Raw genomic sequence first — 57,011 nt, 5'->3', positions numbered from 1 at the left:
CTCATCTGACCAAAGTCAGCATTGCCGGCGACCATCTGTTGCACCGCTTGGAGCCCGCCGCCGACGGGGAGTACCTCCACGTCATAGCCTTCATCCCGCCAGTAGCCTAGAACCTGAGGCATCATCAGCCATGGATATGCCACATTCAGGACCGCCGTGCCGACGGCGATCTTCACCTTCCTTAGAGGTTTCTCCTCTGCTTGCGCAAGTCCACTGAAAAAAACAAAAAGCACGCAGAGCGTCGTGGTGATCACAGACAGCAGGGATCGTGAGGATCTGATTCGTAGGATCGAAATCAAAGTTAGTTTCCTTCTTTCCCTGATTTGGGTTTGTCGCTGTTAAGTGAAGATCCCTGGGAGAGCGTCTTGGCTGCGTCTAGCTTGGCAAAATTAAACGTCTCCGCTAGCGTTCCAGGCAGTTCGGGCTTGTTAAGCCCGAATCGCTTTTCCAGTCCTTGGAGGTGCTCGAGCATCTTATTTACTGCGGCCTCCTCATCGCGCCGTAAGAGCGCCTCTATGACAGCTCTGTGCTCATGAGCGCCGCAATATTCCGCGCCTGGCCCCACACGAGCAAGAACCAACAGAGGCATTCGGCAAATGATCTGCTGCATCACATTTTCAAGTACGGAATTGCCCGCGAGCTCTGCAAGGAAACTATGGAACTGGATGGACAAGCGGTGCGCCGTCTTCAAATCTCCGCTCGCATAGGCGCGCTGCTCCTCTTCTGAAAATGCGCTTAAACGCGCACCTCTTTCCGGCGTCAGGTCGCGCGCCAGTGAGCGAACGATCGCGGACTCAATGACACGGCGCGCTTCGAAGAGATCGCGAGCTTCCGCCGGTGACGGATCGGCGATGACCGCGCTACGGTTTGGACGCAATTCCACAAGTAGGCTGTGGCCAAGTCGCGTCAGCGCGCCCCGCACACTCTCCCGGCCGACGCCAAATAGTTGTGCCAACTCCCGCTCCTTGAGCTGGGTTCCAGGCGCTAGACGATGGGAAAGGATCGCATCGACGATAGCGTCGTATACGCGAGTCTCACCGGCAATTTCAGTTTCCAAACGATGTGGCATTTCTTAGACATTAGTATTGGTTGCTCGGTTTGTCAACCATTTCTATCGCTTTGGTCGCTTGATTGTCTAATTTTGGTCGACCAGATGGTCAATTGTGTGTTCTTATGGATGGGGGCAAGGGCAGTTGCATCGCGCACGCGCGAAGCTTCGTGCACCAGCTGCATGCTCTCTATCGAGCATGTCGCCCTCGCACGTCGATTCCGGGAGTTCACCCTCGCCCACACCAAGGCATGGTTCTTTCGCAGCGAGGCCGCCGAAGTTGCGCATCCTGCGGCGCAGCCGGATAGTTCCGGCGATTGGTGGCACTTGCCGTTGAGACGAACCCTGGGAACAGCCGCTTGGTGAACCTTGAAGCTAATCTGGGCAACGCTCGGCCGGCGCACTGGCGTGCGGTGCTCCTGCCTGCTGTTCCTCAGCCCGCAGCTGGGGCTGCGGAAGGCGGTGGTGCAGGTCAAGCTCCGCATCCTGCTGGCGACGTAGAAGACACGTTGGCCACTACAGCGCCGCAAACCTTCAGAGGGCGGATTGCCCAAGGCCTGCACGCGCTCGCATTGAAGCTAGAGCACTGAGGACCTGATACAGGCAACCAAAGCTTGGCCTCCGCGTGTAAGACGGCTCGCATTTTGAGTGCTTCTGCAGGAACGCCCCCTCGGGCTGGGTAGAAGTGGGTGACGCGGCGTCGGCGCGCATGCGATGCGCAGGGCAATGGAGCATTCCCCTCGGTAGATACTTTGCGACCCGGCGGATGCGCTGCACCCGCTATAAACACATCTGATATGCGCTGGACAGTCACTCCGCGTCCGGCGCTGGCCGCTCGCTCCGGCCAGACGCGGTCTAGCCGCGGATCACGAGCGAATCGTTCGTGCGCCTGCGCCGCGCAACCCACATCAATCCTATGGCGATTAACCCCAACGGCGCCAAAGAGCCCAGGTTGAGGAGGCTCCAACCTTGGGTCGTCACCAGGACACCGGACGAAAACGAGCTGAGCGCCATGACCGTGAACAGCAGAATATTCATGACAGCTTGCGCTCGATCTTTCTCTTCCGGCGTGTAGGTCTCCAATGACAGCGTGGTACTGCCTGTGAACAAGAAGTTCCACCCGACGCCGAGCAGAAACAGCGCCGAAGTGAATTGATGTAGTTGGACACCGGAAAGCGCAATAGCGATGCACAGCAAAGTCAGTCCGACGCCCCCAGACATCACAGTCAGGGCGCCGAAACGTTTGATTAAGTGGCCCGTGAAAAAACCCGGTGCAAACATACCGACTACGTGCCACTGCAGTGCGAAGGCTGCATCCGAGAACGGAAGGCCGCACTGTTGCATTGCGAGAGGTGTGGCCGCCATCAACAGGTTCATCACTCCGTAGCTCAAGGCACCCGCTCCCGCGGCGACGACGAACACGGGTTGACGCATGATCTGAGAGATGGGACGGCCGCCTGAGACGTTGCCACGACCCGGCACAGGCGGGAAACGCATGGCGCCGAGGAGGAACATCGCGACTGCCGCTACAGCGGCTAGCGCAATGTATGCACCGACGTAGGGCATAGCAGAAAGGTCTCTCGTGCGCACAGCCAAGTTGGGGCCGAGCACGGCGCCGATCAGGCCGCCCGCCATCACGAGCGAAACTGCCTTCTCCCGAGAAGTGGGCGCGGAGAGGTCCGCGGACGCGAACCGGTATAGCTGCCCGTTGGCCGAGTAGTAGCCCGCGAGCACAGTGGCGATGCACAACAGCCAGAAGTTCCGCGTGTGGGCGGCGTAAGCGCACATCAATGCTGAACCGAGCGCAACTGCCAAACCCAGAGCGAATCCTGTCCTCCGCCCAAAGCATCGCTGCGTCCAAGCGACAGGAACCGTAAAGAGCGCCCCGCCCACGACGTAGCCCATGACTGGCAATGTGGCCATCCAGCCATAGGGTGCGAGTGCCAAGCCCACCAGGCCGTTGATTGCGATGAAGGTAATGTTGTTGGTGAGAAAGAGTCCCTGCAAGACGGCAAGGATCCAGAGATTGCGATTCACACCGCCCCCTTGGTCAAAAATTGAAAGTTCAGCGCCCGGCTTCGCTTCACCGTTTCCCAAAAAAGCTCAGCCACGGCGTGTTGTTCGGATGTGCATGCCTCCCTCCGGCGTAACCCGCGCCTTGAACGCCCGCATCTGATAGCGCCCGGCGGACAAGTTCGAGCTCCGTGGAGTTCCGTCGCTGCGGATGGAATCCATGCGTTCGCCTGTAACGGTGGAAAGGTCTCCATCAGGGAATCGGCGTGCCGTGCCTCGTCATGTTGGGCTTGGTGAACCGAGTCGGCGATACCTGCTTCATGGGATCCCAGCACTTCACTTGGCACAGATCACGCTCCGGTTCGAGGCGTCTTCTGCTGTCCGTTGATGGAGTGAACTTCCCGCGCGCAGATGAAGTCGAATTCCACAGCCCCGCACCCGCACCCGCACCCGCACCCGCATCCGCAGCACGTGCCACGTGGCGGTCATGACTGCGAGTCCATCGGTAAGTTCGCGGCGGCATCGCACGGGGATAGCAGCGGGGGTAACGTGAGCATGGCGCATGCTACAAGCAACATCTGATCTGGATTGTGGATAATTTGGTTCACCGCCATCGGAAAAACCGATCGATGCGTCTGCACGAACTTGCGCTTGCACCTGCGGAAAGTAGAAGTTTTGCTCGAGCTTGCATGCGCCGAGGCCGTGAGGAGTGCGCTGTCCGCCCGGGCATGGATTCGCGCTGTCTCTCGCATCTGGCGATCAAGGACGCCCTGGACGCAGGCTGGCTCGCTCAGCTCGCCCCGGGGCTTGTCGCTCTCTCATGCAGCGCACGCACCTGAACGCCGGCGCCAACAGCCTGTCGCCGCCGAGGGCTTCCCCCCACTCCCTACAGCGCTGATCTCAGTGCAGCCGATTTCGCCGGATCCGTCAGCTCGCAGAGAAGAGCGTTGAGGAGCCCACAACCGCAGCCGCACGGTCCCGTGTGGGGAGCAGTCACTTGGCGGTTGCTGTCCGTGACCGTAGCGCCGTTGCGCGCGCTGGGTGCATGCTGCGGAGAATCGAGACGAAGTCCTGTGCTGGACGTGAGAGCGGCTTGTACAGGGGATAGAACACCTGAACTGGCGTCTGCACGTTCGGCAAGAGTGGCAACATGGTCAGGTTGCTCCAATTGCGACCAAGTAGTGTCTGTTCATCCGCCAGGGCGATGCCGAGACCAGCGTCGGCTAGCTCGCATGCGACGTGGATTTGCTCAACTTCCACGCGTGCTGTAGGTGCGCTGTCGAGGCCGGCAAACAGTTCGCGGATCAATTGCCCGAAGGGAATGTCGGTCGAATAACCAACAAACGGTTCATTCGCAAGATCAGTGAGACGGATCGCCTTCGCTTTGGCTAGAGAGTGGCCGCTCGGCACCGCCGCGAGTACGCGATTCTCATACAGTAGGTCTGCGGCTAAGGCGGGATGGCCCGCGGGCATGTAGGCGATTCCGAGCTCCGAGCGATGGGCAAACAGATCCTGCATGAGGTCCTGCGGAGCCTTCGAGTGCAGGATGACCCGCACCTCCGGATGCTTGCGCAAAAACAGGCTTGTCGCGCGGGGCAGGAGCGACTGGCTCAGATTCGGTGTGCAGGCTACCCGCAGGACCGCTGAACGGTTGGCCAGCAGGTCCTCGGCGACCTGATTGATGCGCTGCACCCCGCTGTACACCACATCCACTTCGCCGAACAGCCGCTCCGCTTCCGGCGTTGGGTACAACCGACCCTTGATGCGCTCAAAGAGCCGAAAGCCGAGCCGCTGCTCGGTGTGGGAAACCAAGCGGCTGATAGCGGGCTGTGAGACGTGCAGCGCCTTCGCCGCGCCGCTCACGGAGCGCGCCAACATGATGGCCCGGAAGACTTCGATCTGCCTCAAGTTGATGGACATAACATCATGTTAATGGCGACGGCAAAACAAGTATAGGACATTGTGGGCGCGCCTCCCTAGACTGCAGAGGACCTGAGCAGAAGATTCAAGGAAGTCCGATGAGCGATTTCGACTTGGTGATCCGCGGTGACGTCGTGGAAGCCCACGGCATCCAGCTGGATGGGTGGATCGGTGTGCGCGATGGAAAGGTGGTCGCGCGCGGTAGCGGCGGCCAGACTGGTGCACCGTCGGCGCGCGAGAGGATCGATGCGCGCGGCATGTGGGTGCTGCCCAGCGTCGTCGACGGCCAGGTGCACTCCGGCAGCCAGGCCGACCAGGAGGGTCTGGGATGGGCTTCGCGGGCCGCCGCCGCCGGCGGGGTAACGGTGATGGTCGATATACCGTACGACGACCCGGAGCCGGTCGCATCACGCGCCCAGCTGAGCGCCAAGATCGCCCAGGTGGAAAGGGATTGCCACGTCGAATATGCCGATGCCGGCTACGAGGAAGCCATGCAAACACGTGCAGCGGCGGGTCTGGGCATTCCTGAGATGGATGCGCGGTGATGGGCACCCGACTGTCGAAAGAAGACGTATGGCCCGCCGTCCTGGGCGGAGTCGTCCTGTCCGCAGGGGGCATCGGCAGGGAAAGGGCCCTGCGTGATCGCAGTTTCGGCGAAATGGCCATGGCCCATGGCTCGCTTGAAGTCGTCGCCGCCTCAGCGCTCAAGGGGGATGACGAGATCCTCGTGGCCACGGGCGTCGGCGCCCCTGGGCAAGGCGGTCATCTTCCAAACGCGGGGCATTCCGTTCTTGCGGCGCGGCAACTTGTAGAAGCCGCCCACGCTCGGCCACTCGGCGTCATCCCAGGCCATGTCCCAGGCCTGTATGCATGGGCGATGGCGGCGGCCTTGGGCGTGCCACTGCTCGATGCGGCGTGCAACGGTCGCGGCCACCCGACCGTCAAAATGGGAAGCCTCGGACTGGCTTCGCGTCCCGACGTGCAGCTCTACCAGAGCGGGGTGGGGGACAAGGTTGGCATCACCGTGCATGGCAACACCGTGATCACCTCCGCGCTGATGCGTGCCGCTTCGGTTCAGAACGGTGGCCTCATCATGGCCTGCCGCGGTCCCCTGCCCGCTTCACTTGTGATCGAGGCGGGCGCGCTTGGAGCCATCAGCTATCAGTTGGCGCTTGGGCGCGCCATCATCGATGCCGGAGCTTCAGCCTGCGTCGTGATCGAGGCGGTGCTCGATCAAACGCGTGGACGCATCCTCGCAGAAGGCGAGGTGATCTCCAACACCGTCGAATATCGCGAAGGCTTCGACGTCGGCCAAGTGGCGGTGCGTTCCGCTTCAGGGTCAAGGGTCGCCCTGGGAGTGTGCAACGAATACATGTTCGCGGAGGCCGAAGGTATCCGTGTGGCCACCTTCCCGGACCTGCTGGCGACGCTAGATCCGATGACGGGCGGGGTACTCGCGATCCGGGAACTGCAGCCCGGCGCCCCCGTGGTTGTCATCGCCACCAGCAAACGCAACCTACCGCTCGGATCGGGCATCTTCGATCCCGCCGTGTACCCCGACGTCGAGGCCGCGATGGGCGCTGAGCTGGCGAAGTACGCCCTCGATCCGAACGCCTGAGGAGAAGTGCATGGACATTTACGATAGCCGGCTCTCCGGCAACGGGTGGAAGGTGCGCCTGCTGCTGAGTCAGCTAGGGCTCCCCTACCGCCGGCATATCCTGAACCTGGCTGACGGGGATGCGCGCAAGCGCGAGTTCATCCAGCTGAACCCTCTGGCGCGCGTCCCAGTGCTGGTCGCCGACGACGGCTTCGTGCTGACCGAATCGAATGCGATCCTGCTCTATCTTGCAGAGGGTTCGCGTCTTCTACCCCGGACGGCTCCGGATCGCCAGCGTGTGACGGAGTGGCTGTTCTTCGAGCAGTTCGATCACCTGCGCTTCATGGCTCGCCCGCGGTACCTCGTGTCCATCGCGAAGGTGGCGGACAAGCATCGCGAAGAACTCGACTACCTGCGCGGTTTCGGGACGAAGGCGTTGGATGCAATGGAGCGTCGACTTGCACAGAGCAAATTCATTGCAGGGGACGTCTACACGATCGCCGACATCTCGCTGTTCCCCTACACAAGCATGGCGGAAATGGGTGGCTACAGCCTTGCCGCCTATCCGGCCGTTCGCGTCTGGTTGGCTGAGGTGGAACGACAGCACCGCTTTATTCCCTTGATTTCGCAATAACGACGCCTGCGCGCGTCACTGGAGATATCTTGAAAATTCTTCGCGTCCTCCTCGCGGGCCTCACGACTGGCCTGCTCCTCTCCGGCGCGGCGGCTGCCCAGGGCACCGCCGACTACCCTTCCCGATCTATTCGTATGGTAGTGCCGTTCCCGCCAGGCGGAGCGATCGATACCCTGGCACGCAAGGTGGCAGATGATCTGCGCAAACGCCTCAACGCCACCATCATCGTGGACAACAAGCCCGGGGCAGGCACCATTTTGGGGACCGACGTGGTCGCCAAATCGCCGCCCGACGGCTACACGCTCCTTCTGAACGCCCCCGGAGGGATCGAGCAGCTTCCGTGGATGCAGAAGCTGCCCTATGACCCGATGAAGGACCTGCAGCCCGTGAGCATCGCGGCGCTCGTGCCCGTGGCGCTGATCGTTCCCAGTACCTCGCCAGCGAAGAGTTTTGCTGAATTCGTCGAGTTCAGCAGGGCCAACCGAGGCAAGATGAGCTTTGCGAGTCTGGGCAACGGGAGCACGGCCCACATCTTCGGCGAAACGCTGAACGCGAAGTTGAATGCTGGTGCGGTCCACGTTGCCTACAAAGGGGACGCGCCGGCCATGCTGGACTTGGTGGGCGGTCAGATTCACTACATGTTCAACAACGTGGCCTCCAGCATCGCGTTCCAGGACCGCGGCAGCGTGCGCGTATTGGCCGTCACTGGTCGCCAACGCATCCCTGCCCTGGCCAATGCGCCGACTTTCTCCGAGTTGGGCATGACCGAATTCGACCTGCTCGGTTGGTTCGCGTTCTTCATGCCGGCGGGCACGCCGCGCCCGATCGTAGAAAGGTTGAATGCCGCGTTGCGCGAGACGTACAAGACGAAGGAATACACCGACTACCTCACCAGCGCCGGGCTGTCGACCTCGGATGTCGGCGTGGCTCAATTCACAAGGCAGGTCCGCGACGAGCACGAGAAGTGGGGCCGCCTGGTCAAGAGCCACAACATCAGGATCGAGTGAGCTCAGAGATGCGTGGATATACCTCGTCGCACTGGGGAATCTACGAGATCCACGGCGACGCTTCGTCGACGCGGTTGCGACCGCTGGCCAGCGACCCCGATCCCTCACCCATCGGCGCGGGGATGCTGCAGGCGTACCGGGACGGTCCTCGCGTGCTCCGGCCGGCCATTCGTAGGAGTGTGGCTCGCCATGGACCGGGCGCGGCCCCCGAGCTGCGCGGCCGCGAACCCTTCGTGGAAGTTGGCTGGGAGGAGGCTCTGGAACTCACGGCGAGCATGCTGCGAGATACTATGGCGCGCAGCGGCAACGAAGCGATATTTGGTGGATCGTACGGCTGGGCGAGCGCGGGGCGGTTCCACCACGCTCAAAGCCAAGTCCACCGTTTTCTCAATTGCATCGGCGGATACGTACGCAGCGTCGACACGTACAGCCTTGGCGCGGGGCGCGTACTGATGCCCCGCGTCGTCGCGCCCATGGATGCGCTGATGCAGCAGCATACGAGCTGGGACGTGCTCGCCAAGCATACCCAACTGTTCGTTGCGTTCGGCGGCGTGCCCGCCCGCAATGCGCAGATTCACGCCGGCGGCAGCGGCCGGCACGCCGTCGCTGAGGGCCTGCGTGCGATGGCGGCGGCCGGCGTGAAGTTCATCAACATCAGCCCGGTACGGGATGATCTGGAGACTGGTGGCCCGGTGGAGTGGATCCCAGTGCGGCCGCACTCCGACACCGCACTCATGCTCGGCATCGCCCATACGCTGGCCGTCGAAGGTCGCCACGACCGCACCTTCCTGCAGCGCTACTGCGTCGGCTACGAGCGATTCGAAGCCTACCTTCTGGGCCGCAGCGACGGGCAGCCGAAGACGGCCGCGTGGGCGGAGCAACTCACCGGGGTGCCGGCGCATCGTATCGCTCGCCTAGCCCACCAGATTACGAGCCGGCGGACGATGCTGAACGCGGCATGGTCGCTGCAGCGCGCCCACCACGGTGAGCAGCCCTTCTGGATGCTGGTCACGCTGGCCGCGATGGTCGGTCAAATCGGCCTGCCTGGAGCGGGGTTCGGCGTGGGCTATGGAGCGAGCGGGATGATGGGACTTGACGGAGTGAAGATCGTCGGACCCACGATGCCTCAGGGTCGCAACCCCGTCGCGGCGTTCATCCCGGTGGCTCGCATCACCGACATGCTCGAACGCCCTGGCGAAGCATTCGCCTACGACGGCGGCGAATATCGCTATCCTCGCGTCGAACTGATCTATTGGGCGGGGGGCAACCCCTTCCACCATCACCAGGACCTGCCGCGGTTGGCCGCCGCGTGGCGACATGTCCCGCAGGTGGTGACACACGAGCAGTTCTGGACCGCCTCGGCCCGAATGTCGGATGTGGTGCTGCCCGCCACCTGCACGCTAGAGCGAGAGGACATCGGCTTCGCCACCCGCGATCGTTTCCTGGTCGCCATGGTGCCGGCGATGGAGCCACGTGGCGAGGCGCGCGACGATCACATCATCTTTCGCAGCTTGGCTGCGCGCCTAGGCGCTGAGCAGGCTTTTACCGAAGGCTTGCAGCCGCAAGAGTGGATGCGCCGCATGTACGACGGCTGCCGGGATCGCGCCCATGCGTCCGGCGTGGACTTGCCGGACTACGATGCCTTCCGCGCGCAAGGATTAGTGGATCTAGGCTCGCATGCTGCACCGGTGGTCATGCTCGAGGCCTTCCGGTCCGATCCGTCCGGCGCCGCCCTGGCCACACCTTCGGGTCTCATTGAGATCTACAGCGAGAACCTGGCGGGATTCGGGTTGGCCGATTGCCCCGGGCACGCGTGTTGGTTGGAGCCGCGTGAATGGTTAGGCAACACGACTGCAACCTACCCGCTCCACCTGCTGTCAGACCAACCGCGCGACAAGCTGCACAGCCAACTGGATGACTCCGCCTTGAGCCGCGAAAAGAAGGTACGTGGCCGCGAGCCGATCATGATCTCTGAAGTCGACGCGAAACCCCGTGGAATTCGCACCGGCGATCTTGTGCGCATATGGAACGCCCGGGGCGCCTGTCTTGCCGGCGCCATAGTGAGCACTGGGATCGCGCCGGGCGTGATCAAGCTCTCCACCGGTGCCTGGTTCGATCCCGCGTCATGGGATGAGCCCAACTTCGACAAGCACGGCAACCCCAATGTGCTTACGGCCGACGAGCCGGCGTCCTCGCTGTCTCAGGGCTGCGCAGCGCAAACCTGCCTGGTGCAGATCGAACGCTTCGATGAAGCCGAACCCGTCGTCACCGCATTCCGCCCGCCCGCAGGGGTGAGCTCTATATCCGAATCGCAACCATCACATGATGAATGAAGTGAATACAGTCCAGCGCGCGCAGGCGCTTCCCCTCGCCGGCGTCAAAGTCATCGAGTTCTGCGCCGTAGCGGCCGACCCTTTGGCGGCATGCTGCTGGCCGACATGGGCGCCGACGTCGTGAAGGTCGAACCGCCTGAAGGGGATTCGCTGCGACAGTGGCCGCCGATCTACGAGGGCTTCAGCGAGAACTTCGCGTCCTTGAATCGGAACAAGCGCTCTGTGGCGAGACCTTTCGTAGCCTGGGCGTACCCCATGCACGCATCAACGACTACGCACGCGCCCTCACAGACCCCCAGGTTGCTCACATGGGCTGGATTCAGCACTTGGACTTGCCGAGCGGTCGAGGTACACGCACGTTTGCATCCCCCCTGCGGGTGGATGGAGAGGGGTTCGCCGTGCGCAAGGGACCGCCCGCCCTGGGTGAACACACCGAAGCGATACGGGCAGAGCTCATCTCCGAGGGCCCCAGATGACCAATAGGCTGCTGCAATACGTTGCGGGCATTTCGCGCCTCGTCTCGGACTCGGCCATTCCGATCCAGACTTTGCTTGAGCGGGCCATCGAACTCAAGGGCGCGCTCGTGCGAGTCGACGACTGGCTCCCTGATGCGTTCGCACAACCGGGGCCGGAGTTCTATCGCCAGCACCTGCTGTACGGCGACCCCTTAAACCGATTCTCCGTAGTGAGCTTCGTCTGGGGTCCAGGTCAATCCACACCCATCCACGACCACACAGTGTGGGGTGTGGTGGGGATGCTGCGAGGCGCAGAGTACAGCCAGGCGTATCGGCTCGGGCCGCAGGCGCCGGTACCGCGGGGTGACGAGGAGAGGTTGGAGGTGGGTGAAGCGTTCAGCCTCTCACCCAACCGTGGCGACATCCATCGCGTGCGCAATACGTTCGCGGATCGCGTGTCCATCAGCATCCACACCTACGGGGGGAACATCGGCCGCATCGAGCGCAGTGTTTTCTCCGCCGATAGCCCGAAGGTGAGGCCCTTCGTCTCCGGCTATGCCAACGCGCTCGTGCCGAATCTATGGGCCATCCATGACAACTGAAGCCGAAGTCCTGGTGCACTCTGCCGCTGGGGTCACCTCCATCGCGCTGCACCGGCCAGAAAAGGGCAACAGTCTGAACGCAACGATCGTCGAAGCGCTCGCCGCCGCTGTACGGTCCTGCTACCACGGTGGTACTAGGCTGCTCGCGCTCCAAGGTTCGGGTCGGCATTTCCGCACGGGCTTCGACCTGTCCCGCCTCGACGATGAGACGGACGACACCCTGCTCGCGCGGTTCATCCGTGTGGAACTGCTGCTGCAGGACATCCGGTTCGCGCCCTTCACCACGGTCGCGATCGCCTCCGGCGGCGCCCTGGGCGCGGGGGCGGACCTGTTCTGTGCATGCGAGCAATGTTGGGGGCACGAGAACGCATCCTTCGCCTTCCCCGGCGCCGGGTTCGGGCTGGTCTTGGGCTCGTCGCGGCTGGCCCATACGGTGGGCGCCGCAACGGCTCGTGCATGGATCCGCGCCGGCACGACCATCGACGCGGCGTCGGCCTTGCGCGCCGGCCTCGCCACGCGCGCATTGGACGCTGGAGAACCCGAGGCGGCGCTCGCGGACCTCGCCACGCAGTCACAGCGCCTGGCGCCAGAGACCCAGAAGGCGGTCCACCACGCGACGGCCAAGGCGGACGAGGCCAGCCGCGCACATGATCTGCGCGAGCTGGTGCTCTCGGCCAGCAGCGCAGGCCTGAAGGCGCGTATCGCTGCCTACCGCGCAGGTCTGAGGCTGGACCCGCAAACCCGCCATTGATTCGGTCCGTACCGACGAGAAGATACCCTCAATGTTCAAGCGCTGCGCCCTTCGGCTGCCTGCCACCGTGCTGGCCGTTTGCCTTGTTTCCCTTTGCACGGCCGCCGTCGGCCAGGAAGGCCCCTACCCGGCCCGTCCGATCACTCTGATCGTACCCTTTCCTCCGGGTGGGGCGGCGGACGGCCACCTGCGAACAACGGCGGAGCTGCTGTCCAAGCAGCTCGGCCAGAGCGTAGTGGTGGTGAATCGGCCGGGCGCTTCCGGCACGCTAGGCCCCACCACCATGGCTAGGAGTGCCAAGCCCGACGGTTACACCATCTCGCAGATGGCGACTTCGGCCTACCGTCTGCCTTTCACGCAGAAGGTGGACTGGGATCCGCTGAAGGATTTCACCTTCATCGTCAACGTGGCCGACGTTCCCTACGGCGTGCTGGTGCACGCGGATTCGCCTTGGAATTCGCTTGCCGACGTGGTGAGGTACGCGCGAGAGAACCCTGGCAAGGTAACGTTCGGCACGTCGGGCCAGATCACCGTTCCGCACTTAGCGATGGAGGAGCTGGGCCTGAAGACCGGGGCGAAGATGACCCTCGTCCCCTTCAAAGGATACGCCGAGGGTGTCACGGCGCTCGTTGGGAAACACATCGATGTTTTGATCGAATCCCCCAGCTGGGAACAGATGGTCGCGACGAAGCGGCTCAAGTTGCTGGCCCTGACGGGGAACCAGCGATCCCTCGAGTGGCCGGATGTCCCGACGCTGAAGGAGCTGTATGGGGTGGTCGGCGTCGGCCCGTACGGGATCGTGGGGCCGCGTGGCATGGATCCCAAGCTAGTGAAGACGCTGCACGATGCCTTCCGGACCGCGATGGACGACCCAGCATACAAGGCGTCGATGGAGAAGTTCCGCCAGCAGAGCGCCTACCTCAACTCCCAGGACTATCACGACTGGGCGGTCCGCTACTCGGCAGAGCAGAAGGCGCTGCTCGAAAAGCTCGGATTCCTCGCCAGGTAGATAAAAGATGGCCGGCCCAGTCCCCCACAGTTCCCACTGGGGCGCGTTCTCCGCCGAAGCGGTCAATGGACGTGTAACGCGAATCATCCCCTTCGAAGGCGATCCCTCGCCCTCGCCGCTTCTGCGCAACTTCGAAGGGGAAGGACTGCATCGTGCCCGAGTCACTGCACCGGCCGTGCGTAGAGGATGGCTGGAGGCCCGAGGGCGGGGCACGGCTCACCGTAGCCTGCGAGGGACCGACGACTATGTAGAGGTCCCATGGGATGAGGCTTTATCGCTGGTCGCCGACGAGCTGCGTCGAGTGTATGGCGAGTACGGTGCCTCGGCCGTCTACGGGAGCTCCTACGGCTGGGCCAGTGCGGGTCGATTCCACCATGCCCAAAGCCAAGTGCATCGATTCCTGAACACACTGGGCGGCTACATAGGCTCCGTCAACACCTACAGCCAGGGGGCGTCGGCGGTGGTGTTTCCCCACGTGCTGGGCATCACCGTCAACGACCTGCTGCAGCAATCGACCTCCTGGGATACCATTGCCGCCCACACAAAGCTGTTCCTGGCGTTTGGTGGAATACCCCTGAAGAACGCGGCGGTGTGCGCAGGAGGAACGGGCGAACATCTGATCGAACGTCAGCTGCGAGCGGCCTACGCAGCGGGAACCCGGTTCGTGCTGGTGAGTCCTCAAAGATCCGACCTGCCGGACTGGCTGGAGCCGGAATGGCTGCCGATCGAGCCCGGCACCGACGCTGCCTTGATGCTGGCCCTGGCGCATGTCCTGGACGCCGAGCGACTCGCAGATCGCGACTTCTTAGCACGTTATTGTGTCGGCGCCGAGGAGTGGCTTGCCTACGTCCGTGGCGCGACCGACGGCATAGCAAAATCGCCGCAGTGGGCGGCCTCCATTACTGGGATTGCGGCGAGCCGTATCGTGAGCTTGGCCCGCCGACTCGCCAGTCATCGCAGTTTGATCACCACTTCGTGGTCACTGCAGCGCAGTTGGCACGGCGAGCAACCCATATGGGCCTCCATCGCCTTGGCCGCTCTTTTGGGCCAGATCGGCTTGCCTGGGGGGGGCGTCGGGCACGGCTACGGCATGACCGCCTCCACCGGCCAGAGGTTCGTCGCGAAGATGCCTACGATGGACCAGGGACGCAATCCAGTGATCGACTACATCCCGGTCGCGCGTGTCGCCGACATGCTGCTACGCCCGGGCGCCACGTACGAGTACAACGGCTGCCGCTTGCAGTATCCGCAGATCCGCATGGTCTACTGGTGTGGCGGCAACCCCTTCCACCATCACCAGGACCTTGTCCGCCTGCGCACCGCATTCGCACAACCCGAAACGATTGTCGTGCACGAACCATACTGGACGGCCACCGCGCGGCATGCGGACATCGTTTTGCCGGCGACGACCACGTTGGAGCGAAACGACATTGGGTGCTCAGGTAACGCACGCCACGTCTTCGCGATGAAGCAGGTGATCGCGCCGGTCGGCGGCGCACGCAGTGACTTCGACATCTTCTCGGCACTGGCGCAGAGGTTTGGTGTGGCCGATACATTCTGCGAGGGCCGCAACGAGATGGCGTGGCTCGAGCTGCTCTATGAGCAGTGGCGCGCGAAGCTACCTTCTGAGTTCGGTGACATCCTGCCGTTCAAGCGGTTCTGGGAAGCAGGGGTGATCGAGCTACCGGCCGCTCCTCAAGGGCGGCGCCAAGTGTTGCTCGCGGCGTTTCGTGAGGACCCAGAACGGCAACCCCTGAACACACCGAGCGGGCGAATCGAGATCACATCCCAAGTCGTGAAGGGATTCAAGTACCCGGAGTGCCCTGGCCATGCGGTGTGGAATGAGCCGAGTGAATGGCATGGCGCACCCCTGGCCAAGCGCTACCCCTTGATGCTGATCGCCAACAATCCGCAGACGCGACTACACAGCCAGTTGGATGCGGGTCCGTATAGCGCCGGCAGCAAGATCCAAGGCAGAGAGCCGTTGCGGATGCACCCCGAGGACGCCGGCGCGCGTGGCCTGAACACGGGAGATGTCGTTCGGGTTTTCAATGACCGCGGCTCCCTCCTGGCGGGTGTCTGCCTGAGCGACGACCTGAAGCCTGGCGTAATGCAGATTGCCACGGGAGCTTGGCTCGACCTCCAACGGATTCCTGGGGGAGCCCTCGCGTGCGTGCACGGAAATCCTAATGTGCTGACCCAAGACCAGGGCACCTCCCCTCTCGCCCAGGGCTGCATTGGCCAGCTATCCCTAGTGGAGGTAGAGCCGTTCGGGGGCAAGCCGCCAGCACTCACGTGCTGGGACTCCGGCGCGGGAACTGCTTCGCAACCACACTGACCTTCGTTCCAGCTTGCCAGCGCGCACTCCTCTCCTGCGAACCGCGAGTACGCATCCCGAGGTGAGAGAAAACGATAAGGCTGCCAAGACAAGGATGCGGGCGCGGCGTTCGCCTTGACCGTGCGCTGCGTAGCCCCAACCACGAGATCCTGGTCGCGCGAATCGCGAAAACTGGACGATTTTGGCTGCGATCAGCGTCGAGTTGCTTCCCGATAGTACTGCGGCGCTTCGGGACGATCGAACATGCCATAGTCACGAACGACCCTGATCGCCCTGCAACGCACCCCCCTCCTCCAGCCGAGCGTTCTCGACGAAATGGAGTGCGCTGCTCGAGTCTTCCCAAGTGGTCAGCGCGATCACATCTCCAGGCGTCAACACAGCGTCGAAGCAGCGCCAGGCACCAATCCCGCTGCGCCGGGATCCGCCTCAAGCCATTGGGCAACCCGATCGGAGTCGTTACTCGTGACCCACTCTGCGTCGCGTTTTCCATCGAGGAGTACGACGGTCGTGCCTTCACCGGTCACAGTCTCGTCGAGACGTTGCTCGCGGATCACATGTCCCGCGGGAACGTGTGTATCCGAGGTGATCTGCCCGATGCGCAAATGATAGTCGCGCAGGATCTCTTGCCTTCCCCTCTCCTGCGCGCCGTGATGCGTCGCGTGGGTTCGCCATCGCACCAGGGCCTTCTCGTCTCGCCGGCCAGGTCTAGCACATCCACCTCAATGTTCGAATTGCTCCCGCGCAATGCACTCAGATACCCGTCGGCGATGGCGCTGCTCTGTGAGTCCTAACGGGGTGAAGCCTTGATGTAGAGGATGGTGGTCACGATTTGAGCTTCATGGGAAAGCGTTGAGTGCGGAATTTGGGTTAGAGGACAGCCAGGTACACCCCTAACGCACGGGGTACATATAGGGGGCGCGCGACTAGGTGCCCATGAGCATGATTGCCCCATCCGCGACATAACGGCAGAAGTTTGCAAAGGGCATGGCGGCCTCTTCCCGCCAGGTGCTTTCACCCCATGTAAAGACCACGTCTCCCAGCGACAAGGTGATCTCCGCGGTCCTCGGCCGAACAAGCCCGAGCGGCCCTTCGCCAATCCGATACTCCACCGCGCCCACGATGGTTGCTTGCAGTACGGCGGGTGCACCGACGCTGAACCTGAAGAATGAGTCGAGCTCCCCACCGTTTGCGGGGTGTTCAAAGTTGAACCGACCTTGATCGGAGATCGAGCGGGCCGCGCGCATGAATCCGCCCCAAGCACTACTACGCTCAAGCGTGTCGCTCACACTGATGCGGCGCACTCCAAGCGCCTCGAACTCACTGACGGTCAAGACCGTCTCTTCATTCGCAAGTACGTTCAAAGGCGTGGGATGTACTTCCCTCACGAGCAGCGAAACTTCCTCGCGCGTCGCGACGCCAGGTGCGTACAGAACATCGGCGCTGGCCCTAGCGTAGGCCTTCAGCCGCAGGATGGTGTCGGCCAAGTCAAGGCGTCCCGTCCAGAAGTTTTCTGCTCGACCCACGAGCAGAGGCGCATCCTGTCCCAGTTCATCGAGCACGGCTCTTGCGATCACGACGCACACGTCGGGGAGCAAGCATGGGCAAGCAGAACCCCTTCGGCGCATGACCGCCGAGACGCTGCGGATAAGGTTCATCCAGCCCGGGGGCCGGATCAGGGAACCCGCTGAAGGTTCATTCGATTCGAATGGTGTGCGCGCGAATCAGTCGCCCCCATTTATCATGCTCCTCCTGGACTTGGCGAGTGAACTGATCTGCGCTCACTTCCTGCTGGCGACGTAGAAGACACGGTGGCCACTACAGAGGCGCAAACCTTCAGAGGGCGGATTGCCCAAGGCCTGCGCGCGCTCGCATTGAAGCTAGAGCACTGAGGACCTGATACATGATGGCCTTCGGCCGGCCGGACCTAGCTGCGTGGTGCAAATCTCGGCGCCCGGCTCAATTGACCCCGAAAAAGTCGTCGAGCACCTTTTCTGCTGCCTTGATGTCGCCTGCCTTCTCGAGCTCCAACGCCTTGCTCAAGCGCGCTTTTCCGAGCTGCAGGCGTTTGACGCGCCACTTTTCATCGAGTTCGTCCTCCGGCAGGTTCAGCATCAGGGTGCGGAAGTAGTCACGAAGATTGGAATCGAAGGAATACGAACCCTCAACGGCGAGAGTCTCCAGTCGATAACTACTGAATACGTGGTTGTTCTCCACGTTCCAGACTTTGGCCAGCCGAATCGCCGCCTTCAACTTGTGATGACACTCACCGTTGCGCGCGACTAGCTTCTCTTCGAAGCCACGAGGGTTCGTCGCCACCCAATCAGTCGCACTGCTGTTCGGAATTCGAAAGTCGTGGAAGAAGCGAATCAGCGTGTATTGAGCTGGCACCAACTCAAAGGTGACCGCACTCATCTCGATGACGACGGCGGGCGAGGATTGATACACCACGTTCCTCGGATACTCCTCCTCAGCGAACCTAACCAGCTTCTGAATGAGCGTCTTCGGCTTGAAGCTGCGGTCTGCGAAAGCCACCAAGTAATCGACGTCGGTGGTGTCGGAGAACACTTTCGGCAAGCTCGTGCCTCGAATGGTGGAGCCGAACTTGAAATGTTCGACGACCTCGTCGCCGAAGTACATCTTGATTCGCGACGCCAGCTTATCGACTGCTTGCGTCACCTTCTTCTTTTCACCGGGCCAGTGCAGAGCATCGCCGGCTAGCGACTGCAGGTACGACAGGACCGACATACTCCGACTTCGTTGTAGCTGGGCACCGCTACTCGATGACGACGTAGAACGGATCGGACTGGCCGGTCAAGCGGCCGTCTGCCTTGCGCACCAGGAAAGCCTCGACAAAGTGCACTCCTCGGTACGAAAGGTACTCGGCTCGGCTCATCGGAGTGTCAGCGTCGCTCTTGTAGAAATCGCCGCGCAGCGCATCGGCCTGATAGGCGACCTTGTCCGTGTTCGTGACCCGCCACCAGACCGTGTAGTCGTTGGTCGGGAAGGGAGTACCTACGGAGGATGAGGCGTTGAATCGAATCCAACGTTCCGGAGCGAGCGGCTGACCAGAGCTGACCGGAATCACCGGGTCCAGCAGCTGTGCCGAAACCTTCACCGCGAGGCTGGTCTTGGCGGCGCGCCACTTCGGCCTCTCCACGTGGGGGAGCCGTCGCAATCTCGCTGGAATCACATGCGTGCCTGCGTGCTTAACCCAGTCCACCAGGTCTTTGAAGTGCCCGGCCACGACGACGGCCCCGGAGGACTTGGCCACCGCGTCCACGGCCTCACTGATGCGCGAAGCGGCCTCCTTGGTCTCGCCCGGTGCGAAATCGTCACCGAAGACCCGACGCCACTTGCCGATGGACTCGTCGCGGTCCTCTTCTTCGTAGGCGTCGTCGACCCACCCACGGTACAGGTTCACCTTGTCGCGGAAGTTCGAGTACTGAATCTCGTCCCACACAGAGCTCTGGACCTCTGAGTACAGGACGGGGTTCCTCACCTCCGGCAGCGTCGGGTTGGCCTGGAGCCAGTCGTCCAGCCGGCCCAACAAGGTCTTGAGCGCCGTGGGTGTATCCGCAAAGGCGTCAGCGCCCTTGTCGGAATCGCTGATGCGGTAGCCAAGCAAGGTGGTCAGAAGGAACGACGGGCAGGTGAAGTTGCCCTTGATGTCGCGCATGTATTTCAGAAGGCGCGTGACCTTGCGCAGGTCATTGCCGCCCGCAATGGAGTTCTTCTGCACGACCCAGTCGGTGTACGCCTTCGGCGCGCTGACCTCAAACTCGTTCGAGTTCCGGTTGCAGACTTCGTCCCGGTCCTTGAAGATTCGCCCGCGAACCACCGGAGCGATGTCCATGCGACGTTCGCCGGCGTACTCGATGGTGACGCAGTGCGAGTAGCGCCGCAGCTTGTCCTTGTAGGTGCTGCTCGCCTCGAGCGCCGAGTACAGCTTGTTGACGTAGTCCTTGGCCTCCCAGCCCTCCACCGGCTCGACGAAGGCAAGCAAGTCGGCGTCAAACTCCTTGTCGGGCAGGGGTTTGATGATGGTCTTATGCGCCCAGGAGCCCTGAGGCGCGAACTCGATGATTTTGGGCTTCCAGTCGCTCTCCCGGATAACCTTCTTGACCGCCTCGATGCTGTCAATGAGCTGGTCGACACGGGTCTGGTTGAGGTTGACCTGGTCATCGAGGAACTTCTTGAAGTGCTCCAATAGCTTCATGCGGGTTCCTTTGCTGCCAGGGCCGCTTTGGCTTCGTTCACCAGCGCGCGCGCTGCGTGATGCGCTTCGTCTTCGTTCTTGTCTCGCAGCAGCGTGTAGACCCAATCGAACAACAACGGGGCACTCGCACGGTGTTGGTAAATGGCGTCTTGGAGCTGCCGCGAGCGCGACTCCATCTCCTTTGCGCTGACCCCGGAGATAGCGTCTGCCCAAATCTTTTGGAACTCGCTTTGCAGCCGGTCGAGCGACGTGGCCGTGTCCAGCTGCTTGCGGTTCTCGCGAAGGGCCCAGGCCAACACAGGTGTGAATGGCACCGCGAAGCCCATGACAAGCTCAGAGAGCTTCGAATCCTTGGCGAAGGCGATGAGAAACAACACGCCGCCGACAATCGCCGTGAGGCTCAAGAGCCAGCCACCATATTGCCGCCGCAGCCGCTGGTCGTAGTTGATGTTTGTCCGTTGGCAGACAAGTCGCCCGAAATGCAGCGGCACCTCACCGACAGCACTCTCGTACCAGGACGCAATCTGCTCCTCGCGCTTCGAGGAAAGCAGCTTCTTCGAAGCTTCTCGGACATCTTCGGGCAGCACCTTCTCCCCTGCTACGAACCTGTTCCACGGGAGCCTCAGCACCTTGGTGTCGAACTCCTCCGCCATCTTTGCCGCTCGCTTGATACTGTCTTTCTGCTTGCGCTGCAGCAACACAACGTCGATGAATAGGAGCGCCAGGCCTGCAAGTGCGAAGTACGGCTTTGCCTCATCCCATTTCCCGAAAAAAGCTCCAAGCACAGGCAAGGCGATAGACGCGAGGACGAACGCGCCCAGTGCCCACTTGGCCGTCTTGTACGTGTTCTGGCGGGCACGCGCCAACTTGACTAGGTCTGGCGTGGCTTGGTTTACGGGGATGTTGTTCGTTGCTTCCAATGAATGCCTCCTCCCTGCGCAGCGCACGGCTGCGCAGACTGTTGCCCTCTAGGCGAACGGTCTCGTCAGGTCTTCTTGAAGCGCTTGTCGAGGAACGCGTCTAGGTCGACTCGCTTGAATGGCGTGCGCCCGGGGTGTGGCTCCAGCGCGTCGGCTACCACCGTTCGGTTCGGATTGCTAACCTCAAAGCCGCGAGACTGGAGGTAGTCGTCGATGTAGTACTCGACTTCGTAGCTCTCCGTCATAGCCACGTAGATGCGGTCAATCTTGCCGCGGTACTTCTTGTTGTCATGCGACGACCAGTCGCCCTTTGTTTCAGCCATTTTTTGGCCCTCCTTTGCTGAGCACTATACTGTTTACTTCCACAGACTTCTGTGCAAAAAACGTGGAGACACAGCAGAGGACAACGGAAAGTTCGCAATTTGCCCCGGCTGGATAAAACGGGGAGTCGGCCCGACGTCGAACGGCTACTTTCGCGCTGCTTGCCGAGGCGCTGCCGCGGCGCGCCGCTCCTCGTGTTGTGGTGAAGCCGAAAGAAGCTTCATCGGCGCTGCGCCGACACCTAAAGCTCTCTCCACGACGACTTCGGAGCCTTTGGCCTTCAGCACCCCCTTCAGTGCTCCAAAGTCATCGCACCATCGCTGCTCCGCAGGGATGTCGCCAGACCCATCCCAATTGGCGTCCAAGGCCACCGTCCTCACCTGCAGCCGCTCCATCCCAGCGCCGGCCGCAATCTCGACTCCATAGCCGGTACTCGCGGGATTGCGCACGACCAGTCGGCCTCCAGCGCTCGTCGCCGTCGATAGCTCCTCATGGACTTGGTAGCCCAGTTGCTGAAGGCCATCGAGCACCGCCCTGCGGCATGCCCTGCCTGCAGCTCTTCCAGTCTCTTCTCGGCAGCATTGAGCGCCACCTGGAGTTCGGACGCAGAGCCGTGAGCAGCGACCTGGAGCGCCTTTGCCGCTTCAGCAGCCTCTTGGTCGCGACCAAACTCGGCTGCGAGAAGAGCGGCTTGCCGCCGTAGCTTCACGAGCGCGATAACGTCCTCCTTGGCCTTCTTGAGCGCAATGAGAAGGGAATCGTACGCGGCGCTTGTGCCAGCTGAACGGTAGGCCGGACGGCATTCAGTCGTTCAGGTAAGCCTTCCAGTTGGCAGGCACACGGCCTTTCGGACCCGGGACAGGCTGGTCCAAGGGGTGGGACTGTGGGTCAGCCAGTTTGAGCCCAAAGAAGGCCTTCTCCCGCTTGTAATCCCAGCACCAGTCCTCGCCCGGCTCGAAGGTTCTCATGATGAAGTGGCCGGTCTCATGAAAATGCTTCGTTGCGTGCTGGTTCGGTGAGGTGTCGCAGCACCCGATGTGCCCACACTTGGCGCACCGGCGCAAGTGCAACCACCACTGGCCTGCGGCAAGGCACTCCGCACAGCCTGTTCCGCTGGGGAGAGCCTCCAGGTCTACGCCTTCAAATATGTCCACCATGTCTTCTCCGTACTGTCGGTAGCTAGCTCACATGCCACTGACATGGGAGTCTAAGGATTTCGGTCATCACGGCGCCTCCGAACGTAGCCATGCGCGGCGATGTCAGAACAACTCTGTCTGGCCGCTTCGGTCACGAGGCGGTCTGAACTGGCTTGTGTCGCCCTGCGCCGCCGCCAAGCCCCAACGCGCCAGACCGAGCTTCTTGCAGGCAAGCTGGAAGCGCTGTTGCAAGAGATTGGCGATGACCCCGGTTCCCGTCATCCGAGTACCGAACGAGGAGTCATAGTCCTTGCCATCGCGCAGCTGATTGACCAGGCTCATCACGTGCTTGGCGCGTTGAGGAAAGTGCGCCTCCAGCCATTCCACGAACAGGTCGCGAACTTCAAGCGGCAGCCGGAGGACGACCATGCTGGCGTGCGTTGCACCTGATGTTGCGGCCGCCTCAAGAATGCTCTCCATTTCCATGTCATTGATGGCCGGAATCATGGGCGAGCTGTAAATGCTGACTGGAATTCCCTCTCTGGATAGCTCGCGAATTGCCTCCAGCCGCTTTGCCGGCGCATTCGCGCGCGGGTCCATCTTGCGACCCAGCTCGTTGTCCAACGTCGCGATAGACATGTGGACACGCAGCAAGCCTTTAGCCGCCATGGGGGCGAGCAGGTCAATATCACGCACGATGAGCGCCGACTTGGTCGTGACGGCGACTGGCGCATTGCATTCAGCGAGGACTTCCAGTACCTGACGAGTGATACCCAGCTTCCGGTCAATCGGTTGATACGGGTCCGTCGAGGCGCCCAACGCGATGAGACCCGGCTGGTACTTCTTGCTGGCTAGCTCCTTGCGGAGCAGCTCCGCAGCGTTGGCCTTCACGAAAATCTTGGTCTCGAAGTCAATGCCAGGGGAGAGTCCGAGATAGGCGTGCGTCGGCCTAGCGAAGCAGTAGATGCAGCCGTGCTCGCAGCCCTGATAGGGGTTAATCGACTGGTCAAAGCCAAGGTCCGGCGACGAGTTCCTGCTGATGATGGACTTCGCCTCTCGAAGCGTGACCATCGTCCGTAGCCTGGGTTCTTCCCCTTCCGCTTCCTCTTCGAACGATTCGACGTTCTCTTTGGACCGCGACCAGGAGTTAAAACGTGATGGCACATTCGAGCCGGCACCTCGCCCCTTGACGAAGTTCACCGGGCGAATGAGTGGGTCTACGTCCACAGCTACCCTCCTCTGGTGCCGCTTCGCTTAGACCGCCCGGTGTGTCCCCAAATGCCAGAAGTCCCTCGGCGGTGGCTGTCCAAAAGATGTGTATCCACAATGCCGACGGCCTCCATGAGCGCGAACATCGTCGTAGGACCTACGAAAGCAAATCCGCGCTTGCGCAGGGCCTTGCTCAATCCGAGAGACTCGGGGGACGAGGTCGGTATGTCTGCCAGGGTGCGCGGCTCTGGTGTGCGTTCAGGTTTAAATGACCAGATGAAGTCCGCCAGCCCGCCATCCTTGCGCAGCGCAATCGTGGCCGCTGCGTTGCCAATAGTCGCAAGAATCTTCGGTCGGTTTCGAATGATGCTTGCATCCGCCGTGAGGCGCTCAACGTCTCGGTCTGAGAACCGAGCTACCTTGTCCGGGTCGAAGTGTTTGAAGGCTGAGCGGAAGGCTTCTCGCTTACGCAGAATGGTGACCCACGATAGCCCGGACTGGAAGGCCTCAAGACTGAGTCTCTCGAAGAGGCCTCGCTCATCCCTGATGGGCATTCCCCACTCTGTGTCGTAGTAGGCACGAAGCAGCGGGTCTTGGGTCGCCCAAGGCGGTCGCATCAATCCGTCTTCACCGCTGACGGCTCCGACCTGACTCGATGGTGCACGGACAGCAGACCTCGCCGCCCGAGCAGCTTTCTTAGGCGAGCTCACACTCGTCGCTTTGTCTACAGGTTTCATCGGTGCCAAAGGAAGAGAGGGCGCCATGCTACGCGCCTTCGTCGATGAACCCCGAGCCAGCCGTGGTTGCGACCTTAGTGCTGGGGTGCCAGATGCTGGTCGATGAATGCAGAGAATTGCGCCTTGCTCATTGCGCCGACCTTCGTCGCCGCCAGCTGACCATCCTTGAACAGCATGAAGGTGGGAATCCCTCGAATTCCGAACTTCGCCGGGACATCAGGGTTCTCGTCCACATTCATCTTGGCCACCTGCAGCTTGTCCTTGTAGACCGCAGCCAAGTCATCGAGTATCGGAGCGGTGGCAACGCATGGCCCGCACCACTCCGCCCAGTAGTCGACGAGCACCGGGGTGCCGGCCTTCAGTACATCGCTCTCGAAGGATGCGTCCGAGATGTTCTTGATTAGTGCATCTGCCATGACAGTCCAAGATTGGTTGATTGGGTGGGCAGTGTAGTCGTCGTCGTGCGGACCTGGCGGCACCCTGCGCAGAACCCACAACGAGATTGCGCCATCCCATTCATCTGGCGCATTGCACTCATTCATCTATTCACCTGACGCATCGAGCTTCGCTCGCTCTCCGCCGGACCTAGCTCACCATCAAGTCGGTGCAGGCGTCTCACCTTGTCGGATAGGGGGGCGCGCCGGGTAAAGTGGTTAACAGCATGTTATGCATGATGGCAAAACAAGCATGTGACATGCTGCCCTTTCGTTCCTAGACTGCGTCCATCAGCAGTAAAAAGACTAGGAGCTTGCGTGAGCGATTTCGACTTGGTTGTCCGCGGCAACATCGTCGGCCCCGATGCCGTGACGCAAGACGGATGGATTGCCATCCGCGATGGCAGCGTCGCGGCCCGCGGCCGCAGTAGCGAAACGAGTCCCCCCGCTGGGCGCGAAACCGTGGACGCCAGGGGAATGTGGGTGCTGCCTGGCGTCGTTGACGGCCAGGTCCACTCCGGCAGCCAGGCCAATCAGGAAGGATTGGGCTGGGCATCTCGAGCAGCCGCGGCCGGCGGCGTCACCGTCATGGTGGACATGCCATACGACGACCCGGAGCCGGTGGCATCGCGACCGCAGTTGGACGCGAAGATTGCCGAGGTCGAGCGGGACTGCCATGTAGACGTGGCGCTGTACGGCACGCTTAACGACAAGCACGGGCTGCAGGCAGCCGCCGGCCTCATTGAAGGGGGCGTGTGTGCGTTCAAGTTCTCCACGTTCGAGGCCACGCCAGGCCGTTTTCCTCGCGTGGAGGAGGACGTCCTCTATGAGGCGTTCCGCCTCATCGGACCGTCCGGCCTTGCGTGCGGCGTGCACAACCAGATGCAGGAACTCACCCGCAAGAACGTGAACCGCATGATTGAAGCGGGAGACACCGGCTGGGACGCATTCATGCGGGCGCACACGCCACTCATCGAGAACCTGGCGACTGCACTGATTTACGAAATCGGGGCCGAGACGGGGGCCCGAGCACACGCCGTCCACGTGTCGACCTCCCGTGGATTCGAGATATGCAACATGTTCCGCAGCGCGGGCCATAAGGCCAGCATCGAGACCTGCGTGCAGTATCTGATGCTCAATCATGAAGAGCACACACGCCGGTTCGGGGCGAAAACCAAGCACTTCCCGCCCATCCGGCCGAAGTCGGAAGTCGACTTGCTCTGGACCCATATCGCCAAGAACGAGTGCACTTTCGTCTCCTCTGACCACGTGAGCTGGGGCTTGGAGCGCAAGCAGAACCCCAACGTCTTCAAGAACTCCTCGGGCGGACCTGGTCTCGAAACGCTGCTGCCGGCTTTCTGGACCGGGTGCGAGCAACATGGCGTCGCTCCTGAGATGGTCGCGCGCCAACTGTGCCTGGGGCCCGCCAAGCACTTCCTCCTCCACGACCGCAAGGGTCACCTGGATGTCGGCGCTGACGCGGACCTCGTGCTGCTCAAGCCGGAGCGCTACGCATTCGACCCCTCGACCAGCCTGAGCGCTGTGAAGTGGAGCTCGTTTGAAGGCATGGAGATGACGGTGAAAGTGGAAGCTACCTGGTGCAGAGGTGCCCTCGCGTACCAAGCGGGCTCCGGCATCAAGAACAAGGCTGGGTGGGGGACTTTCCTGCGGCCGACGTCACAGATCGCGTAGGCATGAGCGCAGACCCACAAACACTGATTGACGCCCAACGCCTCTGGCGCCGCGTCGAGACTCTGTCGGCTTTCACCCTGGCGGACCAACCCTGGACGCGGCGCGCCTTCACCCCTGAGTTCCAGAAATCTCGGGATTGGCTTCGCGGGCAGATGGAGCAGGCCGGTCTGGCGGTGCGATTGGATGCCGCCGGGAATCTGATTGGTCGCAGAGAGGGCCGGCACAGCAATCTACCCCCGCTGATGACAGGGTCGCACTGCGATACGGTCGTCAGTGGAGGCAGGTTCGACGGCATCATCGGTGTCTTAGCGGGGATTGCGGTCGCACAGGCGCTCGAGGAATCTGGGGCGGTTTTGGACCATCCTCTGGAAGTCGTCGACTTCCTCTCCGAGGAGCCGAGCGACTACGGAATCTCTTGCATCGGCAGCAGGGGCATGACGGGCGTTTTGACCAGCGACATGCTCGCGGCGACCAACCCTCAGGGTGAAACCCTGTCGCAGGGGATGGAGCGCATTGGGGCTAGCCCTGCGAAGCTGCAGCCGGCGTTGCGAGGAGCAGGCGACGTTGCTGCCTTTGTGGAACTGCACATCGAACAGGGTCCGGTGCTTGAGAAAGCCGGGCTTCCCATCGGCGTGGTGAGCAACATTGTCGGCATCCGGCGAGTCCTGTTCTCCGTAGTAGGTCAGCCAGACCACGCGGGGACGACCCCGATGGACATCCGGCGGGACGCCCTGGTCGGTGCTGCCGGTCTCATCGAGAGGGCGAATGCCATGGCCGCAGCTCAGAGCGGAAAGCCGCACTACGTCGTGGCCACTATCGGGCGCATCGCAGTGACGCCGAACGCGCCCAACGCCGTCCCTGGCCTGGTGGAGATGATGCTAGAGGTGCGCAGTGACGCCCGTCAAGTGCTCGACCACTTCCCAGAAGAACTACTGACCTCCGTGCAGAGCCGGCTTGAGCAGCTTCGCGTGTCCGCCAGCTTCAAGCCTGTCAGCCGGGCCGAGCCGACCGATTGCTCGCCTGTGGTCATGGATGCCGTCCGCGACGCAGCGACCGCGCTGGACTACCCGAATCAGGTCTTGCCCAGCGGCGCGGGGCACGACGCTGCCTACATGGCGGCGTGCGGGCCGATGGGGATGATTTTCATCCCCTGTCTGAACGGCCGAAGCCACTGCCCCGAGGAGTGGATAGAGCCGGGCCAGCTAGCGGATGGCGCACGTGTGCTACACCGAACCCTTACCTTGCTCGACCGTCGTCTAAGCGAATCAAGACTTTAACCATGACCGCACGAAACATCAAGGCAGCTCGAGGTCTGCAGCTGCGTTGTAAAGGCTGGCAGCAGGAAACCATCCTGCGCATGCTGGAAAACAACCTCGAGAATGGGGAACGCCCGGAAGACCTGGTCGTTTACATGAACGCGGCCAAGGCCGCTCGCGACTGGAAAAGCTTCGACGCAATCGTGGCGACGTTGAAGGACCTCGAGGCGGACGAAACGATGGTCGTTCAATCGGGCAAGCCCGTTGGGCGGTTCCGCTCGAGCGTCTTCGCCCCACGTGTCTTGCTGGCCAATGGCAACGTCCTGGGCCGTTGGGGCGGTGACGCTCAGATGTTCGAGCTCGAACGCGCAGGGCTGACCATCCTGCCTGGCATGACCGCCGCTTGCTGGCAATACATCGGCAGCCAGGGCATCCTGCAAGGCACGTACCAGTCTTTCGCTGGTGCCGCGGAGAGGTTCTTCGGCGGCAGCCTGGCAGGCAAAACCATCCTCACCGCAGGTTGCGGCGGGATGGGCGGCGCGCAGCCCTTGGCCGGCAGGATGGCCGGTGCCGCAACGCTCATCGTCGACGTCGACCAAGCCTCGCTTGAGCGGCGCCTGCGTACCGGGTACCTCGACGTCATCGCCAAGGACCTGGACGACGCACTCTCGCGGATTGGCAGTCTCGTCGAGCGCCGTGAAGGTGGTTCCGTTGGCCTGTGCGGCAACGCTGCAGATGTCCACGAGGAACTTCTTGCGCGCTCATTCCAGCCTGACATCGTCACCGACCAATGCATGGTCGACCCGTACCGCGGCTACGTCCCTTCGGGGATGTCGCCACAGCAGGCGGCCGACCTGGTCAAGAGCAACCCCGAAAAGGCCGTTCAACTCGCCTCTGAGACCCTTGCACGCCACGCCCGGGCAATCCTGAAGTTCAAGGAGCGCGGCGCAATCACTTTTGAGTACGGCAACACCCTTCGAGCGCGAGCCTCAGCTGCTGGCGTGAGCGAGGCTACGGACCTCCCGTCGTTTGTCACTCTCTTCATTCGACCGTTGTTTTGCCGCGGCATCGGACCATTTCGCTGGGTTGCCGCCTCAGGGGACCCCTCCGACATCGCGGTCGTGGACGCAATCATCGAGGACACGTTCCCCGAGGACCACATGATTCGCAAGTGGATTCCGATGGCCCAGAAGTTCGTTCAGTTCCAGGGCCTGCCAGCTCGCATCGGCTGGCTGGGACACGGCGAACGCTCCAAGCTTGCGCTCCTAGTGAACAAGGCTGTGGCAGACGGAAGAATTTCAGCGCCAATCGCCTTTACCCGTGACCACCTGGACGCAGGCTCCGTCGCGTCTCCTTTCCGAGAGACCGAGAAGATGAAAGACGGTAGCGAGGCAATTTCAGACTGGCCGCTACTGAACGCGATGTTGGCCTGCTCGAACGGTGCAACTCTCGTTGCCATCCATTCGAACGGCGACAAGTCCACGAGCGCCGGCCACACGGTCATCGCCGACGGCACGGAGCTTGCACAGGCCAAGCTCAAGGCGGTACTGGACGCCGATACCGGTATCGGCGTCATTCGGTATGCCGACGCTGGGTACGAAGACGCAATCGAGGCACGAACGTCGGCTTCTCTCGGGATTCCTGAGATGAACCGGTAACCCCGACTGCCGACCGCCCCCAATCCATAGCAAAACCTCCCTCCCTGTATCAATCCTGGAGATGAATATGAACTGGTTCCGCACCCTTTCCGCCGGCCTTCTCATCGGCCTTTGCATGTTCAGCACCGCAAGTGCGCAGAACGCGAGCGACTATCCGAGTCGACCGATTCGAATCGTGGTGCCCTTCCCGCCCGGAGGTGCCATTGACACCCTCGCGAGGAAGACGGCAGAGGAGCTGCGCAAGCGTCTTAACGCCACCGTCTTGGTCGACAACAAGCCCGGCGCTGGCACAGTGCTTGGCACGGACGCAGTCGCAAAGGCAGCTCCCGACGGTTACACCATTCTCCTGAACGCGGCTGCCGGCATCGAACAGCTCCCCTGGATGCAGAAGGTCCCCTACGACCCGATGAAAGACCTGCAGCCGGTCGGGATTGCAGCGACGGTCCCGATGGCACTTATCGTTCCGAGCACCTTGCCCGCCAAGAGCTTCGGACCGTTCGTGGAATACAGCAAATCTCAGCGCGGCAAGGTGAGCTTCGGCAGCTTGGGCAACGGCAGTACGGCGCACATCTACGGGCAAATTCTGAACGCGAAGATGGACGCAGGGGCTGTGCACTCCGCGTACAAGGGTGATGCTCCGGCCATGCTGGACCTGGTCGCCGGCCGAATCGACTACATGTTCAACAACGTCGCGTCCGGCATCTCATTCCAGGAGAGAGGAAGCGTCCGAGTGCTCGGTGTCACGGGCCGCCAGCGCATCGCCGCACTGCCGAACGTCCCGACCCTGGCTGAAATGGGCCTGGCCGATTTCGACTTGGTGGGCTGGTACGCATTCTTTGCGCCCGCCGGCACGCCTCGGCCAATCGTTGAAAAACTCAACGCCGCCTTGCGCGAGACGTACAAGACCAAGGATTTCGCCGACTACTTCGCAACTGCCGGCTTGGGCGCCTCGGAAGTGACCGCCGAGCAGTTCACCAAGCAGGTTCACGAAGAGTACGACAAGTGGGGCCGCCTGATTAAGGCGCACAACATCAAGATTGAGTGAGTGTCGGCTCGAACGGTTGCTGAATGAGTACGCGGGCAAACGTGCCCGCTGTTAAGAGAGGTGAGTCAATGCAAGAAGTCGCGCACAAGGAAGCGCTGCCCCTGGCCGGTGTCAAAGTGGTCGAGTTCTGCGCCGTGGCGGCCGGACCTTTCTGCGGAATGCTTTTGGCGGACATGGGTGCCGATGTGGTCAAGGTGGAGCCACTGGAGGGTGACGCCCTGCGTCAATGGCCGCCTATCCGTGATGGCTACAGCGAGAACTTCGCATCCCTGAACCGCAACAAGCGCTCGGTAACCTTGAATCTCAAGGACGCAGCGGACCTGGAGGTGGCTCGGAAGCTCGTCAAAGATGCCGACGTTGTCGTCGAGAACAACCGTCCGGGCGTCATGGAGCGGCTTGGCTTGGGCTTCGCCTCGTTTCGGGACGAGCACCCGTCCTTGGTGTACTGCTCAATTTCCGCCTTTGGGCAGACAGGGCCGCGGGCAGAAGAAGGCGGATTCGACCTGACCGTGCAAGCCGCCAGCGGCGTGATGAGCGTCACGGGCGAGAAGGATGGGCCGCCCGCCAAGTGCGGGGTCCCGGTGTCCGACTTTGCTTCGGGCCTCTACGCCGCCTTCGCGATTAGCTCACTCGTCGCACGCGTGCGCAGTGGGGGGCCGGGCGGCCACATCGACGTTCCGATGTTCGGATGCACACTGGGGATTGCCGCGCTGCAGACCAGCGAGTATTTCGGCACCGGACGCAGCCCAGGACGCCTAGGTTCTGCCCACCCGCGGAATGCTCCGTACCAGGCGTTCCAGGCCTCTGATGGATTCTTCACCATCGCGGCTGGCAATCAGAAGCTTTGGCACTCAGTCTGCGAGGCGATTCGCCGCCCGGAGCTGGCGCCGGAGGCGCGGTTTGCGACCCCCACCGACCGCGCAAAGAACCAGCAAGAGCTCAAGGTCATCCTGGAAGAGGTGTTCACCACCAAGCCTGTCGACCACTGGATTGAGACCTTCCGAAGGTTTGGCGTCCCTCACGCTCGCATCAACGACTATGCGAGCGCCCTGGCCGACCCTCAAGTAGCGCACATGGGCTGGGTTCAGCAGATGTCGCTGCCAGGCGGTGTCGAGACCCGGACGTTTGCTTCTCCGTTGCGCATCAATGGCGAAGGCCTGCCCATTCGCAGTGGCCCACCGGCGCTCGGAGAGCACACGGACTCGGTGCGGAAGCTCGTGACCGAGGAAGCGAGGCTGAAAGCATGAGTTCTCCGCTGCTTCAGTACGTCGAGGCGCTATCGCGGGTGGTCTCAGACGGCTCGTTGAGCCCGGCGGAGTTGCTGGCCCAGGTCGCTGACCTCAAGCGCGAGCTCGTCGCGTCGGACGATTGGCTACGCCCGGAATTCTCAGAGCCGGACCCGACCTTCTATCGCCAGTACCTGCTGTATGGCGACCCTCTTGAACGTTTCTCGGTGGTCAGCTTCGTCTGGGGCCCTGGGCAATCCACGCCCATTCACGACCACACCGTGTGGGGAGTCGTCGGGATGCTGCGCGGCGCCGAGTACAACCAGCCCTACGAGCCCGGCCAAGAAGGAATGAATCCGAAAGGACCGGAGAGCCTGTTGGAGCCTGGCGGTGTGCTGACCTTGGCGCCAGAGACGGGCGATGTTCACCGCGTCAGAAACGCATTTTCCGACCGCGTGTCCATAAGCATCCACACCTACGGCGGAAACATCGGGGCAATCTCCCGTAGCGTCTTCTTTCCAGGCAGCACGCAGTCGAAGGGCTTTGTTTCCGGGTACTCCAGCGCGGTTGTCCCGAATCTGTGGGCTGCGCGATGAGTGCCGAACTAGGCACAACCGTGTGGCGCACTGGAGCGACCACGTTCATCACCATAGAGCGGCCCGAGAAGGGAAACAGCCTGAGTGCTTCGACGGTACTCGCCATCTCAGCGGCAGTTCGAAGCTGCTATGAGGATGGAACGAGGCTGCTGGTCCTGCGAGGAGCGGGCCGCCATTTCTGCACCGGGTTCGACCTCAGCAACCTGGAGTCCGAGACCAACGACACCCTGCTCGCCCGCTTCGTTCGGGTCGAACTGCTGCTGCAGGACGTCTACCACGCGCCCTTTGCGACGCTCGCAATCGCGTCGGGACGGGCCATGGGCGCTGGAGCGGACCTGTTCTGCGCCTGCGACCAGCGCTGGGCGCTCGAATCGGCTTCATTCGCTTTCCCTGGAGCGGCCTTCGGCCTCGTTCTGGGGTCATCGAGGCTCGCCAACCGAGTCGGCACTACGCGTGCTCGGGAATGGATTCGAAGCGGCGAGACGGTTGGTGCGGCAGACGCACTGAATGCAGGCCTCGTAGACCGGGTGGTGGAGGAAGGCGACGTGGACGGTGGGATTGAAGCTCTCGCCTCGCAGTCTGTGCGGCTAGGCCCCGCCGCCATGAAGGCAATCCATGCCGCCACCCTTGCTGCGGAGGAGGCCTCCCGAGACAGAGACCTGCGTGCGCTTGTTCTGTCTGCGAGCGCCCCGTCGCTCATGCGCCAGATTGACTCCTATCGCGAGCGCCTCAAAAAACCGTGATGCACCGCACTCCGGGTCGCAATCGCGTCGAGCGCTGTCATGAAATGCTCGCGGCCACAACTGGCTTGGCTATGTACGTGAGGCGGATTACGTGACCAGGTGGCTCCCATTCTTACGCTGGCCTCGCCCTGACGCACGTCTGCTGCGCGGAGAGGCGACTGCTGCCCTGACGGTGGCGGTGGTGATGACTCCGCAGTCGGTCGCGTACGCTGGCTTGGCCGGCATGCCGTTCGTGACTGGCCTCTACGCCACGTTCCTGCCAATGCTCGCTGCTGTTTTGTTCAGCAGTTCGACACGCTTGGCCGTCGGCCCCTCTGCACTGAGCAGCGTGTTAGTTGGCGTTTCCCTGGTAGGGATGGCAGAGCCGGGAACCTCACAGTGGGTTCTCCTCGCTGTTTGGCTCGCCCTACTCTCTGGCGCGATGCAGCTAGCGGTTGGCGCAAGCGGCGCAGCTTGGATGCTGCACCTGATGAGTTCGCCGGTTCTGGTGGGCTTTAGCCAGGCTGCAGCCATTCTCATCGTCGTCTCTGAGCTGCCCAAGCTCCTTGGCCTCCATGGCCCGCTGGCAGGGTTAGTTGAGAGCGGCCAACTTCAGTACGAAGCGACTGCATACGGCTTGGTGAGCCTCGCCATCTTTGAGATTTGCAAGCGCAAGGTGCCCAAGCTTCCCGCAGTCTTGTTGGTGCTAGCTGCCGCAGCCGTCTTGAGCTGGGCGACCGGCTATGCCACCCGCGGCGATGTGGTGGGAAGCGTTCCGGCTGGCATGCCGGAGTTCTTCATCCCCGCGGTGCCGTCCTGGGAGACTTTCGGTGCTCTCCTTGCGCCTGCACTCGTTCTGGCGCTCGTGAGCTCAATGGAGATGGCGGCCAGTGCGAAGATTGAAAGCCAGCACGACGGCAAACGATGGGACGCCAACCAAGACCTCATCGGCCAAGGAATCGGCAAGGTGGTACCCGGTCTTTGCGGCAGTTTCCCGACCAGCACGTCGTTCTCGCGTGCGGCCATCACGCTTTACTCGGGCGCCAAAACCGGCTGGGCGACCGTCATTGCGTGCGGTGTCGTATTCGTGGTCCTGCTGTTTCTTACCCCTGCGCTTTATCACGTCCCCTCGGCAGCCCTCGCAGCGGTGGTTGTCGCGGCGGTTCTGGGCTTGTTCAAGCCAGGAGTGTTCAGCCATCTGTGGTGTAGAGGCAGCAACGGCAGGAGTCACTGCCCTCGTCACGCTGTTGTCCTCACCCTCCATCTATTGGGGCGTACTCACCGGCACGGTGATGAGCTTGGCCCATTTCTTGTACGTGAGACTTTACCCACGAATCATCGAAGTAGGCGTACACCCAGATGGAAGCCTTCGAGACCGGCACCTTTGGCACCTGGCTCCGATTGCACCGCACACCTACGCTCTGCGGATGGACGCCGAGCTGGACTTTGCATCAGCGGCCGCCTTCGAGCGCGCCGTGGTGGAACACCTCGCCGAGCACCCTGATACACACCACATTTGCCTCTTCGCGCAACCAATCAACCGCATCGACGCCACCGGGGTTGAAACCTTCAGCGCCCTCAGTAAGCTGTTGAACTCCCGCGGAATCAAGCTGCCTGTCGAAATGGTGCTAAGGCGCGCAGGGGCGCTGTCCGAACAGCCCCAGCTGCGGTTGTACCGCACCGAAGCTGACGCATTGCGGGCGCTAAGCCTCATTGCAGCATGAACGCAGTGGCGTGGCGAGTGCGGCGTGCTTCGCGAGTTGGTCATCGCTCTGCCGATTGTCAAAACTCCAGCTACGCCGGTGCCGGCTGCACCTCGCCTCGCGTTCCGCATAACACGGTGTTAACGGCGACTGCAAAACGAGCACGAGACATTTCGACGCTCGAGTCCTAGACTGCGATGTCAGATGACGTGAGGAAATTGGAATGAGCAAGCGCGCAAGGACTGTGACCCGGCATATTCAACCCACCTCGGCACCGGCGTCGGAGGCACGTTGATGGAACGACATCTCACCCAGGAGGACGTGTGGCCCGCCGTCCTTGGCGGAGTTCTGCTGTCCGCCGGAGGCAGCGGCCAAGAGCGTGCGCTGATTGAACGCAAATTCGGTGAAGTGGCGCTGGCGAACGGACCTTTGCGCCTAGCTCCAATCGCCTCCCTCCACGGGGATGACACCATCCTCGTTGCCACAGGGGTCGGCGCCCCAGGCCAAGGCGTCCACAAGCCCAACGCAGACCACTCCATCCAGGCAGCACGCCAGCTGCTGCATACATCGGGCGTCACGCCCAGTGGCGTCATCCCAGGGCATGTCCCTGGAATCTACGGCTGGGTGATGGCGGCGTCCCTGGGAATACCGGTGATTGACGCTGCATGCAATGGTCGCGGCCATCCAACGGTGAAGATGGGTAGCCTGGGCCTCGCTTCCCGCCCCGACGTCACCTTCTACCAAAGCGGCGTGGGCGACAAGGTTCGCATCTTGGTGCACGGGAACACCTTGACGACATCGTCGCTGATGCGCGCCGCCGCGGTCCAGAACGGTGGGCTCATCATGGCTTGCCGAGGACCATTCGCTGCGTCCTTGGTGTCCGCGGCGGGGGCGGTGGGCGCAATTTCATACCAGCTCGCGCTGGGCCGCGAGATGGTCGCGGCGAGCCAGTCTGGGGAGCGCGTAGTCGACGCAGTCGTGCGGCAGACGCGGGGGCGAATCCTTGCAGACGGCGTAGTCACCTCGAACACGGTCGCGTACGCGGACGGCTTCGACGTAGGCCAAGTCACTGTTCGCGGAACTGACGGGAACGAAGTCGCCCTCGGCGTGTGCAACGAGTACATGTACGCGACCTCCAACGGGGAACGTGTTGCAACGTTCCCCGACCTTATCGCAACTCTCGACCCGCAGACCGGCGCAGTGCTTGCCATCAGAGAACTCAAGGAGGGGACAAGAGTTGCGATTATCGCGACGAGCAAGCGGAACTTGCCGCTGGGGAGCGGGATTTTCGACCCGGCGATTTACCCCGACGTGGAGAAGGCCCTGGGCGCCAATCTCGCTAAGTTCGCGCTGGACCCGCAAGCGTGAAGCGGACTCTTATCGCATGCGCGCAGCCGGTTGCGTGGCGTTGCCGCGTCTGCGCATCGGAGCACCTCCCTGTCTGAATCACGACGGAGACCGTCATGAGCTTTACGGCCGCGCACTGGGGCGTGTACGAAGTGGAAGGTGCCGAGACCGGTCGCCCATCTCTCCGCCCATTCAGTCGAGACCCTGACCCCTCTCCAATAGGCCTCGCCGCACTCGAGGCAGCGCAAGCACCGAATCGAGTCCGCAGGCCGGCGGTACGGCTTAGCTGGATTGAGAAAGGCTGGGGAGCGAACCCTGAGCGACGCGGCGTCGAACCGTTCGTGGAGGTCTCATGGGGCGAGGCCCTGGACCTGGTCGCTCGGGCGCTTCAGGCGACCATCAAAGACTCGGGAAATCGTTCCGTCTTTGCGGGCTCGTATGGATGGTCGAGCGCCGGCAGGTTCAATCACGCTCAAAGCCAAATACACCGGTTCTTCAACACACTCGGGGGCTACGTCGGGCATGTTGACTCGTACAGCCTTGGTGCCGGCAACGTGATAATGCCCCGCATCGCCATGTCCATGGACAGGCTCATTGCCGCCCAGACCACTTGGGATGTCCTGGCCAAGAACACCGAGCTGTTTCTCTCGTTCGGTGGAGTGCCCCTAAAGAACTCGCAAATTTCCTGGGGTATGGTAGGTCGCCATACAGTGCGAGCGGGCCTGCGCAGCATGGCCGAAGCCAAGGTGCAGTTCATCAACATCAGCCCCGTTCGCTCGGACCTCGATTCGTCGGTTCCACACGAATGGGTGCCGATTCGCCCAAACACAGACACCGCACTTTTGCTCGCTCTGGCTTTCGAGGTGTACACCCGTGGCTGGCACGACAAGCAGTTCCTGCGCACGCATTGCGTCGGATTCGACCGATTTGCACCGTACCTCACCGGTGAGGCTGACGGGATAGCCAAGGCACCGGAGTGGGCACAGCAAATCACCGGCGTCGCTGCTTCCAAAATCCGCGAGCTGGCTCGACTGGTGAGTGCCAAGCGGTCCTTCATCACGGCGGCATGGTCTCTCCAACGAGCGCACCACGGAGAGCAGCCATACTGGGCCACCGTCGCACTTGCGGCCATGCTTGGGCAAATCGGATTGCCTGGCGGCGGATTCGGCATCGGGTACGGGGCGGTCAACGGGATTGGTGGCACACCGCTGCCGTTTCCCGGCCCCACCCTGCCCCAGGGAAGAAACCCGGTATCAGAGTTCATCCCGGTCGCTCGTGTCGCTGACATGCTCGAGAAGCCAGGAGCTAGCTTCTCGTACAACGGCAAGTCGTACAAGTACCCCGAGGTCGATTTCGTCTATTGGGCCGGCGGGAACCCGTTTCATCACCACCAGGACCTGAACCGGCTGTTGCGCGCTTGGCGCCTACCAAAGGCAGTTGTCGTCAACGAGCAGTTCTGGACAGCCACAGCGAAGGCTGCGGACGTGGTCTTCCCAACGACTACGACCTTTGAGCGAGACGACATCGGATTCGCTTCCAAGGAGCCGTACCTCATCGCCATGCGCAAAGTCATTTCGCCCGTCGGTGAGGCAAGGAGTGACTACGACATCTTCTCCGCCTTGGCCAGGCGACTAGGAACTGAGGCAGAATTCACCGAGGGACGCTCCTCCCAAGAATGGCTGCAGCTCCTGTACGACCGGTGCCAGCAGTCGGCGCAAAACAAGGGAGTGGTGCTACCTCCGTTCGAGACCTTCTGGGAGAACGGGGTGGCAGAAATCCCCGTGGATGAAAGCAGCCATGTGACGTTCGCCGACTTCAGGGCCGACCCGTCCGCTCATCCGCTTGGGACAAGGTCCGGCAAGCTCGAGATTTTTAGCCAAGACATTGCAGTTCGGAACTACCCCGACTGCGGGGGGCACCCGATGTGGTTCGAGCCGGCTGAGTGGCTCGGTGGTCCTGGCAGCCAGAAGCACCCGATTCACCTGTTGTCTGACCAGCCGCACACCCGACTACACAGTCAACTTGACCACAGTAGCTACAGCCGCGACAACAAAGTACAAGGCCGCGAGCCGGCGGTCATGAACCTCCACGATGCCCAGGAAAGAGGCATTCGAGAGGGCGACCTCGTCAGAATCTTTAACGACCGAGGCTCTTGCCTTGCGGGCGCCAGACTGTCGGACGGAATAGCCCGCGGCGTGGCGAAGCTTTCCACCGGTGCTTGGTTCGACCCCGAATCATGGGCTGTGGCCGGGTCCCTGGAGAAGCACGGCAACCCGAACGTACTCACAGCCGACGTTGGGGCATCGCAGTTGTCTCAAGGCTGTGCAGCTCAGACGTGTCTTGTACAGATTGAGCGCTTTCTTGGCGCAGTTCCTCCTGTGACTGCATTCATGCCCCCGCCCTTCGCCGTCCGCAAGGACGAGGGTGCAGACTAGCGTGACCTAGCCCTACCGGAGAGCGGCGCGAATCGAGTCGAACACTCGATTCAACCTCTGCTCGGCTTCATGGACCGCTTGACCTCGCTGTTCATCTCAGAGGTCACTTGCTTCAGTGAAGCCAGGAACAGCTTGGCCATGCGAGACAGAGGCGCGAAGTTGGCATGGATGGCGCTGACAGGTGCGGTCACCGTCGGTTTGATTTGGCGGAAAGCCACGTTGCTCCATAGCGTTCCTGCAGCCGTGATTTCATCGACAAGTGCTGCACCAGCACCTTCTTGTACAAGGGCGCATGCAACGTGGAGCTGTTGCACTTCAATCTTCGCCCTCGGCGCAAGCCCTTCGGCCATGAACGAACGACGAATCAACTGCCCAATTGGAATGTCAGACCGAAAGCCAATCAGAGGCAAGTCCGCGATGGCGCTCAGGTCGACGAGCTTCTCCGCGGCGAGTGGGTGAGTTTGGGGAAGCGCCAGGACAATATGATTCGGGTAGATGACAGATGAATTGACAGCCGAATGCGGCTCCGAGAAGAAAGCGAGGCCCAGTTCGGCCTGCTGCGTCAGGACCGCGTCCAGCAGCTTCGGCGGCGACAACGTCTGCAACACGATGCGCACATCAGGATAGCTCCTGCAGAACGCCGCAATTGCCTTTGGAACCATCTCGTGGCAAAGGCTCGGGGCGCCCGCCAGCCGCAGCGTCCCCTCCCGGTTCTCGACCAGGTCTTCCGCCATCTCGTTGACCAGCTGCACGCCTTCGTAGACCACCTGCACTTGGGTGAACAGCTTCTGGGCATCTGGCGTCGGGTGCAGACGACCTTTGATTCGCTCGAAAAGCTGGAGGCCGAGTCGTCTCTCGGTGTGCGCCAATAAGCGTGAGATGGCCGGCTGCGACACGTGGAGCATGTTTGCAGCACCCACGATTGAGTTGGACAGCATGACAGCCCTGAAGACTTCAATTTGCCGGAGATTCATCTGCATGGTGTGCTCCCCGGGGGTTAACCGCCTGTTATGTACCCCCGCCAAAATGGTACGCGACATTGTAGTTCGCACGCCCTATATTTCACCTTGCGCGCCATGGCCCTGACAGGGCGGCACACGTACACCAGCTGCCGCAGGACCGTAACCCGTCGTTGCAGCTTGGATGCGAGCCGTCTCTTGCGAGAGGCATTGCCATGACAGACTTGGTCCTTATCGGCATCCGGGGCAGTGTCGAGCCAGGAATGAAACGCACTGGGAGTTCTGCGATGTACACGCTGCACGACAGCCGGCTGTCCGGCAACGCATGGAAGGTGCGCATCCTGCTGTCCCAGCTCGGATTGGAGTACCGGCGGATAACGCATGTACTGGCAGACAACACAAGTCGCACGCCAGAATTCCTGGCCATGAATGCGGCTGGGAAGATTCCCGTACTGATTCTTCCAAGTGGCGAAGCAATTCCCGAGTCGAACGCCATCCTCTGGCATCTTGCGCAGGGAACTCCTCTGCTACCGAGCGGTTTCGACCAAATCCGCGTCGTCCAGTGGATGTTCTTCGAACAGAGTGAAGTCCTCAAGGCCTTCTCGGCCGCTCGGTTCTTCACGTCGATTGCCAAGAAGGAGGAGGAGAAAAAGGTGGAGCTCGCTGCATGGCGAACGCAGGCCGCCTACGTGCTGAGGACGTTGGAGCAGCACCTCGCATCGCTCGAGTTCGTCGCACTGAACCGTTACACCATCGCGGACCTTGCGTTGTATCCTTACATCTCAATGGCAGAACAAGGGGCCATTGACTTGCGGCCGTTCCCCAGTGTCAGGTCTTGGGTCGCTCGCGTCGAAGCGCAGCCCGGGTGGGTACCTCTAATCGAGCAGTGAAGCACGGCGCGGGCTGACCACGTACGGGCGAGGATGTGCCTGAGTGCGTTTCAGTCCAGACTTGGAACCTGAGGGTCCTGACTTGGGCGACACAGAAGCGGCGTGAAGGGGTGAGCCTTTATTCTGCATTTCCTTCTTGGAGCCAAGCATGTCGAGCGCACCTAGCCAACCCACCTCACCCACCTCCGTCGAGGCGACCCGCCATCATCAAGCTTTCCCCGTTCTGACGACGGCTGAGATTGCGCGCATCCGCCGATTCGGCCTGGGGACGGGCTACCGCAAAGGGGAGCGCCTCTACGTCGCGGGCGAAACGAGCCCGGGTATGTTCGTCATACTCAAGGGCACGGTAGTTGCCATTCAACGCGATGGCATTGGCGTGCACGGCGAGGTGGCTCGCCATGGTGTCGGCCAGTTCACTGGAGAGGTGGGGCAAATCGCAGGCGGTCCCGCGCTCGTGGATGGAGTCGCAGAGGAGGAGGTAGAGGCGCTTCTGATACCTCCGGAACAGCTGCGCGCGCTCCTCATCGCAGAAGCGGACCTTGGCGAGCGCATCGTTCGAGCGCTAATCCTCAGGCGCGTTGCACTAATTCAGCGTGGCAGCGGTGGCGTCGTCCTCGTCGGAAATCCGCGCTCCCCTTACCTGTTACGCCTCGAGTCTTTTCTTGAGAGAAATGGCTTCCCCCACCACCTCCTTGACATCGGTCGGGATGAGCACGCCGCCGAGCTGCATCTGGAGGCCGGCGGCGCTCCAGATGATGCAATTGCCGTATGTGCCGACGGCACGATGCTGCGCAACCCGACGGAGGACGAACTTGCCCGCTGCATCGGCATGGTGGACAGCGAGCCGCACGACGAGCTATTCGACATCGTGATTGTCGGCTCTGGCCCGGCCGGTCTGGCCACGGCCGTCTATGCCGCTTCGGAGGGCCTTCGCGTGGCGATTGTTGATTCGCGCGCGTTTGGCGGCCAGGCCGGCGCGAGTGCACGGATTGAAAACTACCTGGGCTTTCCCACCGGAATATCTGGCCAAGCCCTCACCGCGCGAGCCTACATTCAGGCACAGAAGTTTGGAGCTCAGTTTCTCATTCCGGCTCACGCCGAAGAATTGGACTGCAGCACACAGGAAACCTTTGGTGAAATGAGAGTCAAGCTACGGGATGGTCGCCAACTGCGGGGCCGGACCATCGTTGTTGCCTCGGGAGCACGCTATAGACGTCCGGATGTACCTCGCCTGCAGGAGTTCGAGGGCCGTGGCGTCTGGTATTGGGCGTCGGCGCTCGAGGCACAGATGTGCGCCGGGGCGGAGGTCGCGTTGGTTGGGGGCGGGAACTCCGCGGGTCAAGCTGCCGTGCTGCTCTCGGGGCACGCGAGCCAAGTGCATATGCTGGTGCGTGGTCCTGGGCTGGCGGCCAGCATGTCCCGGTACCTCATCGACAGGATTGCGTCGCTTCCCAACATCTCACTGCGCACTCACACGGAGCTCACGGAACTAAACGGAGACCCGCTCGAGGGTCTTACGGGTATACGTTGGCGACAGCATGCCTCCGAGGAACAGGAGGTTGCGCTACGCAGTGTGTTTCTTTTCGTCGGCGCGCAGCCCGCGACCGAGTGGCTCCGCGGATGCGTGGAGACAGATGCCTTGGGATTTATCCGCACCGGAGACGCCGCGGGACCGACAGACGGCCGGCCCCGTGCAGCGTTGGAGGCAAGCGTGCCAGGCGTCTTCGCTGTCGGAGATGCACGCAGTGGCTCGGTCAAGCGCGTGGGCGGCGCCATTGGCGAGGGCGCAGCCGCCGTCGCCATGATTCACCACTTCCTCGCAATGTCCGAGTACCGCAAGCAGCGCGCCGCGGCGGCGCAGCCGACTTGAAGGCGAGGAGTCTCACCCCCTACCTCGCGTCACAGGGGTCGGCTACTTCGCTTGTGATTTCGACCATACGAGAACCTTCATCTCGACGACCTGCACGACTGTGCCTTCTCCGTCGATGGTCTGGCTGCGAGTCGTGATGAGGCCTCGGTCCGACTTACTCCTGGAGGGCTTGACGTCGAGCACCTCCGTTTCGACGTGAACGTCGGAATCCGGCCGGAGTGGCGCCGGCCACTGCAGCTGACCGCTTGCTCCGATGATTCCGCCGGCCAAAGGTAGGCCTCCCGTGGCAAGCAATCGCATGGTGACCGCGCCTGTGTGCCAACCGCTAGCCACCAGCCGGCCGAAGAAGCTGTTCTTCGCCGCTTGTGGGTCGGCATGGAATGGCTGCGGGTCGAACTCCTTGGCGAAGCGCACAACGTCAGCTTCACTCACGTGCGCCGATGGGCTGGTGAAACGCATTCCAGGAGTGATGTCTTCCAGGTAGAGCAGCTCTGTGGTCACGGGTTTTCCTTCAGGTGAATCGTTTAGGCACCACTCGTCTCATGCGCTGAGTGGAAGCCTCGCCCTTTTCAGTTGCTTGATGCAACTGTAGTCATTTCGCCTGGCCGACGCAACTCACTCTGAGTCAGCTCAAGGCCGTCCAGCTACATTCCGTTACTCCAAATTAGTTGCATCAAACAACTATGGCGCCTACAGTTTCATCAAGCAACCTAATACCACCCCACCTCCAAGGAGTCTCCAGTGGATAGACGACTCGCCATGTTCGCCCTGGGCATGTTTGCATTCGGCACCGTCGCCGCACACAACCTCGGCTTGGTTGCGGTCATCCCGCTGGTCTTGGCGGTCGCCCTCTCGGAGCTCGCCAGTCGACGCATCAGCGCCGCGGCAAAGGCGACTGCGCCGGTCGGAACGAAGCCCTGCAGCGCCTGAACGAGCTTGATGTACTTCACCCGAGAGGGCCGACATGCGCTGCAACACCAATGCCTTAACACGAGGTTATCGGCGACGGCCAAAGAGGTACGCGACTTCGCTCAATCGCCTTCCTAGACTGCCTGAATGGACGCCCATCATGAGCTGCATTGACTTGACCTCTGAGCACGCCGAAGGCTCCGCGCACCTCACGAATCAGGACCCTTGGAGACATCGCGTGGAATCCTGTACCCAGATGCTGCCTTACCGTTTGCTGGCGGGTCGTACCGCGCCGGCATCGCCATCGGCGGTCTGACTTCAGTCGCAAAGACACAACGAGGAAGCAATGTCCATTTCAAAAGCCGAACAGTCGAAACGCCGCCGAGAGTTCAGGGAACTGCACCGTTCCGGATGTTTCGTGATGCCCAACCCTTGGGACAGAGGAAGCGCACGATACCTGGAGGGCCTGGGCTTCAAGGCGCTGGGCACGAGCAGCGGAGGGGCGGCGTGGTCGCGCGCCTACCCCGAAGGCGACCTGTCAATGGACGACGTCTTGGCTCACGCTCGAGAAATCGTCGAGGCGACTTCTTTGCCAGTGAGCGTGAGCTTCGAGTCCGGGTTTGCAGAATCTTCAGAGGAGCTCGCTCGCCATACGTTGGCCGCCGCCAACACGGGGGCGGCGGGAATCGGTATCGAAGACGGCACGGGGGTGACGTCCAACCCAGTGTGGGACATCGACACGGCGTCTGCTAGGCTCCGCGTGGTCAGAGCCACCTTGGATGCACTCGGCCCGGATGCCCCGCTCCTGGTGGGGCGTGCAGAGAATTTCTGGGCTGGTCGCCCTGACTTGGCCGACACCATCAAGCGGCTGCAAGCCTATGCAGCTGCCGGAGCCGATGTTCTCTACGCACCTGGTGTGACCTCGCGAGAGGGAATCTCCGCCATCGTCCAGGCGGTGCACCCGAAGCCTGTGAACGTGTTGGTCAGTTCAGACACTGGCCACACAGTCAAGGATATTGCAGCTCTCGGCGTTCGCCGCATCAGCGTCGGCGGGGCACTTGCCCGCAGCGCATGGGGCGGTTTCATGCGCGCAGCAAGGTCCATCGCGGAGCAGGGTCAATTCGACTTTGACCACCCCGCAATCGGCAAGGAACTCGACTCCTTCTTCACGTACAGCTTGCGAGCGCCTGCAGAACTGAGCGCAACCATCGCAGGCCGCGTTGAGTATCGAATGGGTGAAGGGCCGCTCGTCGAGATTCCCCTGGGACCGGCTGAAGTCATCCTCTCCGCCGGCGACGTCGTATTCGCCTGGACCGAGGGTTCGTGGCGGCAGGAGGCGGCGATTCCTTTCGCGAATTTCTGCCGCTACGTCGCAGACGGAGCCATCGTGCTCAGGTCCTGAGTAGCCCACCCTCCCCTCCATCTCACAACCAAGCTGACAAATGACCAACATCCTGTACATCCAGGCATCGCCGCGTCCTGAGGCGAAGAGCACCGCCATCGCCGATGCCTACATCGCTGCACTGCGGGAACAAGACCCGAACATCGCGGTCGATGTGCTCGACCTCGCCGCCGAGAGGCTGCCCGAGTTCGACGGCAACAAGGTGGCCGCAAAGATGGCAGTCATTGGTGACCAGGACCAGAACGCCCGGCAGAAGACGGCTTGGGACGAAATCATCTCCATCGCTCAGCGCTTCATCGCGGCGGACCAATACGTGCTTGCAGTGCCCATGTGGAACGGCGGCATCCCGTACCGCCTGAAGCAATACATCGACGTGATTCACCAGCCTGGTCTTCTCTGGACGCTGGATGCGACGACCGGCTACCACGGGTTGCTGAAGAACAAGAGTGCCGTGCTCGCGCTCACAAGTGGGGCATGGGGCCCCTCGATGCCCTCGCCTGCTTTCGGTATCGACCATCACTCGACGTACCTGAAGGCATGGCTCAATCAGGCTGGCGTCGACATCATTCGAGAGATTCGGTTCCAACCGACCATCATCAACAGCGACCCGGAAGGAAGCTTCAAGGCCGCAGTCGCTGAAGCTCAGGAACTGGCCATGGGCATCGGCGTCTACTGAGCGCGGCGATGCAGACGGCGAGCCCTGCGCATGAAAAGCCGCCGCTTCACGCCGTCCGTGGCACTTTGAAGAGCTGATTGATACGTCTTCTGTATGGCTTCTATGCTTGGATTGTTAATGCTTTCTACGGCTGGATTTGAGAGGATTGCACGTGCGTGGCAGCGGAGCTTTCTTCGCAGCCATTTTCGCGTCCAGACTCGAGGAACCGCCGCCATGAGGCCTTCAAACCGGCATGCGTCTTCGGGAATCCCAGACGGAGACCGCGCAATTGCCAGAATCTCCGCCGCCGACCTCGCGCCCCTAATGGGCGCATTGGAAGTGCAGCAAGGATGCGTGGAGGAACACACGTTCCGCAGTGGACAGTGGCACTCCCCCACGAAAACTTCCAAGGCCTGCCTTTACTACGTCGTATCAGGGCGCGGGACGTTGACCACAGAGAAAGGCGACTCAATCCCCATCGCGGCTCAAACCCTGGTCGTGGTCCCTCCGGGAGCGAGGGCTCAGCGGCCGGCGATACACCCCGATGTAGGGGGCTCAAGCGACCTCCGCCTTATCTGCGGCGAGTTCCAGGCGACCTTCGGCGAGGTTGTCGACCTATTCAGCGGCTCGCCAGCTGCCATCGTGGAACGGTTCGAGGACGGTGACGCGCTTCACAACCAGCTCAGGCTCGCCCTCGAAGAAATGCGCCATGAGCATCCTGGGCGAACGGTGATGGTGGCGTTGCTTATTAAGCACGCGCTCTTGCTCCTCCTGCGGCGGGCACTCACATCACCGGCTGCGTGGGTAGAGCAGATAGCCGCCCTCCGCGACCCGCGAATCTCGCGGGCATTCGTTGAAATGACGAAGCGCCCGGGCGCGGCACATTCGGTGGAGAGTCTGGCAAGTGCCGCGTGCTTGAGTCGCTCTGGATTCATGGCCCGATTCTGTGATGTGTTCGGACGCGCGCCGATGAGCGTTCTCCGAGATTTGCGCATGCGCCAGGCGGCGCAGCAACTGCGCACTACAAGCACTCCCATCGGGCTGATTGGGAGGGCAGCAGGCTACTCCAATAACGGCGGCTTCATCCGAGCCTTCCGGCGTTCCTACGGGGTAGAGCCGCGGGAGTACAGAGAACAGTCGTTGGCGAGCCGGGATGCGCCGGCCGCCCGTACGAGCGGCACGTCGGCAGCACGTACCAACTCTCCATCAAGATTCACGGTTTCGGAAACCCTGGAGGTCTAGTGATGTCAAGTTCTTCAAACACCTATCCCGCCGCTCTAGACGACGAGCAGCTGCTTGCAATCTTCCGGGCTTTGAAGCGCGGCCGAGGCAGGGAGCTGGTCACGGATGCGAACGTCGACGCCCTCATCGGCCTTGCACGCTTTTATAGACAGGAACAGCTCGAGTACCTGTTGCGGGAATGGCGGTCGGCCTGCGGAGAGGACGCCGAGGCCATGAATTTCGAGCAGTTCTCTAGGCAACCGCCGGCGGCATAGAGACACGCTGGCTCTGTTCGTTGCTCCATCAAAGAAGCAATGGCACAGAAGGGGCCCTTCTTGGTTCACGAAAGGAATGAACATGAGCGACAAGTCCATCCTCAAGCACATCACTGCGCTTGTTGACGAAGAGCGCGTTCTCCGAGACCAGGGGACGGCGTTGGAAGAAGACGGCACCCGGTTGCGGCACGTGTCTGAGGAGCTAGACCAATGTTGGGACCTGTTGCGCCAACGGCGTGCACTGCGCGAGTACGGACGAAATCCCGACGAGTCGAAGCCTCGTGATGTTGGCGTCGTGGAAGGCTACATCGACTGATTGAAGCATCACCGACAGGCCCAAGACAGGCGTCTTTGGATTATGTGGCATGACCAGATGACGCGTGGCGCCGAGTTCGGAATTGGCACCTTGACTCAAGAGGGTCCACGGTGCTGCCCACCCCTAGAAAACCGAGAATTTCATGGCCTCGCGGCGTTCCACTTCCTTCGTCGAACCCGGCATGTTCGAATTGAACAGCAGCTCTTCGCCGCCCTCGCTTTATCCTGAAGAAACTCACGAGTCGATTCAAGTCTGCATTCCTCTTCAGGGAGCTCAGTACCAGGTAACCCGCCAATCAGAAACTGGCACCAAGCTAGTTCAAAAGTTCGGCGACAAAGACATCCTTCTCGTATCGCGGCAACAGCAGCATTCTGTCCACTGGCTGAAATCTGCAGACATCGTTTCGGTGCAGCTGTCCACCGACTTCATCAGCCAAGCGCTTGGTGGCAAGGAGTTGAAGTTCGAAGACACACTGTCCATTCGAAATCCATTCATCTCATCCTCGGCCGCGATGCTCGGGGCCTCGCTAGCATCCGGGGAAGAGCTAACTTGCCCGGTGGCTGCCGCGTTCGCCACTTTGCTTGCCTATGGCGTATCGAAAAGCGCATTGGAGCCACCCAAGCAGCTTCATACGAAGCACGTGACTCCCCTTTCAGCGTCCGAGTTGCGCAAGCTGGACCGTCACATCGACGAACGCCTTGACCAAGCAATCAGCCTGGCTGATTTGGCTAATTGCGCTGGCATGAGCCTATGGCACTTCACCCGCAGGTTCGAAGCCGCTCAAGGCAGCACGCCCCACGTGTACGTGACGCAGAGGCGCTTGCAGCGAGCCAAGGCTCTTCTAGCAACTACCGACCAGCATGTCATCGAGGTGGCTCTGGAGGTCGGGATGAATCACAGCCACTTCACCAGGACGTTTGGCAAGGCATTTGGTCTGACGCCACGTGAGTTTCGCCTTCAGCGCAAGCGAGACTGACCCTCCCGGTCATTTGCCGCGCTAGAGCACGCGTGCATCGCAAGATTTGCACAGTCGCGCGAGAAACCGCAAGACGAACGGCTCGATTGACTCGCATCTTGGGTGCATTCAATGCATGGGACGAATAGAAGCGGAGCAGCTGCACTTCAGCATGGACAGGAAGAAGGACTCACATTGGCCGGGTATGAGGAGAGCCCGCAGAGGCGAGCTTCCGCCAACAGAACGCAGCGCCCCGAGGGCCGTTAAGGATGACGAACTGTTTCGAGGCCATTAGGCTGTTCATTCGAGTCGCGCGAACGCGTAGTTTCTCCGAGGCCGCGCGGGAGAAAGGAGTTTCTCAGCCTACGGTGTCGCGCGCAATCGCCGGCCTAGAGAAGGAGGTGGGGGTCCCCCTTCTGGCTCGAACCTCGCGCACCGTAACGCTCACTGAAGCAGGTGCAGAGTACTTCTCTCGCGTCGAGAACGCACTGCACGCATTAGACGAGGCGGCCGAGATTGTCCGCGGGACGAGCGTGCTTAGCGGCACCCTCCGGATAGGAACCGCGACGAGCTTCGGAAGGCGGTACTTGATTCCCAAGCTAGCCGACTTCATGAGCTTTCACCCTCAGCTGCGAGTGAACATCACGCTCACCGACGAACGCCAGAACCTCGTCGCAGAAGGAATTGACGTAGCCCTCCGATTCGGGGCGCTCGAGGACTCATCTGCCGTCGCCAGGAAGATTCACTCCTGGCCTCGAATCGCCGCTGCCTCGCCGGCGTACGTCTCCCGCGCTGGTTTGCCTCAATCACCTGCGGACCTCGCTAACTTCCATGTATTCGCGGGGCCCGGCGCCAGCGGCGCTGGGGTAACGCTGCGACGTGACGGAAAGGTCTCGTCCGTTCGAGTCGAAAGCCGCTTCACCTTCTCGACCAACGAGGGTCGCATTGCTGCAGCAACTGCGGGAATGGGAATTGTCGTCGCCAGCCAGTGCAGCTGTGCCCAGGAGCTGTCCGAAGGCAAGCTAGTGCGCCTGCTTGAGGATTGGGACTTCGGCCAAGCAGACTTGCATGCCGTCTATGCCATGGGCCGCCAGGCAAAGCCTGCGGCACGGGCGTTGACGGACTTTTTGATACGCGAGCTGAAGACCGAGGAAACGTCTGCGCCACAACACAGCGGTCCTTGCTCACGGATGCTCGCAGCCCCTGCCAAAACTAGCCGCAAAGCGACATAAATCGGACGCAAGAGTGGGCGAGCGTCGCCATGATTCCGCAAGACGTCGCCGGCTCTGAAGGCCCTCTCCACGGGAGCAGTTGCTGGGTAGCTGGGACGTCACAGCACTCTCCATGTCGCTGCAACAGAAGCTCGATGCGCTGCGTGAGCACTTACAGGTGCGAACGCGAACTGACGCTTTGGTCGCCATGCTCAGGGTCGTGGGCGACGCAGTGTCGACTGACCGGGCGGCCATGGCGCTTAGCGCCGCGAGCCATGCTCCCGGCTTCACGTTGCCCAACGAGCGGCACAACTGCGTCTCACTGGCCGACCAGGTCAGCTCAGGCCCTGTCGTTCTCGTGTTCTATCGAGGGCAGTGGTGCCCATGCTGCACCCGCGAACTGCGCGCGGTGCAGCTGGCGCTTAGCGAGATTAGGGAGCTCGGAGGTTCCGTCCTCGCCATCACGCCTCAGACGGAGATGTACAACCGGCGGTGCGTTCGCGCGCTGCAGCTGGACTTCCCAGTACTGCACGACCCACATGGGCGCACAGCGGACTGGTACCGGGTGAACTGGCAAATACCGGAGAGCTTGAGGGAGCTGTACCTGGGTCTCGACCTCGACCTCCCTAAGTTCAATGGAGACGCGGAGTGGTCGGCCCCGCTCTCCTCGTTCTTCGTAGTAGACCAGACCCAGACGGTTGTCTACACCGAGATTCGGTGCGGCGCGCCGCAGACCGTTGAACTAGCAGGTGTTCTTACGGCGCTTGCTTCCGTGCAGCGTCTTGCACCTTCTCAGCACGGGCATCGGTGATGTGGCAGGGACTACGGCTTCTCAAGCCTTGCCACGCATGGCGGTCTATGCATAGCAAGTATGTGTCACTTGAATAAGGGCCTATCGTATTCTGCTATGTGCCCATCTAAAGCTTCCCAATTTGCTGAAGGTTCCAGCTTCGCATGAGTGAGCATAGTTTCGACGTCTTGGTTATTGGAGGTGGCCCAGGAGGCTACACCGCCGCAATTCGTGCGGCGCAGCTGGGCATGCGAGTCGCGTGCGTTGACAGCTGGCCAGGCGACTCCGGGAAGCCTGCGCTGGGCGGGACTTGCACGAATGTCGGATGCATCCCTTCCAAGGCGCTGCTTCAGTCGAGCGAGTACTTTGAGATTGCATCCTCACATTTTGAGGACCACGGCGTGCGTCTCAAGGAGTTGGCGTTTGACATTGCACAGGCTCAGCGCCGCAAAGAAGGCGTCGTGCGTAAGAACAACGAGGGCATCTCGTACCTGTTTCGCAAGAACAAGGTGACCTTCTTCCATGGTCACGCGGCATTCACAGGCCGGGATTCCGCTGGCGTGCACGTAGCTATCTCCGGCACCTCCCCGGCACTGGATGTCACCGCGGAGAACGTCATCATCGCGACCGGCTCAAGGCCGCGCCCTTTCCCTGACGTCCCGTTTGATGAGAGGCTAATCCTCTCGAACGATGGAGCGCTTCGCCTTCCAACCGTCCCAAAGCGTCTGGGAGTCATAGGTGCCGGCGTGATAGGCGTCGAGCTGGGGTCAGTTTGGCGGCGACTGGGCGCAGACGTGACCCTATTGGAAGCGCAGCCCGTGTTCTTACCGATGGCGGACGAGGAAGTCGCAGCCGAGGCACTCAAGGTTCTCGGCAAGCAGGGTCTCCGATTCGAGTTCAGCGTACAGATTGACTCAGTCAATGCGCGACGAGATGACGTCGTCGTCCAGTACACGTCGCAGAGTCAGAGCCGTGAGCTGGTATGCGACCACCTCATCGTGTCCATCGGCCGCATTCCGAACACCGACGGCCTGGCGGGTGAGTCAATCGGACTGGCGCTCGACGGCCGTGGAGCTATTGAGGTCGATAGCGAGTGCAGGACCACTGTGGACAAGGTATGGGCAATCGGGGACGTTGTTCGTGGCCCGATGCTGGCTCACAAGGCCGAGGCCGAAGGGGTTGCCGCCGTCGAGCGAATCGCCGGCCAGAAACCGGAGGTTGACTTCAAGACGATTCCGTCAGTCATCTACACGCACCCCGAAGTGGCCTGGGTGGGGTGGACCGAGGCCGAATTGAGAGCCTCAGGCCTCACATATCGAGCCGGAATTTTTCCTCTCCTGGCGAACGGGCGTGCCCGTGCGCTCGGGGACATCACCGGATTCGTGAAGGTGCTTGCCGATGCGCGCACGGACCGAGTCCTGGGTGTTCACGTGATTGGTCCTCATGCCTCTGAACTCATCACGGAAGGCACGATGGCCATGGAGTTTCGAGGCACGGCCGAGGACATTGCCGCGGTGACGCACCCTCACCCAACTCTCGCGGAGGCCGTGAAGGAGGCAGCTCTCGCTTCCAATGGCCGCGCCATCAACTTCTGACCATTTCCCACTCTCGAGCCCAAATCATGCCTACAAGCCCTGAAGAGCACGCCAAAGGTTCCGGAGATGCGCCTCTGGTTTTGGAGGAGTACGGAGACTTCGAGTGTCCGTACTGCAAGCATGCCTACCCCGTGCTTCGGGCCCTCCTTGATGGCCACGACAGGCTTGTCCAGTTCATCTATCGACACTACCCCGACCCAGGCACACACCCAAACAGCCAGATGACGGCGGAAGCCGCAGAGTCCGCAGCCGCTCAAGGCAAGTTCTGGCAGTTCCACGACCTGGTCTACACCCGAACGGGTGAGCTCAATGGCAAGGTTCTGGTCGGGTTCGCGCAGCGTTTGGGCCTGGACCTTCCCCGATTCAACCAGGACCTTGAGCTGCGCGTCCATGAAGCTCGCGTGGCGCAAGACATCGAGACGGCCCTCTCACGTGGCGTGCGGGGCACGCCCGGGTTCTTCCTGAATGGGACCCGCATCGACACCTCATTCGGTTTGCGCCACCTGCGAGACGCAGTGCGTGCAGGGCTGGCGAACCTCAACACGCCTGCGCCTGAGCGCGGAGTGCTCGCCAGCGTCCCTTATCAGCGATGAATCGTCGATAGCCACCACGGATACCAGCCCAGAACTTCCGTCCCCTCCGCCCCACCTTCCTACTCCTTTACAAAAAGGACTGAGCAATGAAGAGCGCCTCTGCAACTCCCGTCACGAGGGACGACGACATCTATTTCCCCGCGAAGTGGGTCTGCTGGCTGGCGGGGGCGCTCCCGGGCGGCAAGGACGCAGAGTAACCGTGAGCAAAGCGCGCGTGCTAGCCCAGGACTCGTTCGTTCCGTCTTTTCACCAGTTCACGAGTAGCCGCGCTCGCACCCGGGCCCGGTTCGTAGCGAACCTGGTTGTAGGCGAGGTTTCGCCCGCCCTTGGCGCGAACCACCAACGGCTCAATTGGCTGGCCGGAGCTGTTGTCCACCAGCTTGATTGGAGGCTTGCCGGACGGTGCAGTCCATTTGTCGCCCCACTGCATCAGCGCCACCAAGACCGGGTACAGCTCCAGGCCCTTGGGGGTAAGGCGGTAGCCGAAGGTGTTCGCGCGCTCCTCCAGCGGAAATCGCTCCAGGATTTCCAGCTCTTGCAGTCGCTCCAGACGCGTGGTCAGCACGTTTCTGGCGATGCCCAGGTTACTCTGGAACTCATCGAAACGGGTCGAGCCCAGCAGGCACTCCCGCACGATGAGCAAGCTCCACCACTCGCCGACCTCCTCCAGGGAGCGGGCGACGCTGCACTCCATGTCCACGAATCGTTTGCGTTCCATGATGAAACTCTACCATCTACAGTTTCTTCATGCAACCTGAACGGCCGGTCACGGAAACCAGAGCGTAACACTCGGATACTCAATGTCAGTTGCGTCATGCAACTTATGCGGCTACAGTTTCTTCAAGCAACTGATTTCGGTTGCGCAAGAGACGGTCTAAGGACTGGGATGCTGCGGACCGCTCACTCATGAAACCTGAAGGAGATTGCCATGTCCAAGACCTCGAACAAGACCAAACTCAACGCCTTCCGTGCAATGCACGAGAGCGGGCTGCTGCTCCTGGCGAACGCCTGGGATGCCGGTAGCGCCCGCCTATCCGAGAGCCTGGGCGCCAAGGCCGTCGCCACCACCAGCGCCGGGATGGCCTGGGCGGCTGGCTACGCCGACGGCAACAACATGCCGCCGGACCTGGTGGTCGCCATCAGCCAGAACATCACGCGCGCCGTGAAGGTGCCGGTGACCATCGACATCGAGGGCGGCTATTCCTCCAAGCCCAAAGAAGTGGGCGAACTGGTGGTCCGCCTGGCTGAAGTCGGCGTGGTCGGGGTGAACCTGGAGGACGGCGAGGAACCGGCCGAGCTGCTGGCCAAGAAAATCGAAGCGGTCAAGTCCGCGCTGTCGCACGCTGGCCTGGATATCTTCGTGAACGCTCGCACCGACGTGTACCTGGCTGGTCTGGCGCCCGAGGGCGAAGAGGTCGCTGAAGTCCTCCGCCGCGCGAAGCTCTACGAGAAGGCGGGCACTGACGGGCTCTTCGTCCCGGGCATCACGGCCCTGCCTGAGATGCGCGACATTTCCGGTGCTACCAAGCTTCCGCTGAACGTCATGGCCTGGGGCGGGCTGCCGGCCCACGACAAGCTCGCGGCCGCCGGTGTCCGCCGTCTCAGTGCCGGCGCAGCGATTTCCGGCCGCGTTTGGGCCCATACGCAAGCGCTGACGGAGCAGTTCCTTGAAGAAGGCAAGCTGGGACGCTCGGAGCTGCCCTCCCCCGACATGCAGAGCCTGTTCGGCTGAACTGGATGGATGCAGCCGCAACCACCTGGCCGTCCGCAGAAAAGGACGGGCGGGTGAGGCAGCCGCCCTCCGTGCGGCTCTAGCCGACTCCCGCAGTCAGGCACCCTCGAAGGATTTAGAACGTGTCCAACTCACTGGTCGCCGGTATCTCGCCTCTCCTTCGCGCGGACCGCGCGCAGGTTTGGTCTGCATACGGGCGTACCCGAAGCCACTCCGCAGAGCTCGTAGCCGGCCTCACTCCTGAGGACCAAGGGCTCCAGTCGATGCCCGATGCGAGCCCGACCAAGTGGCACCTGGCCCACACGACCTGGTTTTTCGAAGCCGTCGTGCTGCAGCCGCACGTAACTGCGCATCGCGCGTTCAATGCGGAGTTCTCCTTCCTGTTCAACTCGTACTACGAGTCGCTAGGCCCGCGCCATCCGAGGCCTCAACGCGGCCTGCTCTCGCGCCCGCCCGTAAGCGGGGTATGGGCCTATCGACAGTACGTCGACAAAGCCATGCTGGCATTCATCTCGACGGCAGGAGAAGAAGCATGGGCTGCTGCAGCGCCGCTCATTGAGCTTGGGCTGCACCACGAGCAGCAGCATCAGGAGCTGATTGCGACCGACATCCTGCATGCGTTCTCGCTCAATCCAACCCTACCTGCCTGGCACCCAAACGCCACACACGAGCCGGCCGCTGAAGCTTCTCCCGTGGAATGGCTGCAGCACGAACGAGGCATGGCGGAGATTGGCCACTCTGGAGAGGGCTTCAGCTTTGACAACGAGACCCCGCGACATCGGGTCTGGCTGGAACCCTTCGAAATCGCCAACCGTCTGGTCACGAACGCAGAGTTCATGCAGTTCATCGACGACGGCGGCTATCGAAACCCCGCCCTCTGGCTCTCCGAGGGTTGGGCCCAAGTGCAAAACCACGGCTGGACTCACCCCCTGTACTGGATTGCGCCTGGAGACCCACGTGCTCCGGCGCAGCACTGGCAGACCTTCGGCGCCACAGGCGTTCAACCCTTCGACTCGAACGCGCCGGTGAGTCAACTGAGCTTCTACGAGGCGGCTGCATACGCGCAATGGGCAGGTGCGAGGCTGCCGACAGAGGCAGAATGGGAGGTGATGTCGGCTGCCAAGGATGCCGTCGCCGTCACCGGAGTGGTGTGGCAATGGACGCGGTCCTCATACGACCCCTACCCCAGGTTCAAGCCACTCGCCGGCGCCGTTGCGGAATACAACGGCAAGTTCATGGTGGGCCAAATGGTGCTGCGCGGCGGAAGCGAATTCACGCCGACTGGGCACACGCGCCGGACCTACCGCAACTTCTTCCCGCCGACCGCGCGCTGGCAATTCAGCGGCGTACGCCTGGCAAGGGACCTGGCATGAGAAACCTAGGCCCCACGGGCACTGGCGCCGACACACAGGGCGGAAGCGAATTGCTGCGCGACCTGCAGCTCGCGCTTTCCAAGCCGCCTCATGCCATTTCGCCGAAGTACTTCTACGACGCGCAGGGTTCGCGCCTCTTCGACCGAATCTGTGACCTTCCCGAGTACTACCCTACTCGCACCGAGTGGGGGATTCTGTCGGAGCACGCAGCTGAAATAGCTGAAGTGACGGGGCCAGGCACGGAGCTGATTGAGTTCGGAGCAGGCTCGCTGAGTAAAGTGCGCCTTCTCCTGAACGACATGCGGCCCCGGCGCTACCTGCCCGTCGACATCTCGGTCGACCATCTCCATCGAGCCGCCGCTAGCCTGAGGGCCGAGTTCCCTTGGTTGGAGGTAGCCCCTGTCGCCGGTGACTACACCGGTTCCATCGACCTGCCACCAGTGGCTTGGGGCGCTCGCCGAATCGGGTTCTTCCCGGGGTCGACCATTGGGAACTTCACCCCGAGCGAAGCCCTGGAGTTCCTGCGCCGGGCTGCTCAGATGCTACGTGGTGGAGGGCTGCTGATTGGCGCGGACCTCCTGAAGGACCCGTCAGTCCTGGATGCGGCATACAACGACGCAAAGGGCGTCACCGCGGACTTCAACAAGAACCTGCTGGCGCGCGCCAATCGCGAGCTAGGCGCAGATTTCGAGCTCTCCGAGTGGTGGCACAGCGCGTTCTTCAATCCAGCTCACAGCCGGGTCGAAATGCATCTCATCAGCCGCCGTGACCAACGAGTTCATCTTGGAGGCATCACCTTTGAGGTCGCCGAGGGATTTAGTCTGCACACAGAGAACTCGTACAAGTTTTCCATCGAAGGATTGCGAGGGTTGGCCGCAATAGCAGGGTTCCGGCCGCACACAGTTTGGACCGACGACCGCAAGTTGTTCAGCGTGCACTGGCTGATTGCTCCGTAAGCAGGTCAGCGCAGTTCGCACCAACCAAGGAGACACAGATGTCAAGCGCAGTGTTGAAGAAGCCGCAAGCGATAAAGAAGCCGCAAGCGAAAGCCCGCTCCCGGGTCGTCACGGAGCGTATCGAGGCGCTTGATTGGGCCGAGTTGTCGCGCATCGTGAATGAGGAGGGTTGGGCCATCCTCCCAGGCATACTCACCCCGTCGGGGGCTGACTCCATAGCGGCCATGTTCTCTGAAGAAGAGCGCTTCAGGAACCGCATCATCATGGAGCGACACGGTTTCGGGCGAGGTCAGTACAAGTACTTTGACTATCCTCTGCCGCCCCTCATCAACGAACTTCGCCGCAGTTTCTACCCACACGTCGCTGATATCGCCAATGGCTGGATGGAGCGGCTCGGACGCGAGACCCGATACCCGAGGGACCACGCCAAGTACCTCAAGGAGCTGCGGCAGGCCGGCCAGGACAAGTCAACGATGGCGCTGTTGGCGTATGGTCCGGGCGACTACAACGCTCTGCATCAGGACATCCACGGCGAGCAGGTCTTTCCTCTGCAGGTCATCGTCCTTCTTGACGAGCCCGACCAGGACTTCGAAGGCGGACAGCTGCTTTTGTCCGAGCAGCGGCCCCGCATGCAAACCCGCGGGATAGTCGTCGAACCTCTGCACAAGGGCGATGCTGTGGTCATCACGTCCAACAACCGTCCCGTCCGCGGCTCACATGGCGATTACCAGGTGAAGATGCGCCATGGAGTGAATCATCTGCGCTCCGGCAAACGCCACACCCTAGGCATCGTCTTCCACGATGCCGCCTGAGTCTTATCGAGAAGAGCATTTATGTACCACCAAGCAATAGCGCAGATTTCGCAAGCTTTAAAGAACATGGAGCGCTGGCTCGATAAGGCGCAAGCTCACGCCCAGGCTCAGGACCTCGACGTGGGCGTGCTGATGCA

Annotated in this window: 53 protein-coding genes and 4 pseudogenes (2 of these 57 cut by a window edge); 40 read left to right on the top strand and 17 right to left on the bottom strand. The window is 61.8% G+C overall.

Annotated features, from left to right (window positions below; genetic code table 11):
* Both HNE04_RS23360 and HNE04_RS23355 read right to left on the bottom strand, forming a co-directional pair.
* Positions 1–254, bottom strand: partial view of an ABC transporter substrate-binding protein gene (locus HNE04_RS23360; protein WP_172224781.1) — the beginning only. Its footprint begins 820 nt before the window's first position; only the first 254 of its 1,074 coding nucleotides appear in the window; it begins with the start codon at positions 252–254; its stop codon lies beyond the left edge, outside the window.
* 47 nt (positions 255–301) lie between these two features.
* On the bottom strand, positions 302–1,057 hold the full coding sequence (locus HNE04_RS23355) for a GntR family transcriptional regulator (protein WP_172224779.1): 756 nt from the start codon (positions 1,055–1,057) through the stop codon (positions 302–304).
* A gap of 360 nt (positions 1,058–1,417) precedes the next feature.
* On the opposite strand from HNE04_RS23355, the gene HNE04_RS28360 reads away from it, so the two are divergent.
* Entirely contained in the window at positions 1,418–1,549 is a 132-nt protein-coding gene (locus HNE04_RS28360; RefSeq protein WP_268904949.1) for a hypothetical protein, read from the top strand.
* Positions 1,550–1,903: 354 nt separating this feature from the next.
* Here HNE04_RS28360 and HNE04_RS23350 read toward each other — a convergent pair whose 3' ends face one another.
* Positions 1,904–3,085, bottom strand: coding sequence for an MFS transporter (locus HNE04_RS23350; RefSeq protein WP_172224776.1), 1,182 nt, complete (start codon positions 3,083–3,085; stop codon positions 1,904–1,906).
* 969 nt (positions 3,086–4,054) lie between these two features.
* A complete protein-coding gene (locus HNE04_RS23345; RefSeq protein WP_172224773.1) occupies positions 4,055–4,981 on the bottom strand; it encodes a LysR substrate-binding domain-containing protein in 927 nt (308 codons plus the stop codon).
* 98 nt (positions 4,982–5,079) lie between these two features.
* On the opposite strand from HNE04_RS23345, the pseudogene HNE04_RS23340 reads away from it, so the two are divergent.
* From HNE04_RS23340 to HNE04_RS23295, 11 genes and pseudogenes are all read left to right on the top strand, one after another.
* Positions 5,080–5,499, top strand: a pseudogene (locus tag HNE04_RS23340) (allantoinase); the annotation flags it as partial.
* Positions 5,500–5,525: 26 nt separating this feature from the next.
* Positions 5,526–6,599, top strand: coding sequence for an S-methyl thiohydantoin desulfurase domain-containing protein (locus HNE04_RS23335; protein WP_172224770.1), 1,074 nt, complete (start codon positions 5,526–5,528; stop codon positions 6,597–6,599).
* Between the two features lie 10 nt (positions 6,600–6,609).
* Positions 6,610–7,212 carry a glutathione S-transferase family protein gene (locus HNE04_RS23330; protein WP_172224767.1) on the top strand — a complete coding sequence of 201 codons (603 nt, stop codon included), beginning with the start codon at positions 6,610–6,612 and terminating at the stop codon, positions 7,210–7,212.
* A 29-nt stretch (positions 7,213–7,241) separates the two neighbouring features.
* Positions 7,242–8,219, top strand: a complete 978-nt coding sequence (locus HNE04_RS23325; RefSeq protein ID WP_172224764.1) for a Bug family tripartite tricarboxylate transporter substrate binding protein — start codon at positions 7,242–7,244, stop codon at positions 8,217–8,219.
* The gene (locus HNE04_RS23320) at positions 8,216–10,552 is read left to right on the top strand and encodes a molybdopterin-dependent oxidoreductase (RefSeq protein WP_328700401.1); all 2,337 of its coding nucleotides are present in this window, start codon (positions 8,216–8,218) and stop codon (positions 10,550–10,552) included. Before HNE04_RS23325 ends, HNE04_RS23320 begins: the two co-directional genes overlap by 4 nt.
* Positions 10,545–10,777 (top strand): annotated as a pseudogene (locus HNE04_RS28615) (CoA transferase); the annotation flags it as partial. The gene HNE04_RS23320 and the pseudogene HNE04_RS28615, both read left to right, overlap by 8 nt.
* A complete protein-coding gene (locus HNE04_RS28210; protein ID WP_328700400.1) occupies positions 10,711–11,028 on the top strand; it encodes a CoA transferase in 318 nt (105 codons plus the stop codon). The pseudogene HNE04_RS28615 and the gene HNE04_RS28210, both read left to right, overlap by 67 nt.
* Positions 11,025–11,609 (top strand): cysteine dioxygenase family protein, encoded by a 585-nt coding sequence (locus tag HNE04_RS23310; RefSeq protein ID WP_172224761.1) that lies wholly within the window; start codon positions 11,025–11,027, stop codon positions 11,607–11,609. Before HNE04_RS28210 ends, HNE04_RS23310 begins: the two co-directional genes overlap by 4 nt.
* Positions 11,599–12,360 (top strand): enoyl-CoA hydratase/isomerase family protein, encoded by a 762-nt coding sequence (locus HNE04_RS23305; RefSeq protein ID WP_172224758.1) that lies wholly within the window; start codon positions 11,599–11,601, stop codon positions 12,358–12,360. The genes HNE04_RS23310 and HNE04_RS23305 overlap by 11 nt, the downstream gene beginning before the upstream one ends.
* 31 nt (positions 12,361–12,391) lie before the next feature.
* Positions 12,392–13,369, top strand: coding sequence for a tripartite tricarboxylate transporter substrate binding protein (locus HNE04_RS23300; RefSeq protein WP_172224755.1), 978 nt, complete (start codon positions 12,392–12,394; stop codon positions 13,367–13,369).
* 7 nt (positions 13,370–13,376) lie between these two features.
* Entirely contained in the window at positions 13,377–15,707 is a 2,331-nt protein-coding gene (locus HNE04_RS23295; RefSeq protein WP_172224752.1) for a molybdopterin-dependent oxidoreductase, read from the top strand.
* 371 nt (positions 15,708–16,078) lie between these two features.
* On the opposite strand, the gene HNE04_RS23290 is transcribed toward HNE04_RS23295, so the two are convergent.
* The 10 genes from HNE04_RS23290 to trxA form a co-directional block, all read right to left on the bottom strand.
* Positions 16,079–16,384 (bottom strand): hypothetical protein, encoded by a 306-nt coding sequence (locus HNE04_RS23290; protein WP_172224749.1) that lies wholly within the window; start codon positions 16,382–16,384, stop codon positions 16,079–16,081.
* A 246-nt stretch (positions 16,385–16,630) separates the two neighbouring features.
* A complete protein-coding gene (locus HNE04_RS23285; protein WP_172224746.1) occupies positions 16,631–17,266 on the bottom strand; it encodes an isocitrate lyase/phosphoenolpyruvate mutase family protein in 636 nt (211 codons plus the stop codon).
* A gap of 397 nt (positions 17,267–17,663) precedes the next feature.
* Positions 17,664–18,452 (bottom strand): SMODS domain-containing nucleotidyltransferase, encoded by a 789-nt coding sequence (locus HNE04_RS23280; RefSeq protein ID WP_172224744.1) that lies wholly within the window; start codon positions 18,450–18,452, stop codon positions 17,664–17,666.
* A 28-nt stretch (positions 18,453–18,480) separates the two neighbouring features.
* Positions 18,481–19,923, bottom strand: coding sequence for an SMODS domain-containing nucleotidyltransferase (locus HNE04_RS23275; RefSeq protein ID WP_172224741.1), 1,443 nt, complete (start codon positions 19,921–19,923; stop codon positions 18,481–18,483).
* The gene (locus HNE04_RS23270; protein WP_172224738.1) at positions 19,920–20,843 is read right to left on the bottom strand and encodes an S-4TM family putative pore-forming effector; all 924 of its coding nucleotides are present in this window, start codon (positions 20,841–20,843) and stop codon (positions 19,920–19,922) included. Before HNE04_RS23270 ends, HNE04_RS23275 begins: the two co-directional genes overlap by 4 nt.
* A gap of 65 nt (positions 20,844–20,908) precedes the next feature.
* The gene (locus HNE04_RS23265; protein ID WP_172224735.1) at positions 20,909–21,166 is read right to left on the bottom strand and encodes a hypothetical protein; all 258 of its coding nucleotides are present in this window, start codon (positions 21,164–21,166) and stop codon (positions 20,909–20,911) included.
* 801 nt (positions 21,167–21,967) lie between these two features.
* Complete coding sequence (locus tag HNE04_RS23260) at positions 21,968–22,321, bottom strand: UBP-type zinc finger domain-containing protein (RefSeq protein ID WP_172224732.1); 354 nt, start codon at positions 22,319–22,321, stop codon at positions 21,968–21,970.
* A gap of 102 nt (positions 22,322–22,423) precedes the next feature.
* On the bottom strand, positions 22,424–23,500 hold the full coding sequence (locus HNE04_RS23255; RefSeq protein WP_328700399.1) for a PA0069 family radical SAM protein: 1,077 nt from the start codon (positions 23,498–23,500) through the stop codon (positions 22,424–22,426).
* 29 nt (positions 23,501–23,529) lie between these two features.
* Complete coding sequence (locus HNE04_RS23250; RefSeq protein WP_235965337.1) at positions 23,530–24,063, bottom strand: DNA-3-methyladenine glycosylase I; 534 nt, start codon at positions 24,061–24,063, stop codon at positions 23,530–23,532.
* A gap of 257 nt (positions 24,064–24,320) precedes the next feature.
* Positions 24,321–24,662, bottom strand: coding sequence for a thioredoxin TrxA (gene trxA, locus HNE04_RS23245; protein WP_172224798.1), 342 nt, complete (start codon positions 24,660–24,662; stop codon positions 24,321–24,323).
* Between the two features lie 336 nt (positions 24,663–24,998).
* Here trxA and HNE04_RS23240 point away from each other — a divergent pair, with 336 nt between their 5' ends.
* From HNE04_RS23240 to HNE04_RS23195, 10 genes and pseudogenes are all read left to right on the top strand, one after another.
* On the top strand, positions 24,999–26,372 hold the full coding sequence (locus HNE04_RS23240) for a dihydroorotase (RefSeq protein ID WP_172224726.1): 1,374 nt from the start codon (positions 24,999–25,001) through the stop codon (positions 26,370–26,372).
* Positions 26,373–26,374: 2 nt separating this feature from the next.
* Positions 26,375–27,649 (top strand): Zn-dependent hydrolase, encoded by a 1,275-nt coding sequence (locus HNE04_RS23235; protein WP_172224723.1) that lies wholly within the window; start codon positions 26,375–26,377, stop codon positions 27,647–27,649.
* Between the two features lie 2 nt (positions 27,650–27,651).
* On the top strand, positions 27,652–29,286 hold the full coding sequence (locus tag HNE04_RS23230) for a urocanate hydratase (RefSeq protein ID WP_172224720.1): 1,635 nt from the start codon (positions 27,652–27,654) through the stop codon (positions 29,284–29,286).
* A 67-nt stretch (positions 29,287–29,353) separates the two neighbouring features.
* On the top strand, positions 29,354–30,331 hold the full coding sequence (locus HNE04_RS23225) for a Bug family tripartite tricarboxylate transporter substrate binding protein (protein WP_172224717.1): 978 nt from the start codon (positions 29,354–29,356) through the stop codon (positions 30,329–30,331).
* A 68-nt stretch (positions 30,332–30,399) separates the two neighbouring features.
* Complete coding sequence (locus HNE04_RS23220; protein ID WP_172224714.1) at positions 30,400–31,578, top strand: CaiB/BaiF CoA transferase family protein; 1,179 nt, start codon at positions 30,400–30,402, stop codon at positions 31,576–31,578.
* Positions 31,575–32,153: a cysteine dioxygenase family protein gene (locus HNE04_RS23215; protein WP_172224711.1), complete on the top strand. Its 579-nt coding sequence runs from the start codon at positions 31,575–31,577 to the stop codon at positions 32,151–32,153. The genes HNE04_RS23220 and HNE04_RS23215 overlap by 4 nt, the downstream gene beginning before the upstream one ends.
* The gene (locus HNE04_RS23210; RefSeq protein WP_172224708.1) at positions 32,150–32,896 is read left to right on the top strand and encodes an enoyl-CoA hydratase/isomerase family protein; all 747 of its coding nucleotides are present in this window, start codon (positions 32,150–32,152) and stop codon (positions 32,894–32,896) included. The genes HNE04_RS23215 and HNE04_RS23210 overlap by 4 nt, the downstream gene beginning before the upstream one ends.
* A gap of 91 nt (positions 32,897–32,987) precedes the next feature.
* A pseudogene (locus HNE04_RS23205) lies at positions 32,988–34,599 on the top strand (SulP family inorganic anion transporter).
* Between the two features lie 273 nt (positions 34,600–34,872).
* Positions 34,873–35,946 carry an S-methyl thiohydantoin desulfurase domain-containing protein gene (locus tag HNE04_RS23200; protein ID WP_172224705.1) on the top strand — a complete coding sequence of 358 codons (1,074 nt, stop codon included), beginning with the start codon at positions 34,873–34,875 and terminating at the stop codon, positions 35,944–35,946.
* A 95-nt stretch (positions 35,947–36,041) separates the two neighbouring features.
* Positions 36,042–38,360 (top strand): molybdopterin-dependent oxidoreductase, encoded by a 2,319-nt coding sequence (locus tag HNE04_RS23195; RefSeq protein ID WP_172224702.1) that lies wholly within the window; start codon positions 36,042–36,044, stop codon positions 38,358–38,360.
* 50 nt (positions 38,361–38,410) lie between these two features.
* Here the strand turns inward: HNE04_RS23195 and HNE04_RS23190 are convergent, their stop codons facing one another.
* Complete coding sequence (locus tag HNE04_RS23190; RefSeq protein ID WP_172224699.1) at positions 38,411–39,340, bottom strand: LysR family transcriptional regulator; 930 nt, start codon at positions 39,338–39,340, stop codon at positions 38,411–38,413.
* A gap of 266 nt (positions 39,341–39,606) precedes the next feature.
* Between HNE04_RS23190 and HNE04_RS23185 the strand changes: the two genes are divergently transcribed.
* Together HNE04_RS23185 and HNE04_RS23180 are read left to right on the top strand one after the other, a co-directional pair.
* The gene (locus tag HNE04_RS23185) at positions 39,607–40,209 is read left to right on the top strand and encodes a glutathione S-transferase family protein (protein WP_172224696.1); all 603 of its coding nucleotides are present in this window, start codon (positions 39,607–39,609) and stop codon (positions 40,207–40,209) included.
* 148 nt (positions 40,210–40,357) lie between these two features.
* Positions 40,358–42,079, top strand: coding sequence for an FAD-dependent oxidoreductase (locus tag HNE04_RS23180; protein WP_172224693.1), 1,722 nt, complete (start codon positions 40,358–40,360; stop codon positions 42,077–42,079).
* Between the two features lie 42 nt (positions 42,080–42,121).
* Here HNE04_RS23180 and HNE04_RS23175 read toward each other — a convergent pair whose 3' ends face one another.
* Complete coding sequence (locus tag HNE04_RS23175) at positions 42,122–42,580, bottom strand: MaoC family dehydratase (protein ID WP_328700396.1); 459 nt, start codon at positions 42,578–42,580, stop codon at positions 42,122–42,124.
* Between the two features lie 240 nt (positions 42,581–42,820).
* On the opposite strand from HNE04_RS23175, the gene HNE04_RS23170 reads away from it, so the two are divergent.
* The 11 genes and pseudogenes from HNE04_RS23170 to HNE04_RS23120 all read left to right on the top strand — a co-directional run bounded on the left by HNE04_RS23170 (position 42,821) and on the right by HNE04_RS23120 (position 52,001).
* On the top strand, positions 42,821–43,009 hold the full coding sequence (locus tag HNE04_RS23170; RefSeq protein WP_172224690.1) for a hypothetical protein: 189 nt from the start codon (positions 42,821–42,823) through the stop codon (positions 43,007–43,009).
* Positions 43,010–43,334: 325 nt separating this feature from the next.
* Positions 43,335–44,156 (top strand): annotated as a pseudogene (locus tag HNE04_RS23165) (isocitrate lyase/PEP mutase family protein); the annotation flags it as partial.
* Between the two features lie 274 nt (positions 44,157–44,430).
* Complete coding sequence (locus tag HNE04_RS23160; RefSeq protein ID WP_172224684.1) at positions 44,431–45,066, top strand: FMN-dependent NADH-azoreductase; 636 nt, start codon at positions 44,431–44,433, stop codon at positions 45,064–45,066.
* A gap of 93 nt (positions 45,067–45,159) precedes the next feature.
* Entirely contained in the window at positions 45,160–46,287 is a 1,128-nt protein-coding gene (locus HNE04_RS28610) for an AraC family transcriptional regulator (protein WP_407926619.1), read from the top strand.
* A gap of 2 nt (positions 46,288–46,289) precedes the next feature.
* Positions 46,290–46,541 carry a hypothetical protein gene (locus tag HNE04_RS23150; RefSeq protein WP_172224678.1) on the top strand — a complete coding sequence of 84 codons (252 nt, stop codon included), beginning with the start codon at positions 46,290–46,292 and terminating at the stop codon, positions 46,539–46,541.
* Between the two features lie 82 nt (positions 46,542–46,623).
* The gene (locus HNE04_RS23145) at positions 46,624–46,857 is read left to right on the top strand and encodes a DUF2630 family protein (RefSeq protein WP_172224675.1); all 234 of its coding nucleotides are present in this window, start codon (positions 46,624–46,626) and stop codon (positions 46,855–46,857) included.
* A gap of 142 nt (positions 46,858–46,999) precedes the next feature.
* Positions 47,000–47,833 carry an AraC family transcriptional regulator gene (locus HNE04_RS23140; RefSeq protein WP_172224672.1) on the top strand — a complete coding sequence of 278 codons (834 nt, stop codon included), beginning with the start codon at positions 47,000–47,002 and terminating at the stop codon, positions 47,831–47,833.
* A 248-nt stretch (positions 47,834–48,081) separates the two neighbouring features.
* On the top strand, positions 48,082–49,044 hold the full coding sequence (locus HNE04_RS23135) for a LysR family transcriptional regulator (protein ID WP_172224669.1): 963 nt from the start codon (positions 48,082–48,084) through the stop codon (positions 49,042–49,044).
* Positions 49,045–49,156: 112 nt separating this feature from the next.
* On the top strand, positions 49,157–49,834 hold the full coding sequence (locus HNE04_RS23130; protein ID WP_172224666.1) for a peroxiredoxin-like family protein: 678 nt from the start codon (positions 49,157–49,159) through the stop codon (positions 49,832–49,834).
* A gap of 143 nt (positions 49,835–49,977) precedes the next feature.
* Positions 49,978–51,408: a dihydrolipoyl dehydrogenase gene (gene lpdA / locus HNE04_RS23125; protein ID WP_172224663.1), complete on the top strand. Its 1,431-nt coding sequence runs from the start codon at positions 49,978–49,980 to the stop codon at positions 51,406–51,408.
* Between the two features lie 26 nt (positions 51,409–51,434).
* Complete coding sequence (locus HNE04_RS23120; protein WP_172224660.1) at positions 51,435–52,001, top strand: DsbA family protein; 567 nt, start codon at positions 51,435–51,437, stop codon at positions 51,999–52,001.
* Positions 52,002–52,218: 217 nt separating this feature from the next.
* Here the strand turns inward: HNE04_RS23120 and HNE04_RS23115 are convergent, their stop codons facing one another.
* Positions 52,219–52,719, bottom strand: coding sequence for a winged helix-turn-helix transcriptional regulator (locus tag HNE04_RS23115; RefSeq protein WP_172224657.1), 501 nt, complete (start codon positions 52,717–52,719; stop codon positions 52,219–52,221).
* A gap of 210 nt (positions 52,720–52,929) precedes the next feature.
* Here HNE04_RS23115 and HNE04_RS23110 point away from each other — a divergent pair, with 210 nt between their 5' ends.
* The 5 genes from HNE04_RS23110 to HNE04_RS23090 all read left to right on the top strand — a co-directional run.
* The gene (locus tag HNE04_RS23110; protein WP_172224654.1) at positions 52,930–53,733 is read left to right on the top strand and encodes an isocitrate lyase/PEP mutase family protein; all 804 of its coding nucleotides are present in this window, start codon (positions 52,930–52,932) and stop codon (positions 53,731–53,733) included.
* A gap of 146 nt (positions 53,734–53,879) precedes the next feature.
* Entirely contained in the window at positions 53,880–55,106 is a 1,227-nt protein-coding gene (gene egtB, locus HNE04_RS23105) for an ergothioneine biosynthesis protein EgtB (protein WP_172224793.1), read from the top strand.
* Entirely contained in the window at positions 55,103–56,062 is a 960-nt protein-coding gene (gene egtD / locus HNE04_RS23100) for an L-histidine N(alpha)-methyltransferase (RefSeq protein ID WP_172224651.1), read from the top strand. Before egtB ends, egtD begins: the two co-directional genes overlap by 4 nt.
* 38 nt (positions 56,063–56,100) lie before the next feature.
* On the top strand, positions 56,101–56,874 hold the full coding sequence (locus HNE04_RS23095) for a 2OG-Fe(II) oxygenase (protein ID WP_172224648.1): 774 nt from the start codon (positions 56,101–56,103) through the stop codon (positions 56,872–56,874).
* A 21-nt stretch (positions 56,875–56,895) separates the two neighbouring features.
* A protein-coding gene (locus HNE04_RS23090) for a DUF1993 domain-containing protein (protein WP_172224645.1) crosses the window boundary here: on the top strand, positions 56,896–57,011 show its 5' end (the start). Its footprint extends 394 nt past the window's final position; the window shows 116 of its 510 coding nt (coding positions 1–116); it begins with the start codon at positions 56,896–56,898; its stop codon lies beyond the right edge, outside the window.

The organism is Caenimonas soli (assembly GCF_013155545.1).
In the GTDB taxonomy this organism is placed as follows: Bacteria; Pseudomonadota; Gammaproteobacteria; order Burkholderiales; family Burkholderiaceae_C; genus Ramlibacter; species Ramlibacter soli.
Note: the sequence above shows the minus strand (reverse complement) of the source record. Positions and strands in the feature narration are given on the sequence as shown.

Excerpts from the sequence above, each read along its gene's own strand:
- HNE04_RS23295 (WP_172224752.1), top strand. The coding sequence starts at position 13,377 with ATGGCCGGCCCAGTCCCCCACAGTTCCCACTGGGGCGCGTTCTCCGCC.
- HNE04_RS28610 (WP_407926619.1), top strand. The coding sequence starts at position 45,160 with ATGGCTTCTATGCTTGGATTGTTAATGCTTTCTACGGCTGGATTTGAG.
- HNE04_RS23200 (WP_172224705.1), top strand. The coding sequence starts at position 34,873 with ATGGAACGACATCTCACCCAGGAGGACGTGTGGCCCGCCGTCCTTGGC.
- HNE04_RS23115 (WP_172224657.1), bottom strand. The coding sequence starts at position 52,719 with ATGGAACGCAAACGATTCGTGGACATGGAGTGCAGCGTCGCCCGCTCC.
- HNE04_RS23305 (WP_172224758.1), top strand. The coding sequence starts at position 11,599 with ATGACAACTGAAGCCGAAGTCCTGGTGCACTCTGCCGCTGGGGTCACC.
- HNE04_RS23130 (WP_172224666.1), top strand. The coding sequence starts at position 49,157 with ATGTCGCTGCAACAGAAGCTCGATGCGCTGCGTGAGCACTTACAGGTG.
- HNE04_RS23310 (WP_172224761.1), top strand. The coding sequence starts at position 11,025 with ATGACCAATAGGCTGCTGCAATACGTTGCGGGCATTTCGCGCCTCGTC.
- HNE04_RS23135 (WP_172224669.1), top strand. The coding sequence starts at position 48,082 with ATGACGAACTGTTTCGAGGCCATTAGGCTGTTCATTCGAGTCGCGCGA.
- HNE04_RS23185 (WP_172224696.1), top strand. The coding sequence starts at position 39,607 with ATGTACACGCTGCACGACAGCCGGCTGTCCGGCAACGCATGGAAGGTG.
- HNE04_RS23330 (WP_172224767.1), top strand. The coding sequence starts at position 6,610 with ATGGACATTTACGATAGCCGGCTCTCCGGCAACGGGTGGAAGGTGCGC.
- HNE04_RS23195 (WP_172224702.1), top strand. The coding sequence starts at position 36,042 with ATGAGCTTTACGGCCGCGCACTGGGGCGTGTACGAAGTGGAAGGTGCC.
- HNE04_RS23345 (WP_172224773.1), bottom strand. The coding sequence starts at position 4,981 with ATGTCCATCAACTTGAGGCAGATCGAAGTCTTCCGGGCCATCATGTTG.
- HNE04_RS23160 (WP_172224684.1), top strand. The coding sequence starts at position 44,431 with ATGACCAACATCCTGTACATCCAGGCATCGCCGCGTCCTGAGGCGAAG.
- HNE04_RS23250 (WP_235965337.1), bottom strand. The coding sequence starts at position 24,063 with ATGCCCATCAGGGATGAGCGAGGCCTCTTCGAGAGACTCAGTCTTGAG.
- trxA (WP_172224798.1), bottom strand. The coding sequence starts at position 24,662 with ATGGCAGATGCACTAATCAAGAACATCTCGGACGCATCCTTCGAGAGC.
- egtD (WP_172224651.1), top strand. The coding sequence starts at position 55,103 with ATGAGAAACCTAGGCCCCACGGGCACTGGCGCCGACACACAGGGCGGA.
- HNE04_RS23265 (WP_172224735.1), bottom strand. The coding sequence starts at position 21,166 with ATGGCTGAAACAAAGGGCGACTGGTCGTCGCATGACAACAAGAAGTAC.
- HNE04_RS23120 (WP_172224660.1), top strand. The coding sequence starts at position 51,435 with ATGCCTACAAGCCCTGAAGAGCACGCCAAAGGTTCCGGAGATGCGCCT.
- HNE04_RS23190 (WP_172224699.1), bottom strand. The coding sequence starts at position 39,340 with ATGCAGATGAATCTCCGGCAAATTGAAGTCTTCAGGGCTGTCATGCTG.
- HNE04_RS23230 (WP_172224720.1), top strand. The coding sequence starts at position 27,652 with ATGACCGCACGAAACATCAAGGCAGCTCGAGGTCTGCAGCTGCGTTGT.
- HNE04_RS23275 (WP_172224741.1), bottom strand. The coding sequence starts at position 19,923 with ATGAAGCTATTGGAGCACTTCAAGAAGTTCCTCGATGACCAGGTCAAC.
- HNE04_RS23140 (WP_172224672.1), top strand. The coding sequence starts at position 47,000 with ATGGCCTCGCGGCGTTCCACTTCCTTCGTCGAACCCGGCATGTTCGAA.
- HNE04_RS23150 (WP_172224678.1), top strand. The coding sequence starts at position 46,290 with ATGTCAAGTTCTTCAAACACCTATCCCGCCGCTCTAGACGACGAGCAG.
- HNE04_RS23215 (WP_172224711.1), top strand. The coding sequence starts at position 31,575 with ATGAGTTCTCCGCTGCTTCAGTACGTCGAGGCGCTATCGCGGGTGGTC.
- HNE04_RS23260 (WP_172224732.1), bottom strand. The coding sequence starts at position 22,321 with ATGGTGGACATATTTGAAGGCGTAGACCTGGAGGCTCTCCCCAGCGGA.
- HNE04_RS23220 (WP_172224714.1), top strand. The coding sequence starts at position 30,400 with ATGCAAGAAGTCGCGCACAAGGAAGCGCTGCCCCTGGCCGGTGTCAAA.
- lpdA (WP_172224663.1), top strand. The coding sequence starts at position 49,978 with ATGAGTGAGCATAGTTTCGACGTCTTGGTTATTGGAGGTGGCCCAGGA.
- HNE04_RS23110 (WP_172224654.1), top strand. The coding sequence starts at position 52,930 with ATGTCCAAGACCTCGAACAAGACCAAACTCAACGCCTTCCGTGCAATG.
- HNE04_RS23280 (WP_172224744.1), bottom strand. The coding sequence starts at position 18,452 with ATGTCGGTCCTGTCGTACCTGCAGTCGCTAGCCGGCGATGCTCTGCAC.
- HNE04_RS23095 (WP_172224648.1), top strand. The coding sequence starts at position 56,101 with ATGTCAAGCGCAGTGTTGAAGAAGCCGCAAGCGATAAAGAAGCCGCAA.
- HNE04_RS23180 (WP_172224693.1), top strand. The coding sequence starts at position 40,358 with ATGTCGAGCGCACCTAGCCAACCCACCTCACCCACCTCCGTCGAGGCG.
- HNE04_RS23145 (WP_172224675.1), top strand. The coding sequence starts at position 46,624 with ATGAGCGACAAGTCCATCCTCAAGCACATCACTGCGCTTGTTGACGAA.
- HNE04_RS23225 (WP_172224717.1), top strand. The coding sequence starts at position 29,354 with ATGAACTGGTTCCGCACCCTTTCCGCCGGCCTTCTCATCGGCCTTTGC.
- HNE04_RS23300 (WP_172224755.1), top strand. The coding sequence starts at position 12,392 with ATGTTCAAGCGCTGCGCCCTTCGGCTGCCTGCCACCGTGCTGGCCGTT.
- HNE04_RS23235 (WP_172224723.1), top strand. The coding sequence starts at position 26,375 with ATGAGCGCAGACCCACAAACACTGATTGACGCCCAACGCCTCTGGCGC.
- HNE04_RS23210 (WP_172224708.1), top strand. The coding sequence starts at position 32,150 with ATGAGTGCCGAACTAGGCACAACCGTGTGGCGCACTGGAGCGACCACG.
- HNE04_RS23335 (WP_172224770.1), top strand. The coding sequence starts at position 5,526 with ATGGGCACCCGACTGTCGAAAGAAGACGTATGGCCCGCCGTCCTGGGC.